Raw genomic sequence first — 57,671 nt, 5'->3', positions numbered from 1 at the left:
TTCTCGGCGAGGAAGCTGAGCCGCCTGCGGAGATCGGCGAGGTCGGGGCCCTCATCGCCGGCCCTGGCCACCTCGGCGACCAGTTCGGCGACCTGGGCGGGGACCAGTTCCGACGCCAGGAGGTCGTCCAGCCCCGGCCGCAACCGCTCCAGCAGGTGCCGGCGCCGGTCGGAGTCGGGGACGGCGGCCTTCAGACGGGCCTCGAAGACCGCGCCCGGCGGCGGGGGCACGCAGCGCACCGGGGTGAGGTCCAGGTCACGGGCGAGGCTGCGGAGCAGGTCCGGGTCGTGCGGCAGCATGACCACCATGCGCGCCCTCGCATCCGCCAGCAGACGGCGGAGGTTGGCGACCACCGCCGGGCCGAGCCGGAGGGTGGGCAGGAGGCCGTGCACCAGGTAGCCGCGGGCCTCGGCGTCGCGGGGGCGCCAGGTGGACAGGTCCTCGTCGCTGTCGAGCGCGCGCAGCTTCATGCTGTGCCCGCTGTGCTGGGACAGCAGGTTGAGGGCCGCGGTGCGGCGCCCGGTGCCGGGCTCGCCCGCCAGGAACAGCAGGCCGGTGTCCAACTGCCGCAGCGCCGAGGGGAACCACTCGGGCTGGGCGAAGCCGGCCCGCGCATCCAGGATCTCCAGTGCGGAGATCGGGCCTTCGTGCGCCTCCACGTGCGGGCCGCCCGGGGCGGACGCCCCGCCGGCGTTCTCGACTCGCTGGTCCCCGTGCACCGCGCCGGTGTTGATGTTGCCGTTCGGGGCGTAGATCAGATGGGGCCCACCGGGGGCCGCCCAGCGGCCGAGCCGGCTGAGGAACTCCCGGTCGGGGTCGGCGAAGTCGTCAGCGTCGTCCGGGTCCGGGTATCCGGGCTCGGTCCCGTCCTGGTCGGGCGCCGGGCCCTTGGACGCCGGGCCGTCGGGGCGGTCGCCGGACTGGCTGTCACCGGACGCGCCATCGGCGGACGGCCGCTCCTCGGCGCTCACCGGCGGCGCTCCTTCTTGTCACCGTGGAAGGTGTCGCCCTGGTTGCCGTGGACCGTATCGGCCTTGTGGCCCGCCACGTAGTCGCCCCCGAAGGAGTCGCCGCGCACGAAGTCACGCCCGGCGTAGTCGCCGCGCACCTTGGTGACCTGCTGGTCGCCCTCCACGTTGGTGACGTGCTGGCTGCCGTGCACCGTACCGTTGTTGATGTTTCCGCGGTCGGCCTGGTAGCTCACCGGCCCGCTCCCCGCGCGGCCGCCGTCCACCTGCCCGGCCGAGGGCTCCGCCGCCGCGGCCTGCGCCCGCTCGTGCTCCCCGACCACGGCGTCGCCCAGGATGCGACGGTCGTAGAGGTTCCCCGAGGGCGCGGGCACGTACAGCCAGGCCCGCTGGTCGAACTGCTTGCCCTCGACGGTGGCCGGCACCTCGATGAAGTGGTCGGGATGGCGGCCGGTGAATCCGCCCGCCACCGCGTCCTGGTAGCAGCGGTCGGACAGGATGGCGGCGACCTGGGTGATGCTCTCGTTGGAGGCGGCCAGCATGGCCTTCACCGGGCGGGAGTCGAGCAGGCGGTGGGTGTCGTTGCGGGGCGTGCCGTTGCCGTCGAACTCGCCGCCGGAGTCGGGCAGCGGCCCGATGTGGAGGCTGACCCGCAGCCGGATCCGCACCGTTCCGACCGAGTGCACGTTGAACTCGGTCAGCACCTCCTGGAGGGTGTGCAGCCACGGGTGGATCAGGAACGGCATCCACGCGGGGTCGAAGCCGAAGACGTAGCCGTCGCCGGTGGAGGCGGGGAACCGGCGGCCGTGCCAGACCTCGGCGAGCCCGGCGCGCTCGAAGGACCACTGGAGGACCTTCGGGACGGCCTGGCTGATCATGCCGTGCTCGATGGCCGGGTAGCCGGTGAAGTCCTTGGCGTCGACGGCCACGATGCCCCGGTACGGCGGCAGCTGGCGGCTCCGGCTGTAGGGCAGGGCGCTGGCCTCGGGCATCGGCTGGTCGGACTGCGACATCTGTGCTCCTTGTGGTTCCCGTGCGGACCGTGTGCCCCAAGCTTCGCGAGCGCGCGCCGTGCGGTGTGCTCGCTCAGTGCGGAAACCTGGTGACGCCCGTCACACGAACTGACGCGGCATCAGTCGTGCGGGCTCCTCCGAACGAACCGGCGCCACGTCAGTCACGCGCCCCACCGGCCACCCGCCGGAGCGCGGACAGGTCACCGATGACGATCGACTTCCGTCCGGCGTGGACCTGGTGGGAGCCGAGTTCGGCCAGGCCCGCGGTGACGGTGTTCCGGGACACCCCGAGGTGCTGGGCCAGTTCGTCGCGGGTCAGGGCGAGTTCCGTACACCGACCCGGCGGCCCCGCCGGGTCCGCGGAGACGTCGGCCAAGGCGGCCAGGGCGGCCGCCAGCCGGGCCACGATGTCGCCGCCGCTGCGGGCGAGGTCCGATTCCCGCAGCCTGCCCATGGCGTAGCGAACCATCACCGGGAACAGGTCCCGGTCCGTGACGAACCGCAGGAACGCGGCCTTGGTGAGGACCGCGACCGTGCAGTCCGAGATCGCCTGGACGCTCGCCGAACGGACCCCGTCGTCCAGCACGGCCACCTCGCCGAGCAGTTCACCGGGGCCGCGGAACGCCAGCAGCCTGACGTCTCCGGTGCGCTCCCGTCGGGTCACCTTCGCAACCCCGCTCAGCAGGGCGAGCACGTGCGTTCCGGGCTCCGCCTGGCGCAGCAGGGTGGCGCCGATCGGATGCCGGCGCTCGAAGGCCTCCGCCAGCATGCTCTTCCAGGTCGCGTCACCCATGAGTCGGCACAGGGTCTGGCCCAGGGGGTCCGCCGTTCGGCCGTGATCGTTCATGCGATGACCTTAGGAGCCGCCACGGCGGGTGCGCAGACGGATGCGGTCTCCCGCCGGAATTTCCCCTGGGCGCCCCGGCGGTGGCGGCCCCCGGGAGGGGGGTCGGCCCGGTCGGGGGTGGCGCAGGGGGCGTGCCGTAGCACGAACTCGTATTTCAGGGCAGGGAATTGGCGAAGAAACCCTTCGCATGAGCGAATCCGGGGCGGGTTGGCGGTGCGGGCGGGGCGGGGCGAGAAGCCTGGTGGCGGGACGGCGGCCGGCCGGGGCTGAGACTGGTGTGCGAGATGTCCGGCATGTCCGGCACGGCGGGACAAGTCGGTTGTACAGCTGGATTCTTGAACTTCCGTCAGGATTGTCCTGAACTTGGCTATGCTGCATCACCATGCCTCCGGCGCCAGCCGTCGCCCGTCCCCGTACTGTTCCGATCGTTTGAGGATGCCGAGAATGCTTCGAGCTGGATCATCACCCGCCAGACGGCCGTCCGCGCCCCTGCTCGGGTGGCTGCTGCCCACCGCCGTGATGGCGGCGGCCGTGGCGGCCGCCGCGGCGGTGGTGTCCGCCGGGGTCCGTGCGGAGGTGCTCTGGTGTGGGGCGACGGGCACCGTGCTGGTGGCCGTGGTGGCCGCCGAGTCGGCCCGCCGGGGTCGTGCGCTGGCCGCGTTGCGGGAGCAGCACGCCCGGCAGGTGGGCGAGTTGCAGCGGCGGCTGGCCGGCCAGGAGGCCGAGGCGGTGCGGCTGGCGAAGGAGGAACTGCCGCGGCTGGTGGCCCGGGCCCGGTACGGCGCGTCGATGGACAGCCTGGCCCGGTCGTACCAGGTGCGCGATCCGCTGGCCGCGCCGAAGTTCCGGGGCGCGCTGGAGTCGGTGGTGCGCGGGATCATCGTCGCCGTCGACGACGAGGTGAACCGGCGCGACTCCGCCGAGCGGGCCTTCGTCAACATCGCCCGCCGGGTGCAGGCGATCATCCACCGGCAGGCCAAGGACCTGCGCGAGATGGAGGACCGGCACGGCAACGACCCGGCGGTCTTCGACGACCTGCTGCGCCTGGACCACGGCAACGCACTGACCGGCCGCCTCGCCGACAGCATCGCCGTCCTGTCCGGCGCCCGCCCCGGCCGCCAGTGGACCAGGCCGGTGGCGCTCTACAGCGTGCTGCGCGGCGGCATGTCGCGCATCCTGGAGTACCAGCGGGTGGACCTGCACCCGGTGGCCCAGGTGTCGGTGATCGGACCGGCCGTCGAGCCGCTGATCCACGCCGTCTCCGAACTGCTCGACAACGCCACCCGCTACTCGCCGCCGCACACCCATGTGCACCTGAGCGCCGCCGAGGTGCAGAGCGGCATAGCGATCGAGATCGAGGACGGCGGCCTCGGCCTGACCGACGAGGCCCGGATCCGCGCCGAGCGCAGTCTGCGCGAGGCCCAGGTCTCCAAGGACCTGGACGACCTCACCGAGTCTCCCCGGCTGGGCTTCGCGGTGGTCGGCCGGCTGTGCCAGGCGTACGGCTTCCAGATCTCGCTGCGCCGCTCCGCCTACGGCGGCGTCCGGGTCGTGCTGGTGGTACCGCAGGAGTTGGTCACCACCGCGCCCCCGACCGGGCGGGCGCACGGGATCGGCGCGTTCTCCGGCCCCCGGCCGCTCCCGGCGAACCCGCCCAAGTCGGCGGCCCCGTCGCGGCCGTGGGGGGCGCGGGCGGCGGCGACCGGCGTGACGGGGCCGTCCGTCGGACCGTCCATCGGGCCGTCCTTCGGGGCGTCCGGTCCGTGGGCGCCGAGCGGGCCGGGCCCGGGGGACGACGAGGTGGTGGTGACCGAGCGCACCGCGAACGGGCTGCCGCAGCGGCGGCGCCGCCCGCCGACCCCCCCGGCGGGCTACCCCGGATCGGCCCGGACCGCCGGACAGTACGGCAACCCGGCCGCGGGGCCCGCCGCGGGCCCCGCCCCGGGGACGGGAGGGCGTCACGCCAAGGAGCCGGTACAGCCCGGCCTCTGGCTGGAGGCGTTCACCGAGGGGATCAACGGCCATGGGCCAGCCGCGAGTTCGGCCGGTCAGACCAATGAAGAGACGGCAGGGAAAGGCGAGCAGTGATTCCGCACCGCAGCAACATGGACTGGATCCTCAAGGACCTCGCGGACAGCGTGCCGTACATCCGCCACATCGTCGTACTCTCCGGCGACGGCCTCCGGATCGCCCAACACGGCACCGATCCGGACACCGCCGACCGGCTCGCCGCCGCCTGCGCCGGGCTGCAGAGCCTGGCCGCGGCGGTGGGGCAGGAGTTCCCGCACGGCGACGGCTCGATGCGGCTGGTGGTGATCGAGGTGGACGGCGGCTTCTTCTACCTGATGGCGGCCGCCTCCCGCGCGTACCTCGCGGTGCTCGCCGACGAGGGGGTCGACGCCGGACTGGTGGGCCAGCAGATGCGCGACCTGGTCGCCCGGATCGGCGAGCACCTGGCCACTCCCCCGCGCAACCCCGAGGTGGTCGCGTGAACCGGCCGGAGCGGCGGGCGGAGCAGCGGCCGGTGCGTGGTCCCGGCCGGGACAGGGACCGCGACCGCCTGACCCGGCATCGCGGAGCGGGCACATGAACGAGCACAGCGAGGCGGGCACATGACGACGGTCGACCAGGACGGGTGGGACGGCCCCGACCCCGCCCGCCTGTACGTGATCACCCGCGGCCGCAGCGGCCCGGCCGGACCGGGCGTCTTCGACCTGGTCACCCTGATCGTCTCCCGCGCGGAGCCGACGCCCACCATGCAGCCCGAGCACGCGGCCATCCTGCGGCTGTGCCGCTCGCCGCTCTCGGTGGCGGAGGTCTCCGCCTACCTCGAACTGCCCACCAGCGTCGTCACCGTGCTGCTGGCGGACCTGCTCGACGACGGGCGGATCGAGGCCCGCGCCGCCGTCCCCAAGGCGGAACTTCCCGACCGTGCCCTGTTGGAGGCGGTGATCCATGGACTTCAAAGGCTCTGACACGGTGGTCGGGCCGGCCGCCTCGGACCTGCTGCCGGACTCCGTCGCGATGGCGGTCAAGGTGGTGATCGTGGGCGGCTTCGGCGTCGGCAAGACGACGCTGGTCGGCTCGGTCAGCGAGATCCGCCCGCTGACCACCGAGGAGACCATGACCCAGGCCGGGGTCGGCGTGGACGACCCCACCGGGGTCGAACGCAAGACCTCCACCACGGTGGCGATGGACTTCGGCCGGATCAGCATCAGCGACCAGCTCGTGCTGTACGTGTTCGGCACCCCCGGGCAGGAGCGGTTCTGGTTCCTCTGGAACGGCCTGTTCGAGGGCGCCCTGGGCGCGGTGGTGCTGGTGGACACCCGCCGGCTGGAGGTCAGCTTCGAGGTGATCGGGCGGCTGGAGGATCGCGGCGTGCCTTTCGTGGTGGCCGTCAACGACTTCCCGGAGGCGCCGGCTCACCCGGTCGACGAGCTGCGGGCCGCCCTCGACCTGCCGCCCGAGGTGCCGATTGTGGCCTGCGACGCGCGCAGCCGCGAGTCCAGCCGGGACACCCTGATGACCCTGATGCGGTACCTGTACGAGCTCGCGGCCCCGACCGCCCGCTGACGACCGCCCGCTGACCGGGCCAGCCATGCCCGCCCGCGCGCCCCGCCGGCCGAACCCCCCGTCCGCCCCGCCGACCCCACCCGACCCCGGAGAGCCCGTGAGCACCCCGTTCCCCGACGACGCCGCCCCCACCCCGCCGCCCGGCTGCCCTGCCCACGGGCACGCCCTCGAACCGTTCGGCCCCGGCGGCGTCCGGCGCCTGTACGGGCCGGAGGCCGAGGCCGACCCGGCGGGCCTGTACGAGAAGCTGCGCGCCGAGCACGGCGAGGTGGCCCCGGTCCTGCTGCACGGGGACCTCCCGGCCTGGCTGATCCTCGGCCACGGCGCGAACATCACCGCGATGCGCTCGCCGTCCCTGTTCTCCCGCGACTCCCGCCTCTGGTCGGCGTTCCGCGACGGCGACGTCCCGATGGACTCCCCGCTGATGCCGGTGATCGCCTGGCAGCCGCTGTGCGTGTTCGCGGACGGCGAGGAGCACCGGCGGCTGCGCGGCGCCGTGCTGGACGGCCTGAACCGCTTCGACCGGCGCGGCGTGCGCCGCCACGTCCGGCGGTTCACCACCGAGCTGGTCCAGGTGGTCGGGCAGACCGGCCGGGCCGAGCTGGTCACCCAGTTCGCCGAGCACCTGCCGATGCTCGTCATGACCCAGCTGCTCGGCATGCCCGACGAGTACGGACCGCAGCTGGTGGACGCCGCCCGGGACCTGATGAAGGGCACCGAGACGGCCATCGCCAGCAACGAGTACGTGGTGGCGAGCCTGCGCCGGACGATGGCCGCCAAGCGCGAGGACCCGGGCGGCGACCTGGTCACCTGGCTGCTGGAGCACCCGGCCGGGCTGACCGACGACGAGGTGATGGAGCACCTGCGGGTGGTGCTGCTCGCCGCGAACGAGACCACCGTCAACCTGATCGCGGACACCCTGAAGATGGTGCTCACCGACCCCCGGTTCCGCGCCCACCTGTCCGGCGGTCAGATGACCCTGGGCGAGGCGCTGGACCAGGTGCTGTGGGACTCCCCGCCGATGTCGCTGGTGGCCGGCCGCTGGGCGACCGTCGACACCGAGCTGGGCGGGCAGCAGATCAGGGCCGGTGACCTGCTGCTGCTCGGACTCGCGGCCGGCAACGTCGACCCGGTCGTCCGGCCCGACCTGGCCACCCCGCTGTACGGCAACCGCTCCCACCTCTCCTTCGGCGCCGGCCCGCACGAGTGCCCCGGCCAGGACATCGGGCGCTCCGTCGCCGAGGCCGGGATCGACATCCTGCTGACCCTCCTGCCGGACCTGCGGCTCGCCGTGCCGGAGGAGGAGCTGACCTGGACCTCCGCCTGGATCTCCCGGCACCTGGTGGAGCTGCCGGTGGAGTTCACCCCGCGCGAGATCGAGCCGCACCCCGACTCCAAGCCGGTCGACGCCCCGGACCCGGCAGCCGTCACCGCACCCGAACCCGCGCCGGCGGTGGCGGAGGCGATGGAGGAGGCACCGGCCGCCGTCCGGATCCCGGCGCAACGGCGCGGCTGGTGGCGGACGTTGACCGGCCTGTTCCGGCGCTGACGAACCGTGGCTAGTGGCGGTCGGTGCGGGGCCGCTGCAGGGTGAAGGTGTCGACCGGGGTGAGGTCCCCGTGCGGGCCGTCGAAGGTGTAGTACGTCACCCGCATCCTGGTCAGACCGCCGCGCCGGTCGCCGGGGTCGACGTCGAAGGCCGCGAAGCCGTGGGTGTGCTGCCGGTCCTGGACGGCGGCCCACGGGGCGTCCTCGGTCAGCCACACGGACTGCCGGTACGGCGCCGGCGGGCGCGGCGCGTCCTCCAGGGCGACGACCACCCGACCCTTGGGCTCCCCGAACAGGTCGTCCTGGGTGGTGGCGGCGTTGCCGCCGGCGCCGATGACCATGTGGACGGTGCCGCGGCTGGTGTCGACCGTGTGGAGGTCGGTGCCGGACGGCACCGGGGTGCGGGTGTCGTTGGGGAGGGTCCCGCGGACGGGGTGGGAGCGCTCGTAGTAGTGCTCGTGGCCGCTGACCACCAGGTCGACCCCGTAGGCGTCGAACAGCGGGCCCCAGGCCTCGCGGATGCCGAGGTCGCTGCCGGCGCCGTGCTGTGAGCTGGAGATCATCGGGTGGTGCATGCAGACCACGATCCAGTCGATCGCCCTGCTGCTCCGCGCCGACCGCAACTCGCGCTCCAGCCAGCGCTGCTGGGCCCCGCCGGAGTAGCCGCGCAGGTAGTGGTCGCCGCTGTCCTGGATGGCCACGTCGTCGTTGGCCAGGCTGATGAAGCGCACCGAGCCGACCGTGAAGGCGTACCACATGCCCCGGGTCTCCGCGTCATCGGCGGCCGCGGAGTCGGGCAGTTCGAAGTAGGTCTGGTAGCCGAGGGCGCCGATCGGGCCGTTGCCGGCCTCGTTCTCGCCGTTGCCGGCGCAGGGCATCCAGGGGCGCAGCCGGGCCGAGCGGCTGTTGTTGATGAACCAGTCGGCCCAGGTCAGCGTGCGGCTCTGGCCGTGCCGGCCGCTGTAGGAGGCGTAGCAGAGGTCGCCGTTGACCAGGTTGAACAGCGGGCCGACGCGTTCGACGGCGGCGACGATGTCGGCGGAGTGCGGGGTGCCGACCTGGCTGCTGGTGAACACCGGGTACTTGCCGAGCGGTGACGGCATGCCGTCGGGGAAGACCACCTGGCGGCGGAGGTTGGGGGTGGCCTGGTCCCCGAAGCTGGTGAAGGTGAAGGGCGCGCGGCCGCGCGGGGCGGTGGTGAAGGAGCCCGGCTCGGGGCTCGCACCGTCGTGGCCGGCGGTGTAGAGGTACGTGGTGGCGGGGCGCAGGCCGGTGAGGCGGGCGTGGTGGACGTACACCTCCTCCTTGCCGAGGGCGTCCCGGTAGGTGCGGGTCTGCGCCTCGACGACCCGGCCGAGGCCGCCGTCCGGTGAGCCGAGCCGGACCTGCGGGCGGCGCACGGACTGCGGGGTGATCCAGGAGACCGTCATGTCGGCGGACGGGTCGGTGCCGAACTGCAGGTGCAGCCCGCTCACGCTGGGCGCCCCGGTCCGGTGCGGGGTGGACTGGAGCAGCGGGCTCGCGGCGGGCCCCGCCTCCTGGCCTGTCTCCGGGCTTGCCTCCGGGTCCGCCGCCGCGGCCGGTTGGGCGGCCGCACCGCCCGCGACCAGCGCGGCGCCGGCCGCGGATGTGCCCTTGAGAATGGACCTGCGTGCGATCGTCATGGAGCTCCGCCTGCCGAGTGGGGGTGTCGACCCGGAGCACTGTACAGACATGTGCATGCAGAAACGATCGATATGACGGACGGTCACCACCGGTACGACGGAGGGCATGCGTCGGCCCCGGCGGGGGTCGGGGGCTCCGCCGGGGCCGGGCGCAGGGGGTCGGGCGCAGGGGGTCGGGCGCAGGGCCCGGGGGTCAGGCGCCGAGAATCAGGCGCCGGGGATCAGGGGCACTGCTTCCAAGCGAGGTGGTAGACGGTGTTGATGCTGCCGTCCGTCGAGTCCATGGTCATGAAGCTGGTGGTGCTGTTCGGGTCCGAGCTGCCGGCGCCGACCCGCAGTTCGGTGTTGATGTTGAAGTTGCGCTCCTCGCCGCAGGGGGCGAAGACCAGGGCGGCGACGTCGACGGTGTCGGTCGCCTGCCAGTTGTCGTCCTTGGGGCCGTTGAAGTGGTGGCTCAGCTGGGCGGTCGAGGGGTCGCCCTGGAAGTAGTAGCTGGCCTGCTGGGTGCCGCTCGCACCCTTCTCCAGGTGGGCGAAGCCGCGGTAGTCGGCGGAGGCGATCGCGTAGGTGAAGCCCTGGGGCACGTGCACCCGCAGGTTGAGCTGACAGTTCTTCCGGAAGTCGGTCGGCTTCGAGCCGACCCCCACCTGGGCGAGGTAGCTGCTGTAGGTCACGGTGAAGGCGGTGTTGTCCGGGGAGACGGCCACGGCGGCCGTCCCCGCCGGGCAGCCGGAGCCGTTGACGGTCGCGACGTCGATGACGATCCGATCCGGCGGCGTCGGGAGCGCGCCGGCGCCGAGGGCCGGCGAGGCGAACAGGGTTGCGGCGATTCCGGTCGTGGCCAGTACACGGAGCAGCATGGGCTTCCCCTTCGATCGTCCACGGAGCCGGGGCCGGCGCGGTCACGTTCCGGGCGCGGCCCCGAAGTTGACATGGCTATGTCACCACACTCGGGGCGTCCGCGTACAGGGGGTGACGCGCCTCCCGGGTGACCTGCGGGCGTGGGTCCGGCGGTCCGTCGACGGGGCCTCGCATAGTCGGATGGCCAGTCACACCTTCCGATCGTGAGACGAGCCGACGATGTTGCTGCCCCACCGCCGGACCGCCACCGCGGCCCTCGCCCTGTTCCTCGCCCTCCCGGGCTGCGGCGCCCCGGACACCGCCCCACCGCCCGCCGCCACGGCGACCCCCACCGCAACCGGGCCGCGACCGTTCACCCTGGTCGCCACCGGGGACGTCCTGCCGCACACCGAGATCATCCAGCAGGCCAAGGAGGACGCCGGCGGGAGCGGATACGACTTCACCGCCATGCTCGCCGGCATCAAACCACTGGTCAGCGGCGCCGACCTGGCCATCTGCCACATGGAGACGGTCTACGGCGCCGACGGCGGACCGTACACCGGCTACCCGACCTTCAAGTCCCCGCCGCACGTCGCCCGGGCCCTCAAGGACACGGGGTACGCCTCCTGCGACACCGCCTCCAACCACACCCTCGACGACGGCCCCGCCGGGATCCGACGCACCCTCGACGCCATGGACGCCGTCGGCCTCGCCCACACCGGCTCCGCCCGGACGGCCGACGAGGCCGGCCGGCCCGCACTGCTCCGGGCCGGCGGCGCCACCGTCGCCCACCTCGCCTACACCTACGGGACCAATGACATCGCGCCGCCCGAGGGCCGGCCCTGGGCGGTCAACCTGATCGACCGGGACCGGATCCTCGCCGACGCGCGCGCCGCCCGGGCGGACGGCGCGGACCTCGTGGTGGTCAGCGTCCACTGGGGCACCGAGTGGCAGGACGCGCCGAACGAGCAGCAGCTCACCCTCGCCCGCGAGCTGGCCGTCGAACCGGCGCCCGGACAACCCGACATCGACCTGATCCTCGGCACCCACGCCCACATCCCGCAGGCCTACGAGAAGATCGGCGACACCTGGACGGTCTACGGCCTCGGCGACCAGCTCGCCGGGCACATGTTCACCTACGACGGCGCCGAGGACCCGCGCGGCAACTGGAGCTCCCTCGCCCGTTTCACCGTCACCCCGCCCGCCCGGCCGGGGCTGCGCTGGACGGTGAGCCGCGCCGAGTTCGTCCCGCAGATCACCGACCTCGGGCCGCCCTACCGGGTGCTCGACCTGCGCGAGGCCGTCCGCCGCAACCCCGGCCGCGCCGACTACGCCCGCGCCCTGGAGCACATCCGCTCGGTGGTGCTCAGCCGGGACGCGGGCGCGGCGGGGCTCACCATGGCGCCGTAAGGCCGTTAAGCCGTTAAGCCGTAGGGCAGTTAAGCCGTGGGGCAGTTAAGCCGCAAGGCCGTTACGGCTTGCGGCCCAGCCCCGCGTAGGCCGCCACCTCGTGGTCGCCGAGCACCGGGCCCTCGCCCAGCTCCGGGTGCCAGCGGTTGATCAGCACCACGCCCAGGTCGTCCAGTTCCAGCCCGGCGAAGAAGCGCTCGACGCCCGCGCGGGGGCGCAGGTGGTTCTCGATTCCGGCCTCCGAGTAGCGGCGGGAGCCGATCGCGACCAGGTCGGGAATCGAGTCGGCGGTGCCGGCGGTCAACGCGAGGAAGCTGCCGGAGGGCAGGGCGTCGACCAGCGTGCGGACCGGCGGGTGCGCGGCCTCGTCGGAGAGGAAGTGCACGATGTTGATCAGCGTCAGCGCGATCGGCCGGTCGAGGTCCAGGGTGGCGGCCACCGCGGGATCGGCGAGGAACCTCCCCGGCTCGCGCAGGTCGCCCTCGACGTAGGCGGTGCGGCCCTCGGGGGTGCTGGTGAGCAGCGCGCGCGAGTGGGCGAGCACGATCGGGTCGTTGTCGACGTACACCACCCGGCAGGACGGGTCGACGGCCTGGACGACCTCGTGCAGGTTGGGCGTGGTGGGGATGCCGGTGCCGACGTCCAGGAACTGGCGGACGCCGTGCACCTCGACCAGCCGGCGGACCATCCGGTGCATCACCGCGCGGGCCTCGACGGTGGCGGCGCGCGAGCCGGGCCACTCCCCGAGGATGCGGTCGCCGACCTCGCGGTCCACCGGGAAGTTGGTCTTGCCGCCGAGCAGGTAGTCGTAGACCCGGGCCGGGTGCGCACGGTCGGTGCGCAGGTCCACCTGCGGCGCCTCCTCGAACCGGACCCCGGTCAGCCAGCCGTCCGGACCGCTGTTCTCCATGTCTTGCCCTTCCGCACGTTCGTTCCCGTCCCACTCAACCACAGGACGTGATCGAACGTCAGCCGCTTTGGGACGGTACCCGACCGCTGCGCGCCTTGACCGCCGGAGCCCCCACGGCGGCGACGAAGGACGGCACCCGCAGGGCGGTGACGAGGCCGAGCGCCGGGCCCAGCGTGCAGAGGGTGACGTAGCCGGGGATCAGGCCGAGGCGGTGGTGGTCGTGCAGCCACTCGGCGAGCAGCGGGAAGGAGCCGCCGAACGCGGCGATGGTGGCCGCGTTGACCACGCCGAGGCCGAGGGCGCGGACCTCCGTCGGGAACAGCAGGCCGGTGAAGACGTTGAGCGTCCCGAGCACCGTCGCCACCAGCATCCCCAGCAGCACGGCGACGACCTGGAACGGCAGCCAGCCCTGCCGCAGCCCGATCAGCAGGACCGGGACCAGCAGCACCGGCAGCGCGAACCCGGCCCGGGCCACCGGCAGCAGGCCGAAGCGGTCGGCGGCGGCGCCGCTGAGCAGCATGGTGGCCAGCACCACCGCGAGCACCACGGTCATGAAGGAGGTCGCCTCCTCCCGGTCGACCACCCCGTAGGCGGCGGCGTACTGCGGCAGGTAGACCAGGGCGAAGTAGTAACCGACCGTCCCGCCCAGGGTGTTGAGGAAGACGGTGAGCACCGCCCAGCGGTGCTCGCGCAGCACCCGCAGGAACGGCGGGCGGGCACCCGTCGACTCCGCCCGGGCGCGGCGGAACTCCGCGCTCTCCGGGGCCGCCCGGCGCACCCAGACGGCGGCCAGCCCGAGCAGCGCCGCGACCACGAAGGCCCAGCGCCAACCACCGTCGGTCACACCGGACTTGCCGAGGGTGTGCAGCAGCAGCGCGAGCACCCCGTAGGAGAGCAGCGAGCCGACGATGATCCCGCCGTAGGAGACCGAGCTGAACGCGAAGCGGTGCCGGGGCGGGGCCGTCTCGGTCACGTACGCGGCGACGCTGGGCGCCTCCCCGCCGAAGGCCAGCCCCTGCACCACCCGTGCGGCGACGGCCAGGACCGCCGCCCAGGCGCCGATCGTCCGCTGGTCCGGCAGCACGGCGATGCCGAGGCTGGCGGCGGCGATCACGGACATGCCGAGGGTCAGGGCGAAGCGCCGCCCCCGGGTGTCGCTGAGCCGCCCGATCAGGTACGAGCCGACCGGGCGGGCGACGAACCCGACCGCGAAGGTCGCGTACGCCCCGAGCAGGCCGCTGACCCCACTCTTGCCGTGCCCGAAGAGGTCCGCCGCGAAGTACGGGGCGAGGACGGCGTAGATGTTCCAGTCGAAGGACTCGACCACCGAGCCCACCGTGGCGGCGGCCAACTCCCGTCGCCGCCGGCCGGCTTGCGGCTCCTCGGGCGGCGGGGTGGTTCCGGTCCGATCTGTCATGGCCTCAGCATGGCACCGATCGGGGTGCCGCGGTATCGGACGCGGCGAGGTCCGCCGCCCCCGGCGGCCCGGTGCTACCGGCCGGGGTGGTGGACGAAGCGGTAGGTCTCGCGGTCCAGTTCGGTGACTTCCACGCCGATCGCGGCGGGCACGTCGAGGCGGGCCTCCAGCGCGGCGAGCACCCGGGCCGTCAGCTCGGCACGCTGCGCGATGCTGCGGCCGGCCAGGATCTTGATCTCCACCAGCACCACCGCGCGCCCGTCCGCCCCGTCGCCGACCACGTGGCGCCCGGCCGGGCGGAACAGCGTCTTGCAGTCCGCCACGGTGGTGTCGATCACCTCGGCGATCAGCCGGTGGACCTCCTCGGCGAAGCCCGCCTGGTCGAGGGCGAGGCCGGCGGAGTGGTCGACCAGGATCTGCGGCACGGAAACCTCCCGGGAGACGGAGCCCCCGTCGGGCCCCTCGGACAGTGCCGTGACGCTACCGCGCGCGGCCGCACAGCCCTCGGGCAGGGCGCTCACCGAGGTGCGGCGCGGCGGCGGCGCGGCGCTCCCGGTCCCCCGTTGCGCCGGGGGTACCGGGAGCCCGGGAGCGTGAACAGCGTGGTCAGCAGCCGAAGTTGATCAGGCGGAAGGTCACGTAGTGGTCGCCGGTGTAGTAGTCCTCGCGGGTGCGCTGGCCGGTGACGACCCGGCGGGTGCCGCGGGTCGGCGAGCCGGGCGTCACCACGGTGTACTCGTGGTAGTAGCCGTAGGACTGGCTCGGCAGCACGCGCTCCTTGTTCTGGAACACCACGCCGTCCTGGCTGTACGGGAAGGGCCCGCCGGAGGCGATCAGGTTGAGCGTGGTGCGCGCCTGCGACGGCAGGGCGGACAGGCACACCGAGCCGCTCACCGCGGCGTGCGCCTCGGTGGCGACCGCGACGGGCGCGAGGGTCATCAGGGCGACGGCGGTGACGGCGGCGGCGCGGGACTTCCACGCGCGTAGAGTTCGGGTCATGACAACCAGCATGGCGACCGGCCCGGCCCGCCGAAAGCCCTGATCCAACTCTTCATCTCGGGTCAACTCGACGTACTCGCGGCAGACTTGACCTGGAAAGCAGCCGGTCCGGGCCCGCCCTACGCCAAGCCAAGCCAAGCCAAGGCGAGCCGAGCCGAGCCGAGCCGAGGCCGGACACGCCTGCGCCACCGGGGCGTTCACCGCCCCGGTGGCGCGTCCGGCGTCTCGGCGTCAGCCCCGGGGCAGGGCCAGGGACTGGACGGCCGGCAGCTTGCGCCAGTCGCTGGAGACGATGCTCGCGTGCGCCCGGGCCAGTTGCTCGGTGCGGGCGCGGGCCTGCTCGGCCGTCGGGTCGGTGGCGCTGATGGCGGGCGCCACGTTGTGCGCGTCCGTCATGACCAGCAGGTAGTGCGAGCGGTCGTACCACGCGGTGTCGACGCCGTTGAGGTACGTGGCGGCGTCGCCGTCGAAGACCACGAACCAGGGCCGGATCCCGGCGTCCGCGCCCGTGTACGCGGCGCGCGGGTCGCCGGTCTTGGCGCCGTGCACGGCGGGGAACAGCTGGGCGTCGCCGATCCGGCCCGCGGCGGCGAGGTCCCGCAGGTGGCGGCCGTACTCGACGTCGGTGTGCAGGGTGTCGAAGGGGTTGCTCTCCTCGACCGTCCCCGGGATCGCGTACAGCAGGACCTTTCCGGCCAGCGCCGCGCGGCTCGGCCAGTTGCCGGCCCGCACCGCCTCGTCGACGCTGGCGTACGAGCCGCCGCCCGGCTTGGCGAGCAGGTCGGCGGGGCGCAGCACGGCCTGGCCCAGGTGGGCGGCGATCAGCGTGTCCAGTTCCGTCGGCCCCATGCCGAGGTTGGCGGAGAAGCCCGCCTTCAGCTCCAGCTTGACGACCAGCGGGCCGGCGCCCGGGTGCGCGCCGAGCCAGACCCGGACGTCGTCGAGGCAGTTCTCCAGGTTCTTGTTGGCGCCACCGCTGTAGAGCTGCGCCGGGGTGCTGGCGGCGGTGCAGTTGTTGGAGTTGCCGAGCGGGTTGGAGTGGCTGACCTTCCACTCCTTGGTGACGATGTCCGTCCAGATGTCCAGCTCGATCATCCCGGTGCCGGTGTCGAGCCCCTGGGCGAGGTACGGGTAGGCGGCCGGGTCGTAGGTGTTGTGCAGGCCGACGGTGGTGGCCGAGCCGAACGGCAGGTCCGCCGGGCCGCTCGCGGCCGCGTCCTGCGCCGCGTCGGCGGTCGTCGGTATCAGGGCCGCGGCGGCGGCGAGCAGGCCGGCCGCCAGGATGGCGGCGGCGGTGCGGCGTACGGTCACAGGTACTGTCCCCCCAAGTGCGGATGTGCCTCCGGCCGCCCCTCCCGGACGGTCGGACGAAGCATCGCCCACCAGGGCGAGCTTCGGGTGAAGAAGACACGACAATAGCGTGACGGCTGTACCGCTCCCGCCCGGGTTAGCGTGGGCCGTCCAGCAGGCGCGGCCCGGTCCGCGCCGCAGCACCGAGCACCGGAGGAACTCCCGTGTCCCTGGTCCGCGTCCACAACTTCTCGATCTCGCTCGACGGCTACGGAACGGGCGAGGGGCAGAGCCTCGACTCGCCGTTCGGCCACGCCGGCGACCGGCTGCACGGCTGGTTCTTCCAGACCCGGACCTTCCGGCGGATGCACGGCCGGGAGGGCGACACCGGCGGCGACACCGGCGTCGACGACGCGATGGCCCGCACCTGGAGCGACGGCATCGGCGCGGAGATCATGGGGCGCAACAAGTTCGGCCCGCAGCGCGGCCCGTGGCAGGACCACGAGTGGCAGGGCTGGTGGGGGCCGGAGCCGGTGTTCCGCACCCCGGTCTTCGTCCTCACCCACCACCCGCGCCCCACGCTGGAGATGGCGGGCGGGACGACCTTCCACTTCCTCGACGCCACGCCCGAGGAGGCACTGCGCCAGGCCAAGGCGGCGGCCGACGGGAAGGACGTCCGGATCGGCGGCGGCCCGAGCACCGTCCGGGCCTTCCTGGCGGCGGACCTGATCGACCACCTGCACGTGGTGGTGGTGCCGATCGTCCTCGGCCGCGGCGAGCGGCTCTGGGACGGGCTCGAAGGCCTGGAACAGCGCTTCCGCACCGAGGCGGTGACCAGCCCGAGCGGCGTCACCCACCTCACCTTCACCCGGCGGTGACCGGGCGGTAGCCGAAGGCGGTGGCCTCCCCGCACCCACGGGGAGGCCACCGTCACACTCGGACCGGCCGGACCCGGACCGTCAGACCTGTCAGGCCCGGCCAGAACCGGTCAGACCCGGTCGGCCGCGATCAGGACGTACTGGAACGAGCCGTCCCTGTAGGAGTTGATGAACGCCTCCTCGATACCGGTGACCAGCGACGAGGTGGCGCGCAGCTCCCAGTAGGGCAGGGTGGCGGGGGTCAGGTCGATGACGGCCTGCGGCACCAGCCGGTTGTCGGCCATGGCCCGCAGGTACTCCCGGCGGGAGTGGATGTTGCACTCGAAGTGCGCGTTGATCTGCGAGACCCACTTGGACGGCTGCCCGTAGGCGGGGTTCCAGCAGCCGGTGACGGTCACGTAGCGGCCGCCGACGGCGAGGATCCGGGAGTGCTCGGCGAACAGGTCGTGCAGGTCGACGTACATGCTGGACTCGTTGTTCCACGAGCCCGCCACCTGGCCGGTCTCGAACGGCATGTCGAGCATGTTGCAGACCTGCGAGCGGACGAAGTCGCCGATGCCCAGCTCGCGGGCCCGGTTGTTGCCGAACTCGGCCTGCTTGGCGGAGAGCGTGACGCCCTGGACCCGGCAGCCGAAGCGCTGGTGGGCCATCACCATCGAGCCGCCGCGACCGCAGCCGGCGTCCACCAGGGTGGCGTCGGACGGAACCGCGCCCAGGTGGTCGAGGAGCAGCTCGGCCTGCGCGGACTCCAGGCGGTGCAGCTCGGTGATCACCTTCTTCTCGCGCTCGCTGTCGGCCGGGTCGCCGATGGCGGCCTGGTCGACGTCGCCGATGCCGTAGTGGTGGTGGTAGAGGCCGTCCACGTCGCCGAGGCGAAGGTTGACCGGCCGTGCCTCGTGGTCCCAGTAGCGTGCGATGTCGCCCTGGTAGGGAGTCGCCGGCCCGGGGATGGCGGCGGTGTCGGCGGGGGTGGTGATGTCGTCGGTCAGGGACATGCGTCAGCTCCTAGCGGGTGATCAACGGAAGAGGGATGGCTGCCGGAAACGGTGGTTACCAGAAGTCGGGCAGGGTGTAGCGGAAGGAGTTGGTCTGGTGCCAGAAGTGGTTGCCGTCGACCCACGCGGACACACCGCGCAGGAACCGTACGAGGGTCGGGACGGGGCAGGCCGCGGCCAGCGCGGCCGCCTCGGCCTCGAAGGCGTGCATCAGGTCGTTGTGGACCTCGACCGCCTTGAGGTAGCCGTCCTGGTGCGAGCAGTCCTCGCATTCGGCGATCACCACGGGCAGGTTCAGGTGCAGTCCGGGGATGGACAGCTCCTTGGTGTACGAGTACAGGTCGTTGACGATGGTGGTCGCGTTGCCGGCCAGGGCGATCACGCGCTGCATGGCGGGTAGCGCGTGCAGTTCGGCCGGCAGCTCGTAGCCGCCGACGCTGTCCGTGATCGTCGGGCAGGGGCGGAAGTTGTTGAACTGGCGCATCGCCAGGTACTCCCACACCTGCGGGACGTGCTCGGTCTCGGCCCACGACGCCTCGGCGAGGTACCCGAGGTGCAGCCGGGCCATGTCGTGCCGGAACCGGTCCGCCTGGGAGGGCGTGGAGGCCCGGGTGAAGTACTCCATCGCGGAGCGGTACGCCCGGCGGGGCGCGTCCTCGTACAGCGAGGCCTCCCACTCCGGGTGGTACTCCGGCGTGGTGTGCAGCGGGTCGAGCGCGGTGTGCGCCAGCAGCAGGCGCCCGCCGAGGCCGACCGGTGAGCCGCCGTGATCCTCGCAGTAGCAGTCGTCGACCGCGTTCTCGGCGACCATCAGGCGGGCGGCGAGCATCAGGTGGTCGACGCTGGGCGCGTCGGGGTGGCAGGCCACCATGTAGCGGCCGGTCGAGAAGCCGTCGAACTGCTTCTCCCAGTCCGGCGGGTACAGCTCGACCTCGTCCAGCGCCCAGGCCTTGATCCTGAGGCTCAGTTCCTCCACCCGCACCGGGTCGGGCTCGGCCACCGGGTGGTGGTAGAGGCCCGGGATGGCGTCGCCGGGCTTCGGCTTGGCACCACCCGGCTTGGCACCGCCCGGCGCGGGGACGCCGGGCACGGAGGTGCTGAGGGCGGGGGCGCTCTGCGCCAGGTTCAGGCCCGCGGTGCCCAGGCCGCTCGGCCCGCGCAGGATCCGTTCCATCGCCGAGGAGCTCATGACCCCACCGCCGCGGCGGCAGTGCGCTCGAAGGGTGTCCCCGCTCTGGTGCACAGGGGCATGGAGCCTCCTCTGACTCTGATGAAGGATCGCAAGACATGACTGGTCGTCACCTGGCCGACGGCGCGGGCGGTCTTCGAACGCGCCCCCGTCTCGCTCGGTTCACCACCGTAGGCGCGGGGGCCGGTTCGGAAACGCTCCGGACGATCTTCTACACCCGATCAGGTGAACGTGGGCCCGTATGACGTTTGAAACGCCCCCTCCTCATGCATCGGTCCGCCGCGCCCGCCGGCGTAAGGGGGAGAAGAATGGCCACGACCCCGTGACGGAACGGGGCCAGGAAGGACGTACCAGCACATGGAGACCCAGGGCCGCAGCCGCACCGCACTGGTCGAGGACCTCATGGAGCGCTTCCCCGACGTGCCCCGGGAGGCCGTGATCAAGGAGGACCTGCTGCGCGGCGGCATGGCCTTCGACGAGTCCGCCCTCAGCGGCAGCACCGGCGCCGACGGGAGCGGCGAGGTCAAGCCGAAGTCGTACTTCATCTTCTCCTTCGACCACCGCACCCTGCCCGAACTCGGCGCGGCCGCGCTCAACCGCCCGCCGGAGGAGGTCGTGCTCACCGGCGGCCCGTACGGGCTGCGCCGCACCGTGGTGTCGGTGCGCGTCAACCCGGACTCGCCGTACCGGGTCGGCGCCGGGGAGGACGGCACGCTCGGCCTGTACCTCGACGGCGCGCGGATCGCCGACGTGGGCCTGCCCCCGATGCCCGACTACTACCGGCACACCCTGGCCAACGGGAAGTCGGTGATGGAGGTCGCCCCGACCATCCAGTGGGGCTACCTGATCTACCTGACGGTCTTCCGGGTCTGCCAGTACTTCGGCGCCAAGGAGGAGTGCCAGTACTGCGACATCAACCACAACTGGCGCCAGCACAAGGCCGCCAGCCGCCCCTACACCGGGGTCAAGCCGGTCGAGGAGGTGCTGGAGGCGCTGGAGATCATCGACCGCCACGACACCGCCCGCGCCTCCCAGGCGTACACCCTCACCGGCGGCGCCATCACCTCGCAGGTCGGCGGCCGGGACGAGGCCGACTTCTACGGCCGGTACGCCAAGGCCATCGAGGAGCGCTTCCCCGGGCGCTGGATCGGCAAGGTCGTCGCCCAGGCCCTGCCGCGCGAGGACGTCCAGCGCTTCCACGACTACGGCGTGCGGATCTACCACCCCAACTTCGAGGTCTGGGACAAGCGCCTGTTCGAGCTGTACTGCCCCGGCAAGGAGCGCTACGTCGGCCGCGACGAGTGGCACCGGCGCATCCTCGACTCCACCGAGGTGTTCGGCCCGGAGAACGTGATCCCCAACTTCGTCGCCGGGGTCGAGATGGCGCAGCCCTTCGGCTTCACCACCGTCGACGAGGCCATCGCCTCCACCCGGGAGGGCCTGCGCTTCTTCATGTCCCACGGCGTGGTGCCCCGCTTCACCACCTGGTGCCCCGAACCCACCACTCCGCTCGGCAAGGCCAACCCCCAGGGTGCCCCGCTGGAGTACCACATCCGCCTGCTCCAGGCCTACCGCGCCACCCTGGAGGAGTTCGGCCTCTCCTCCCCTCCCGGCTACGGCCCGGCCGGCCCCGGCAAGGCCGTCTTCTCGGTCAGCTCCTTCATGGACTCGCTGCCCGGCTGAGCCCGGCGCACGCCGCCCCCGGCCGACATGACGGGACGTCAGGATGATGCCGGGGGCCGTCGGACCACCCCGAGGAGGAGGCGGCCCCCCGCCGATCGGCGCGTAGGTGGGGGTACGAACAGCGTGTTAGCTTCCCGCCATGGGATTACGTGGGGCTCGTGGGGTGGCGGCGCGGTCGGCGATCGAGGGGATGCGGGAGCTCGCCGGGGAGGGGTTGACGACGCCGGAGGTGTTCCGGCGGGCAGACGAACTGCTGCGCCCGGTCCTGGAGTTCGACGCGGTGTGCTGGCACACCGCGGATCCGGCGACCGGGCTGGTGAACTCGGTGCAGAGCGAGGACCTCAGCCTGACGGCGTACGAGCAAGCCGTCAGGCTGGAGGTCTGGGAGGACGACCTGGCGACCTTTCCGAAGATCCGGCGCAGCGGGGTGCAGGCGGAGACGCTGAGCCGGGCGACCAAGGGGCGCCCGCAGGAGAGCGTGCGGTTCCGGGAGCAGGTGGCGCCGGCCGGGTTCGGGGACGAGCTGCGGGCGGTGTTCGACGCGGCGGGCGGGATGTGGGGGTGCGCGGCGTTCATGCGGGCCCCGGACCGCGGCCCCTACCTGGGGCGCCAGCGCGAGCTCGCCGACACCGCCGCCCGGCACCTGGGCAACGCACTGCGGGCGTGCCACGTTCCGGCCGGCGCGCCGGACCAGGAGGACGCGGGGCCTGCGGTCCTGATGCTCGACCGGCGCAACCGGCTGCGGGCGATGTCCGGCCCGGCCGAGGACCTGCTCGACCGGCTGGCCGACCCCACCCCCACCTCGCTCAGCATTCCGACCTCCGTGGCGATGGCCGCCGAGCACGCCCGCCGGGCGGCGCACGGGCTGGCCGCGCCGCAGACACCGGTGCGGGTCCGCACCCGGGACGAGCGCTGGTACCTGCTGCACGGATCGGCGCTGCGCGGTGACGCGGCGGCGGACGAGGTGACGGTGGTGGCCACGCCCGCCTCGCCGGCCGAGGTGATGCCGCTCTACCTGGCCGCGTACGGGCTGACCGCCCGCGAGCAGGAGGTGGCGCTGCTGCTGGTGCGCGGCAGCGACACCCGGGACGTGGCCCGGCTGCTCGCGATGACGCCGTACACGGTGCAGGACCACCTGAAGTCGGTGTTCACCAAGACCGGGGTGGGCAGCCGGCAGGAGCTGATCGCGCGGATCATGCTCGGCGGGGGGCGCTGCTGACCCGGTCCCCGCGCCCCAGGCGCGCGCCCCGCCGTACGCCCCCAGGAATCTGGGATGGCCGGAGCCCCGCCGCGAACGTGAAGATTTCCCCACGGGGGATTCACGACATGCACATGACGGCTCGTAGCGCACCCATTTCCAGCGGAGGAGCACCCTCATGAGCTCGCGCACCCGGCGCACCGCCTTCACCTCAGGAGTCGCCGCGCTGGTCGCGGTGACCGGGCTCGGCCTCGGCGCCGCGCCCGCACACGCCGACACCACACCGCCGACCGCCACCTGCGACCCCGCCCGCGACTACCTGTGGGAGGACATCGCCTCCGCCCGGGTCGAACCGACCGTCACCGACTTCCTCGCGGTCGCGATCGCCCCCGGCACCACCGGCAGTTACACCAAGACCCTCAGCGAGGTCGACTCGGTGAGCACCACGATCAACACCAGCACCGAGGTGAGCGCCGAATTCAAGGCGATCTTCGCCAAGGTGAGCGTCAAGGTCGGCTTCTCCGTGGCCAACACCAAGTCGACCACCCGCACCACCACCGTCACCGACACCGTGAACTTCAACAGCCCCGGCTACTACGGCCTCTACCGCGGCACCCGGAAGGTCACCGGCGAGTGGGTCCGCTACATCTGCGCCCGCAGCGGGAACACCGGCTACTGGATCAACACCAGCCCGAACGGCCCCGGCACCTTCACCACCTTCGACGTCCCGGAGCAGGGCACCGTCTCCTGCGCCTACCCGGAGCCGGCCGGCACCCTGCGCGCGGCCGCCCGGGCGCGCCTCGTCTGCTGATGCCCAGGATCGCGGAAACGGCCCAACCCACCTGCTGCGAAAGCGAGTCCACCATGCCCGAACCGCACCCTCGACGCTCCCGGGCCCGACGTCCGCTGAACGTCCTCGGCACGGCGGCCGCCGTCGGCGCCCTGCTGCTCACCGCCTCCCCCGCCGCCCTGGCCGCCCCCACGTCGGCCACCGCACTCGCCGCGGACCCGGAGAGCGAGTACCCCTGCGACCCCGGCCTCTACCGCATCAACACCGCCGGGGCCGACCGGCCGCTGACCGTCGCGCTCTCGTCCGGGAACCACGGCTCGGTCATCCAGTACTTCTGGGGCGACGAGTCGAACCAGAAGTGGCAGGTCTGTCGCAAGCACGCCTCCGACGGCCGCGAGCTGGTGTACTTCCGCGACAGCTGGCGCGGTTGGTGCATGGTCGTCGACCGCTGGGGAAAGGACGACGGCAACTGGATCATCACGGTCGGCTGCGGCGACGTCGTCCCCGAGAACCAGGCGTTCTGGATGGCGAAGGTTCCGGGCAGCAACCGCTTCGCCCTCCAGAACGTGAACTCCGGCAAGTGGGTCGCCGCCCAGAACCACAGCGACGGCCTGGGCTACCAGATCGTCCAGGACAGCCGACCGGACCTGTTCTACCTACAGGCCGTCTGACCGCACGGCGCACCACGAGGAATGCCCGTCGTGCCCGGCCGGACAGCCCCGGCCGGGCACGACGGGTCCGGGGCGCCGATCCGTCGGCCCCGGGGTACGCGGCCAAAAATACCGGGTGGGGTATCCTGAACGGACTGGCCACCCCATCCGGGGGTGCGACGTGAGGAGTAGCGCGATGTGTCGACGAACCACCTGCCGGACGTGCGGCAAGGCCGGCTACGCGGGGTGCGGCATGCACGTCGAGCAGGTGCTCGCCGGGGTGCCCAAGTCCGGCCGCTGCGCCTGCGACCGGACGAAGGGCAAGGGCGGCGGCTTCCTGGCGAGGCTGCTCGGGCGCCGCTGACGGGCACAGCCGGCCGGGCACCCGCGGCGGCCCCGGTCTTCCGCGCCCCCGCACCGCAGGTCAGACTGTCGCGAGCAGTCCTACGCAGCACCGAACGGGGGCCACATGGCACAGGGCAGGAAGAAGCAAAAGCGGCCACTGAGCGCGGCGGCCGCCGCCCAGCGGCCGAAGAGCGCCAAGCGGAAGCCCCGGAAGGACACGCCGCTCGCGCCCCGCACCATCCGCCGGGCGGCGGTCCTGGTCGCGGTGCTCGCCCCGCTGCTGCTCGTCGGCCTGATGGCGCTCGCCGTGGACCCGGACTACTCCGCCCTGTTCACGGTCCTCGCCGTGCTGGTGCTCATCGCCTCGCTGGGCGGGCTGATGGTGGTCCGGGCCGCCGGCTGGGTGCTCTGGCCCGGCGTCCTGCTGGGGGTCCTGCTGCTGGCCCTGCCACCCACCACCATCCGGGCGGAGGTGCTCGCGCACCGCGGGGAGCGGACCGAGGTCGTCGTCACCGAGGCCCACAGCTCGAAGGACCGCAGCGGCCGGATCAGCTGGTCCTGCGCGATCCGCCGCACGGACGGGAAGCCGCTGCCGCACCCCAAGTTCCAGGGCTCGGGCTGCTCCGGGTCGTCCTCCGCCGGCACCACCACCACCGTCCTCGTCGACCCCGACGGCTGGGCCCCGCCGGCCGGCACCGACCTGGACTTCTCCTTCCTCCGCGGCGGCGTCTACGCCCTGGGCGGCCTCAGCCTCCTCTGGGTCCTGCTCGTCACCGCCGCCGCCCGCCGCAGCCTCCGGGACTCCCGCGCCGCAGCGCCCGCCTGACGGTTCAGGTTCAGGTTCAGGAAGGCGGGCGGTCGGTCCGTCAGGCCGTGCTGCTCTGCGGCACGGTGTAGAGGAACTCCTCGATCCGGTCGATCAGGCCGCCCTCGAACCGGAAGTACACGACGGTCGGGACCTCCTGGACGACCCCGTCGGCCGACAGCAGGTGGATGACGTGCTGCTGGAGCACCTCGTCCGGCTTCTCGAACTGGCGGAGGACCTCGAACCGCAGGGACTCGACACCGGCGGCGAAGGCCTTGAAGTGCACGAGCCGCTCGTCGATCGCCTGCTCGTCCTTGCCGTCGTTCTGCCACACGGTGGCCTTCTCGGTGCACAGCGCCCGGAAGCCGGCGAAGTCGTTCGCCTCCAGCCGCCGCAGACCCGAGATGACCGTCTCGCCGATGCTCTGTGCCATGCCGAACTCCTGTGTCCGTCGGGTCGAATGCGGGGATGGTGCTGCGGTGCTGCGGTGGTGCGCTCAGCGGTGAAGCAGGCCGAGGTGGCGCAGGTCGGTGACGTACTTGCGGACGAGGGCCGCCGACAGGTGCGGGATGTCCTGGTCGGGGCCGACCTTGGCGGCCCGCACGGCGGCCCGGAACCCGGCGGCGGGGATCGCCGACCCGGGGACGGCCTCCCCGGGCCGCGCGAAGGCGCGCAGCAGGGGCAGCAGTGAGTGCTGGCGCTGCTTCTCCGGCAGGGCGCGCAGCGCGGTGGTGATCCGGGCGAGCCAGTCGTCGTAGTCGTCGACCCGTCGGATCGGGTGGCCGGCCTCGATGAGCCAGTCGACGAAGGTGTCCAGGCAGACGCCGTCGTCGTGCGGGTTCAGCGCGTTGAAGGTCCGGTAGCCCTCGGTGGCCCGCGCGCCCAGCGCGGTGACGGCCTCGGCGGTGAAGTCGACCGGCAGGCCGTCGTAGTGGGCGCGCCCGCCGCCCCGGTAGAAGGAGCCCGGGGCGATGCCGGTGGCGAGCAGGCTGAGTAGCAGGCGGGTGAACACGTCGGGCACGTTCAGCTGCCCCCGGTACCTGCCGTGCGCGAGGATCATGTCCGACCGCAGGGTGACGACCGGCAGTCCGCACAGGTCGTGGGCCTCGCGGAGCAGCACCTCTCCGGCCCATTTGCTGGTCGCGTACCCGTGCGCGTACCCGTCGGATCCGGGCGCGGATCCGCCGCCGGAGCCCCGGGCGAGGTGCCGCACCGGGCTGGTGGCGCGGATGTCGCCGTCCTCGTCGAGGGCCGCGGCCGCGGCGCCGGCCACCACGGCGACGGTGGACACGTAGGTGACGGGCTTGAGCCGGGTGGTGAGCGCCAGCCGGATCAGTTCGGCCGTGCCGACGACGTTGGGCCCGAACAGCTGGTCGTAGGGCAGCACGTGGTTGACCAGGGCGGCCGGGTGGACGATCAGGTCCACGGTGTCGGCCAGCCGCTGCCAGGTGTCCTCGGCCAGGCCGAGCCGCTGCTCGCCGATGTCGCCCGCCAGAACCTCCAGCGTTCCGTCGGCCAACTCCCGGTACCGCCGGAGCAGTTCGGCGTCGCCGCTGTCGAAGGCGGCCTCCAGCCGCTTCGCCGCGACGGCCGCGTCGGCGCCGCGGACCACGCAGACCAGCCTGCCGCCCGCGGGCGCCAGCCGTTCCAGCCACTCCAGGCACAGGAAGCGGCCGAGGTAGCCGGTGGCCCCGGTGAGCAGGACGGTGCGGACGGCGCCGTCGGGGCGGGGCAGCGTCGGGGCGGCGGCGAGCGTCGCCGCGTCGAGGAACCTGTCCAGGGTGAGGTCGCCGGCGCGGGCCTCGGCGGCGTGCTCGCCGTGGACGGAGGCGGCGGTGGGCCGCGCGGCGCCGGAGCGGCGCCGCTCCTCGATGTAACCCGCCACCCGCGCAAGGTCGTTGGCCGGGCTGATCACCACCCCGACCGGGACCTCGACCTGGAAGATCTCCGTCATGAGGGCGGCGAAGGACAGCGCGGACAGCGAGTCCCCGCCCAGGTCGGTGAAGTGCGCGTCGGCGCTCAGCTCGGCGCCCGCGCAGCCCAGCAGCGCCTGGGCGGCCCGGCCGACCGTCTCCAGCACCGGCCGGTCGGGCCCGGCCCGGCGCAGGTCGCGCAGCCGGCGCTCCTGCCCGTCGGCGAGTTCGGCGTAGAGCCGTTCCAGGGCCTCGCCGTAGCGCTCCCGGAGCCGGGGGCGCAGCGGTTTGTGGCTGTCGGCGAGCAGGCCGTTCGCGGCGCTGAAGGGTTCGGTCTCGATCAGGATGTCGCGCGGGATCTCGTAGGAGTTGAGCTCGGCCTCCTTGGCGATCCGCTGGAGCGACTCGATGAGCAGCGGTTTGAGCGACTCGGCGTCCCCGCCGGCCCTGGCCAGCGCGTCCGGGGCGGGGACGACCACGGCGAGCGGGTAGGCGCGCTCGCTGTTGCCGTACACGAAGACCTGCCGGATCAGCGGGCTGGCGACGAAGGCGGTCTCCAGGCGGGAGACGGCCACGAACTCGCCCTGGGAGAGCTTCAGGACGTCCTTGGTGCGGCCGACGTAGACCAGCCGGTCCGGCCCGGTCTCGGCCATGATGTCGCCGGTCCGGTAGTAGCCGTCCGCGTCGAAGATCTCGGCGGTGAGTTCGGGCCGCTTGTAGTAGCCGGGGATGGCGGTGGCGGTCTTGAGCAGCAGTTCCCCGCGCGGGTGCGGCGAGTCGGTCCGGAAGTAGCCGAGTTCCGGGACGTCGACCAGCTTGTAGTCGATGACCGGCGGGCGCTGCACCACCGAGTCGAGCAGCACCCCGCCGGCCTCGGTGGAGCCGTAGCCGGTGTACAGGTGGAAGCCCAGGCAGGACTCGACGAAGGCCGCCACCTCGGCGGAGAGCGGGGCGGTGCCGCAGAAGGCCTTGGTGACGCGCCCGCCCAGGACGTTCTCCCGCAGGTCGGTCTTGACCGCCGTGTCGACGTCGCCGGGTTCGCCGGAGCGCCGGTCCAGTTCGCTGCGGTACCGCTGGAAGAGCAGGTCGCAGATGCGCGGGACCATGGTCAGCTCGGTGGGGCGGACCAGCGCGATGTCGTCGAGCAGGGTGGACAGGTCGCTCCTGGCGGTGAAGTGGCCGACGCCGCCCCGGGAGAGCGAGCCCATCAGCGCCCAGTGGCCGGCGAGGTGGCTCTGCGGCATGTAGTGGACGCTGACCGGGGGCGCGTCCTCCGCGCCGTAGCTGAAGCCGTTCCACGCGGTGCGGACCAGCCGCTGGGGGTACACCGCCCCCTTCGGGGTCCCGGTGCTGCCGGAGGTGTAGATGAGCAGCGCCAACGGGTCGTCCCCCGGGGCGGCGACGAACAGGGGCGCGGGCGGCAGGCCGGCTCCGGCGTCGATCACGGCGGCCAGCGGGTCGACGGCCACCGGGCGGCCGGCCCCGGCCAGGCGCCGTCGGGCGGATGCGAGGGCGTCGCGCTGCTCGGCGACGTCGGGGCGGTAGTCGAACACGATCAGGCGCCGGATCGAGGGCGCCCCGAGGACGGCTTCGACGGCGGTGTCCAGCCGCTCGATGCTCGCCGCGAGGGCGCGCGGTTCGGTCTCCGCGACGATCGGCGCCAGCTGGGACAGCGGCGCGCTGGACTGCAGCGGCACGACCACCACGCCCGCGTGCAGGCACGCGAGGTCGAGCGTGGCGTAGTCGGTGCTGGTGAAGCCCAGGATGCAGAGCCGGTCGCCGGCGCTCAGCGGGTGGTCCGGGTGGCGGTGCCACTCGGTGGCGACGGCGCGTACCCGGGCCCACAGTTCGCGGTAGCTGACGGTCTCGAAGCCGGGCAGCAGGCGCCCGGTCACGGGCTCCCGGGTGCGTTCGCCGAGGGCGGGGCGGTCGCCGTAGCCCTCCATGATGGCCGCCATGGCCTCGGCGAGTCCCTTGTCCGGATCACGCACGGCCGCGGTGATCGCCTCCAGTGGTTCGGCCATGCTGAGCCCTCCCGTAGCGTCCGGCTGATGTCCAGCGCCGGCTGATGTCTGGCGTCCGGCTGATGTCCGGCGCCGGCTGATGTCGACGTGCGAACCGGGGCCGGCCGGAGCGGTCGCCGGCCCGTCGGGCCCGGGCGGTCGTTCCGGCCGGCGGGCGTCTCACCAGGCGACCGGCAGCGTGTCCGCTCCGCGGATGAGCCGTTCCGTCCGCCAGGTCACCTGGTCGGCCGGCACGGCGAGGTGCAGGCCGGGCAGTCGGCGCACCAGGGATTCCAGGACGACGCGCAGTTCCATCCTGGCCAGCGCCGCGCCGAGGCAGTGGTGGATGCCGTGTCCGAAGGTGACGTGCGGGATGGTCCCCCGGTGGAAGTCGATCTCCTCGGGGCGGTCGAACACCTCCGGATCCCGGTTGGCGAGCGAGAACTCGGTGACCACCGCGTCGCCGGCGCGGACGGTCTGGCCGCCCAGTTCGACGTCCTCGGTGGCGATCCGGGTGAAGCCGGCGGTGGCGCTGATCGGGATGATCCGGGAGAGCTCCTCGACCGCGTCGGGGATCAGGCCGGGATCGGCGACGAGCTCGCGCCAGAGCTCGGGCCTGGTCAGCAGCGTGTAGACGAAGTTGCCGATCTGGTTGGCGGTGGCCTCCTGGCCGGCGGACAGCAGGCTGACCCCGAGGCTGACCAGCTCCTCCTCGGTGAGCCGGTTCTCCTCGTCCTCCACGGCGACCAGTTCGCCGAGCAGGTCGCTGGTGGGCTCGACGCGGCGCTCGGCGACCAGGCCGGCGAGGTAGTCGTTGAGGTGCCCGCGGTCCCGTGCGGAGCGGGCCGGGTCGGAGAGCATCAGCAGGCCGTCCACCCAGGCGTTGAACTGGTCGCGGTCCTCGACGGGCACGCCGAGCAGTTCGCAGATCATCGTGATCGGCAGCGGCCAGGTCAGCATCTGGGTCAGGTCGGCGGGCGAGCCCGTGGCGATCATGGTGTCGAGCAGGCCGTCGACGATCTGCTGGGCGCGCGGGCGCATCGCCTCGACCCGGCGCACGGTGAAGGGGTTGGCGACCCTGCGCCGCAGCCGGCTGTGCTCCGGCGGGTCCATGCTCAGCATCGAGGTGCGGGGCAGGCCGGCCGAGACGATGCGGGGCACGTCCTCGCCCGCGGCGGCGGCCCGGCTGAACCGGGGGTCGGCCAGCACCGTCCTGACGTCGGCGTGGCGGGTGACCAGCCAGGCGTCGCCGCCGTAGGGCAGGCTCACCCGCAGCACCGGCTGCTCGCCGCAGGCCTCGGCCAGCTTCGGGTCCACGTCGAGCTGTTCGGCCGGACCGAACGGATAGGCCCGCGGCCCTTCTTCTGTCGCGGTCATCGTGTCAGTCCTTCCAGTCCTGGCGGGCGGTCACAAGGACGCGCTCTTGCCGCCGTCGATGACGAGGTTGCTGCCGGTGATCCACGAGGCGCGCCGGGAGACCAGGAAGCCGACGGCCTCGGCGATGTCCTCGGTCTGGCCGATCCGCCCGAGCGGGACCTCGTCGGCCCAGTCCCCCTCCGATTCCATGCCGAGATAGTCGACGATCTTCTCGCGTGCCTCATCCGCCCCAGGAGTCCTCACGTTTCCCGGGGAGATCGCGACGACCCGGATTCCGTCCGGCGCCAACTCGACCGCGAGACCCTTGCTGTACACCTCCAGCGCGGATTTCGCGGCGGCGTAGTGCAGGATCATCGGGTAGGAGGAAATGGTCGCGATGGAGGAGAGGTGCACGATGACCCCGCCGCCGGCCGCGCGCATGGCCGGCACGAGTGCGGCATTGAGCCGGACGGCGGCCAGGAAATTGATGTCGACCGTGTACTGCCAGTCGTTCTCGATTTCCAGCGCGGTCTGGAAGGCCCGGCAGCCGCCCGCGTTGTTGACCACGATGTCGACCCCGCCGAGGGAGTCCAGCGCGGCGTCGGCGAACGCCCGCACCCCGGCCGGCGAGCTGAGGTCGGCCTGGATGAACTTGGCCGCGGACGGGGTGTGTTCGGTGGGGTTGCGGGCGGAGGTGACGACGGTGGCGCCGGCGTCGAGCAGGTGCTGCACGATCGCGGCGCCGATGCCCCGGCTGCCGCCGGTGACCACGGCCCGTTTGCCGTCCAAGTCGTGGGAAATCTGCGCGGTAAGGCGACTCTCGCTCACCCTGGGTTCCGCCACCTTTCGTTCCTGGGAAATTCCTTTCCGCGGCACTGGTCGGCAAGGGAATCAATTCTCCAGTTGCGACCCAGAAGGCGACGCGGAACCACCTGCACCACTATCCGTGATCTCCCGGACACGGTCAACATGATTGTGTCGATGCGGTGGATCGCCTGAGGCAATGCAGCACGGACAAGAGCACCCGCTGGACGCCGCGATCAACAGGGTCGATAATCGTGCGTTACCCATGTGCAGCCGCCCAGACCGTTTTCCGCACGACCCGGCGGCGATTCGCCGGAGCGGCGGAGAGGGCGCACACGGAATGTTCACACCATGAGTGCCGAGAACTCGGGAGAAAAGCATGTCCAGCTTGGACGAGCCGTTCGTCGTGGGTGATCTGACGGTCCCCAACCGCATCGTGATGGCCCCGATGACCAGGATGCAGTCCCCCGGCGGCGTGCCGGGCGAGGAGGTGGCCGAGTACTACGCCCGCCGGGCCGCCCACCAGGTCGGACTGATCATCACCGAGGGCACCTACGTCGACCGCGCCGCCGCCCGCGCGTACGACCACGTGCCCCACTTCCACGGCGAACAGGCGCTGGCCGGCTGGGCCCGCGTGGTGCGGCGGGTGCACAAGGCCGGCGGCCGGATCATCCCGCAGCTGTGGCACACCGGGGTCGTGCGCACCGGGACGGAGCCGCCCGCCGAAGGCCCGTCCGGGATCGGCCTGGACGGCGCCCCGGCCGGACGGGCCATGACCCAGCGGGACGTCGACGACACGGTGGCCGCCTTCGCCGAGGCCGCGGCGACCGCCGAGCGGCTCGGGTTCGACGGCATCGAACTGCACGGCGCGCACGGCTACCTGATCGACGACTTCCTGTGGAGCGGCACCAACCGGCGCACCGACCGCTACGGCGGCGACCCGGCCTCCCGCGCCCGCTTCGGCGCCGAGATCGTGCAGGCCGTCCGCGCGGTCGTCAGCCCGGGCTTCCCGGTCTTCTTCCGGTTCTCCCAGTGGAAGGTCGGCAACTACGGGGCCCGCATCGCGCAGAGCCCGGCCGAGCTGGAGCAGCTGCTGACCCCGCTGGCCGACGCCGGGGTCGACGCGTTCCACGGCTCCACCCGGCGCTACTGGCAGCCCGAGTTCGACGGCAGCGACCTCAACCTGGCCGGCTGGGCGCGCAAGCTCACCGGCAAGGCCGCCGTGACGGTCGGCTCGGTCGGCCTGGACCAGCAGTACGGCGAGGGCGAGTTCGCCCAGGGCTACACCAGCCAGGCCGGCGTGACCGGCATCGACGAACTGCTGGCCCGTCTCAAGCGCGACGAGTTCGACCTTGTCGCCGTCGGCCGCACCCTGCTGGCCAACCCGGACTGGGCCGCCAAGGCGCTGCGCGGCAACCTCGCCCGGACCGTCCCGTACGACCCGGCGGTGCTCACCAGCCTGGCCTGACAGCGCCGTTCGGCGAACGGGCGCCCGGAAGCCGGGCCGCGATCTCGGTCGCGGCCCGGCTTCCGGGTTTCGTGTTTCGGGGCGGTCTGTGGAAGGGCCTACCGCAGGCCCAGCTCCTTGCGGATGACCGCGTACCACTCCTGCGTCATGCTCCGCGCGGTGGCCTCGTCGAAGACGTTCGCGTCGTACTTGAGGAAGACCTTGAACCCCTCGCCGTCCCGGTAGGACTCGGCGGACAGGACGTACTCCCCGGCGTAGGGCAGGTCGTCGAACAGCCGCAGGTCCAACTCGCCGGACGCGGCCGGGGCCGCGTTGGTCAGCAGGTCGGCGCCGTCGAAGTTCTGGAACAGGAAGTTGGTCAGGACCAGCGGTTCGTCGTCCGCGCCCACGGCTCGGGCGATCTCCAGCAGCGGGTAGCCGCCGTGCTCGATACCGCCGACCACCTTGCGCTGCAGGGACTTCAGCAGCTCGGGGAAGCCGCCGACGGCCGTGCAGCGGATCGGCAGGCAGTTCGCGAACTGGCCGACGACGTCCTGGAACCGCTCCTCGTAGCGGGCGGCCGCCGTCATGCCGAGGACCAGGTCGTCCTGCCCGGTCAGCCGGTGCAGGAACCGCACGTACGTCGCGAACAGCACGGTGGCGACGCTGACCCGGTGCTCGCGCGCCGAGTCCGCCAGGGCGGCGGCCAGCGGCGGCGGCAGCTTGACCGTCGCCACGTCCACCCGGGGCATCCGCTTGGGGTCGTACGGCCGGTCGTAGGGCAGCGCGAGCGCCGGTCGATGACCCGCCAACTCCCGCAGCCAGTAGTCCCGGTGCTGCCGCGCGCGCGGGCCGGCGAGCAGCGCCTCCTCCCAGGCGACGAAGTCGCCGTAGCTCGTGCGGCTCATACTCCCCCGGCCCTGGTAGGCCTCCTTGAGCGTGCGGATCAGGACCGCCGTGGACGTGCCGTCCAGCAGGATGTGGTGCGCGGTGATCAGCAACAGGCGCCGCTGCCCGGCGAGGGAGACCAGGTGCGCGCGGACCAGCGGGCCCGTCGCCAGGTCGAACGGGAGGTTCACCAAGTCCCGCAGCCCGGCCAGTTGGGCGGCGCGCTTGGTGGCCGTGAGGTCGACCCGCTCGAAGGACGGCGCCCGGCCCGGGTCGATGTCCATGAACGGCGCACCGTCCCGCTCGCCGAAGACGGCGCTCAGCACCGGGTGGATGCCGCTCTGGGCGCGGATCGCCCGCTCCAGGGCGGCTTCGTCCAGCTCGCCGTGGATCTCGAAGAGGAGCGGGAGGTTGTAGGCGGTCGACTCCGGCGAGCGCTGCTGGTCGCGGTACATGGTCAGCTGGCCGCACGAGAGGTTCCACCGCTCGCCCGCCGGGCCGGCCGGGGCATCCGCCGTGGCCGTCGTAGCCGCCCCTGCACCGGCGAAGTGGGCGCACAGGCCGTCGACGGTCTCGACGTCGAAGAGCAGGGTGGCCGGGACGTCGTCACCGAACTCCTCGCGCAGGGCGTTGGTGAGCTGGAGGACCAGGATCGAGTCCAGGCCGTAGTGGGTGAGCGGGGCCGCGGTGTCGATCCGCTCGGCCGGGATGCCGAGCACGGCCGCGGCCTTGCCGAGGATGAGCGCGGACAGGTCGGAGCGCGACGGCGGCGCGGTGGAGGGGGCGGGCGCGGGCGCGGGGCTCACGGCCGCCGGGGCGGGCGCGGGCTCCGGCCGGGGCGTCGGCACCACGGCAGGTACCGCAGCAGGCACGGCAACTGGCACCGCAGCAGGCACCGACCGGGTGGCACCCTTCGGCCTGGTCCCGACCGCCTGCCGGGCCACCCCGTCGCTCTCCGCCGCGATGACCTGCTGCCCCAGCGGCAGCGCCTGCGGCAGCGGGAACACCACCGTCCCGAAGCCCTCCCCCGCCAGCACGTCCCGCCAGTTCTCCGGCGACAGCGCCGGCGAGCCCGGGATCCGCAGCGAGCGGTCGTCGAACAGCCACCAGCCTTCCAGCAGGCCGAAGGTGACGTGGCTGAACAGGTCGAAGGCCGACAGCTCGTTCAGCAGCAGCCACCCGCCGGCCCGCATCGCGGCCTTGGCGTTGCGCAGGGTGTTGCGGGTGTCCTTGGTCGCGTGCAGCACGTTGGCAGCGATCACCAGGTCGAACCCGCCCTCGCCGACGTCCTGCCCGGCCAGCGGCCGTTCGATGTTGAGCAGTCGGCAGTCCAGGTAGGGCACGCCCGGCCCGTAGGTGGCACGGGCGTGGTTGAGGAAGGCCTTGGAGAGGTCCGTGTAGACGTATGTCTCGATGCTCTCCTGGTACGGCTTGAGCGCGGCGAACATCCCGGCGCTGGTGCCGCCGGTGCCGGCGCCGATCTCCAGGATCCGCAGCCGCGCGCCCGGTTCGCGGCGCAGCCGCTCCGACACGACGGCGACGGCGGCGCCGGCCATGGCGCGGTTGAACACGTCCGCGACGTGGTTGTCGCGGTAGCAGCCCTCGACCAGCTCCACCGAACCGCGCGGGAACATGACGTCGGTGGGCCTGGTCCGGCCGGTCACGATGTCCGGCAGCGCCCGGAGCATGGCGGAGGCGAGCCGCAGTTCGGCCTTGCGGTCGGCGTCGGCCGACCAGGAATCGCACTGCCGGTCCCACTGCGCGAGCACGGCCTCCGCGAGCACGTCCGCCGTGGACACGGCCTCCCCGAGCACGCCTTCCGCCGGCCCGGCCGACACGGTGGCCCGCCGGGCGTGCTCCAACCAGTCGGCGTACACCGGCAGGATCGCGGTGTGGTCGACGGTCGCCAGCTGGGCCGCCAGGACCTTCGCCAGCCACGGGTCACGCTCGGTCCGGCGCCACCGTACGACCTCGTCCATCAGGCCGTCCACGCTCTCCGGCGCGAGCAGCAGCTCGCCGCGCACCCGGGAGGGCGTCCGGCCGTGCACGGTGACCTGGGTGGCGCGGTCGAAGTTCGCCAGGGTGTTGTGCTGGTTGGTCTTCACGAAGGCCAGCTGCCGCTGGTCCCCGCCGAGCAGGGCGTCCAGGGCGGCGAGCCCCTCGTGCGGCTCGATCGACACCAGGCCGACCCGGCTCAGCCGTTCCCGGTAGAACTCGGAGGTGACGCTCCCGAGGTTGCCCCACCACCCCCAGTTCATGACCCTGACGGGGGTGTCCCAGTGCTGTCCGAGCGCGTGGGCGTAGGCGTCGCTGAAGGTGCAGCCGGCCGCGTAGTTGCCCTGGCCGGCCGCCGTCGTGAAGGACTGCATCGACGACAGCAGTACGGCGAAGTCCAGGTGCTCGCCGTCGAAGACCTCGGCCATCGCCGTCGTGACGTCGACCTTGGCCGCCAGCCCCGCGCGGAGGGTGGCCTCGTCCATCCGGGCGAAGGTGCTGTCCCGCAGGACGAGCGCGGCCTGCACGACCCCGTCGATCCGCGGGTGGCGCTCCCTGACGGTGCTGACGGCCCGGCGCAGCGCGGCCGGGTCCCCGGCGTCGGCGCTGAGGTAGCGGACGGTGCCGCGCCCCTGGACGGAGCGGAGCCGTTCCTCGATGGCCGCGTCGGGTGCGCTGCGGCCGATCCAGGTGACATGCGCGCCGTACTGCCGCACCACGTGCTGGGTCCAGGCGGTGCCCAGGCCGCCGGCGCCGCCGATCACCACGTAGACGCCGCCCTCACGGTAGACCGGTCGCGCGGGCGTCTCGCACGGCGCCCAGTGCCGGGCCAGCCACTGGCCGGCCCGCCGGACCCAGGCGTCCTCGGGCGACCGGGCGGGCAGGGCGGTGAGGTCGGCGGGCCAGTCGGGGGCGTCGAGGTCGACGCGCCGGACGCTCCACTGCTCGTACTCGCGCCCCAGGGAGCCGAACAGGCCGTGCAGCCCGGCGTGCGCCGGCTGGACGGGGTCGTCGGCGTGGGTGGCGAGCGCGCGGGTGGTGACCAGCGTGATCCCCAGCGGCCGGGCGTCGTACCCGGCTCCGATCAGCGCCTTGATCAGGCGGAACGCGGCGACGACGCCGTCGTTCTGGGCGGCCGTGTACCCGGCGGCGTCGACGGGGTCGAGCTTGGGCTCGGGCGCCGTCCAGACCAGGTGGTCGACCGGTCCGAGGTCGCGCAGTGCGGCGGTCACCTCCTCGGCGGAGGCGGACGGCGGCAGCGGCCAGGTCAGGGCGCCGTCGAGCGGTGCCGGTCCGCCGACGACCAGGACCCGGTCGGTGCCGGCGGGCACGGGCGCTTCGGTCGCGGTGGTCGGGTCCCAGACGGGCGCGTACAGCGCGGGTTCGCTCCGGACGGTGCGGCGCGAGGTGTAGCCGGTCAGCCGCACGCAGACCGCGCCGTCGGCGTCGACCAGGTCGATGTCGAGCTTGTCGAGCGGCCCGGCCGCGCCGCCGCGCACCACGGCCCACATCGCCGCCTGGCACGGGGCGAACAGGTCGAGCCGGTCCAGGGCGAACGGCACGGCGGTGTCCCGCATGCCGGTGAGGTGGGGTGCGACGGCCGCCTGGATCGCCGAGTCCAGCAGCGCGGGCGCCAGCGGTCCGGGCTCCGCCGAGTCGGGCAGGGCGAGTTCGGCGAGGACGAGACCGGAGCCGACGTACGCCTGCCGGATCGCCCGCAGGCTCGGGCCGTGGTCGATGCCCATCGCCACCAGGGCCTCGTGGATCCGCTCGCCGGACACGGTCTCCCGGCAGTCCGCGCGCAGCGCGGCGAGGTCGACCGGTGCCGGGCGCGGGGCGTCGGACGGCGCGATGGCGCCCTCGCAGCACACGGTGGCGCCGGTGCCGATCTCGAACCGGTGCCCGCCCTGCTCGCTCGTGCGGACCTCGACCCGGACGTCGACCGGGGTGTCCGCGACCTCCAGCGGCTGCACCCACGTGACGTTGCGCATCCGCACCCGGGTGGTGCCCAGCGCCTTGCGGGCGAGTTCGAGGTAGGCGACCGCGGGCAGGAGGTGACGGCCCTGCACCACGTGGTCGCGCAGCAGGGCGTCCGTGCGGGTCAGCGTGACGTTGTCGCCGTTGCCACTGTCGCCATCGCTGCCGCCGTCGCCGGTCGGGGCCCAGTGGCGGTCGCGGGCGAACGGGTAGGTCGGCAGCGGGATGCGTCGGCCCTCGGCCGGCGCCCGGTCGTCGTCGGGCAGCCGCGCCGGGGCGGTGCCGTCCAGTACCTGGATCAGCTCGTCGCGGTCACGGACCACGCAGGCGAAGCGGTGGGCGAAGCGCTGCCGGCCGACGGCCAGGGTGTAGGCGAGGTCGCCGAGGTCGATCGACGCGTGGGCGCGGACGTGGAGCGCCAATCGGCGCCGCTGTTCGAGGAGTTGCTCCTCCGTCCGTGCCGAGAGGAGCACCACGTGGTCCGTCCGCGGCGCGGCGGCGGTGCGTGCGGCGGTGTTCGCGACGGCCGGGGCCTCCTCGATGACCAGGTGCGCATTGGTGCCGCTGGCGCCGAAGGAGCTCACCACCCCGCAGCGCGGCACCCCGGCGGGGCTCTCCCAGTCGTGGGTGCGGGTGCTCAGGTAGAACGGGCTTCCCGCCAGCGGAATCGCCTCGTTGGCGGTCTCGAAGTGCAGCGAGGCGGGGATCTTCCGGTGCTTGATCGCCAGCAGCACCTTCAGCACGCCCGCGATGCCCGCCGCGAACTGGGTGTGGCCGATGTTGGTCTTCAGCGAGCCGACCGCGCAGTACTCCGTCCGGTCGGTACGGGCGCGGAACGCCCTGTTCAGCGCCTGGAACTCGATCGGGTCGCCGAGCTTGGTGCCGGTGCCGTGCGCCTCGACGAGTCCGATCCGCTCCACGTCGACGCCGAACCGCTCGTACACCTCGCCGAGCAGGCTCTCCTGGGACACCGAACTCGGCGCGGTGATCCCGTTGGTGGCGCCGTCCTGGTTGACGCCGCTGGCCTTGATCACGCCGTGGATGTGGTCGCCGTCGGCCAGCGCGTCCGCGAGCCGCTTGAGCACCACGACTCCGACGCCCTCGCCGGGCACGAAGCCGTCGGCGCGGTGGTCGAAGGTGTGGCAGCGGCCGGTCGGCGACAGCATCCCGGCGCGGCCCGCGAGCCGGTACAGCCGCGGCGTGGACTGGAGGAACACCCCGCCCGCCAGCGCCATCGAGGTCTCGCCGGACCACAGGTCCTTGCACGCCAGGTCGATCGCCACCAGCGAGCTGGAGCACGACGTGTCGACGGCGATCGCCTGGCCCTTGAGGTCGAGGAAGTACGACACCCGGCTCGGGATGACCGAGGTCATGTTGCCCCACAGGGTCTGCGCCGGCGCCTCCGGATCCAGCAGCCCCTGGTAGTCGCCGGCCCACGCCCCGACGTAGACGCCGCAGCGCGCCCGGCCCATCCGGCCCGCGTAGCCGGCGTCCTCCAGGGCCTTCCAGGACTCTTCGAGCAGCAGCCGCTGCTGCGGGTCCATCACCGCGGCCTCGGTGCCGGAGATGTTGAAGAACATCGCGTCGAACTCGTCGATGCGGTCGAGGAAGCCGCCCCGGGTGCAGGCGCTCAGGCCGTCGAGGTCGAACCGGGTCGCCTCGGTGACCAGGTCGTCGCCGTCGGCCAGGTGCGTCCAGAGTTCGTCCAGCGAGTCGGCGCCGGCGAACCGGCCGCTCATGCCGATCACCGCGATCGGCCCGCGCTCCGCGCTCCCGGTGGCGCCGTCCCGCTGCCCGGTCGCCACGGGCCGTACGGGCTGCACGGCCGGTGGCGGGGCGCTCTCCTGTGCGTCCGACGGCTCCGTCGCGCCCTCCGTGTGGACGATGACGCCCCGGTACTCGGCGAGCAGGTGCTCGGCCAGCCGGTCGGCCGTGCTGAAGTCGAAGACCACGCTGGTCGGCAGGTCCAGCGTCAGCGCGCCGTTGAGCTGGTCCACCACGCGGATCGCCAGGATCGAGTCCAGGCCGTAGTCGGCGAACGCCAGCCCGCCCTCGACCTCCTCGACCTCCATCGCCAGCGCGCGGGCGATCTTCTCCCGCACCACGGCGGGCACGATCTCGTCCAATCCCCTGTGTACGACCGCGGGTTGGACGATCGGCGCCGCGACCGGCGCGAGCAGCGGAGCGGGCGCAGGTGCGGCCACGGGTGCCGGTTCCTGCCGGGTCAGGTCGCCGATCCAGAACCGCTCCTTGGCGAACGGGTACGTCGGCAGCGACACCACCCGGCGCGGCGCGCCCTGGTGCAGGCGCTCCCAGTCCACCTCGGCGCCGGCCGCCCACAGCGCCGCGAGCTTGGACAGCTTGCCGGCCGCGATCCACTGCCGGACCAGCAGTTCCTGGAGTTCGTCGTCACCGGTGATCTCGGCGAGCAGTCCGCCGGATTCCCCGGCGGTGCCCCGGTGCCCCCGGCCGGCCCGCAGGGCGGCCCTCAGCTCCGCCGTCGACGAGACCGCGACCGCGTACCGCTCGGCCATCGCCTCCCGCCCGACCTGGAGCGTGAAGGCCAGGTCGGCGAGGGCGGTGTCCGGGTTGCGGTCGAGGAACCCGGCCAGCCGGTCGACGGACGCGGTGAGCTGGTCGGGAGTCCTCGCGGAGAGGACGACGACGTGTGGGGATTGTTCGACGTGTCGGGATTGTTCGGCGCCGTTGATCGCGCCGTCGGTGGGCTGCACGGAATACTCCTCGACGATCACGTGCGCGTTCGAGCCCCCGGCACCGAAGGAGGACACCGCCGCGATCCGCGGGCCGTCGCAGTGCCACGGGCTCAGTTCGCGCTGGACCCGGAACGGGGTCCGTTCGAAGCTGATGTTCGGGTTGAGCTGTTCGGCGTGCAGGCTCGGTACGAGCTGCCGGTGCTTGAGCTGGAGCAGGACCTTTGTCAGACCGGCCACCCCGGCCGCGGCCTCCAGGTGGCCGATGCCGGACTTCACCGAGCCGATCGCGCAGAACTGCCGCTCCACGGTGTCCTGTTCGAAGGCCTTGGTCAGGCCCGTGATCTCGATCGGGTCGCCCAGTTCGGTGCCGGTGCCGTGCGCCTCGACGTAGCCGACCTGCCGGGCGGAGACCCCGGCCTGGTCCAGCGCCCGCCGGACGACATCGGCCTGGGCGACCGGGCTCGGCACGGTGTAACCGGTGGAACGGCCGCCGTGGTTGACGCTGGAGCCCCGGATCACCGCGAGCACGCGGTCCCCGTCGGCCACCGCGCGGGACAGCGACTTGAGCAGCACGCACCCGACGCCCTCACCGGGCACGAACCCGTGGCCGCCGGTGCCGAAGCTGCGGCAGTGCTGGTCGGGCGAGAGCATGCCGGAGCGGCACAGCTCGACGTAGTCCAGCGGGTGCGCGTAGAGGTTCACGCCGCCGGCGATCGCCACCTCGCAGGCGCCGCGCCGGAGTTGCTCGCACGCCTCGTGGACCGCGGTCAGCGACGCCGAGCACATGGTGTCGATCGTCAGGCTCGGCCCGCGCAGGTCGAGCAGGTAGGAGGCGCGGGCGCTCAGCGAGGCGAACGACAGGCCGGGCACCACGAGTTCACCCGAGGGCAGCCGGCCCACCTCGTGCCGGGCGTGGCCGACCTTGGTGACGCCCGCGAACACCCCGACCCCGTGGGCGTGGCGCTCGGCGAGGCGCGCCCTCGTGTACCCGGCGTCCTCCAGCACCTCCCACGCCGCCTGCACGAACAGCCGCTCCTGCGGGTCCATGGCGTAGGCGTCGCGCGGGGCGATGCCGAAGAACCGGGGATCGAACGCGGCGAAGTCGTCCAGGAAGCCGCCCCACTTGCTGTAGCTGCGGCCGGTGGCCACGGCCGTGTTGCGGTCCGGCTCGAAGAAGCCGTCCAGCGGCCAGCGGTCCACCTCGCGGACGCAGTCGCGGCCCGCCGTGAGGTTCTCCCAGAACTCGTCCAGGTCGGCGGCGCCCGGGTAGCGGCCGCTCAGCCCGATCACCGCGATCGGCTCGTCGGCGCCGGGCGCCGGCTGGTCGGGGACGGCGGTCGGCTGGTCGGGGACGGCAGTCGCCTGAGCGCTGGTGGCCCGCTGCTCGGCAGCCGCCACCGACTGGTCGGCCGTGGCCGCCCGCTGGTGCGCCGGTTCCCTCCGGAGGCCGGCGAGTTGACCGGCCACGGCCCGCAGGGTCGGGTGCTCGTAGAAGATCGTCGACGAGACCTCGGGGTACGTCCGCACCAGCTCCCGGTTGAGCTGGATGACCATCACCGAGTCCAGGCCGATGTCGACCAGCAGGCGGTCGGGGTCGACCGCGCCCGGGGCGAGCCCGCTGACCTCGGCGAACAGGGCGAGGAGGTGGCCGAGGACGTTCGGGTCGGCGCTACGAACGGGAGCCGTCGGCACGGGAGTTGTCGACGCAGAAGTTGTCGGCGCGGCGGCCGGGGCCGGCGTTCCGGTCGGCACCCGCGCCGGGTCGCCGTGGTGCACCCACACCTGGTCCGCCCCCGCGTTCCAGGCGTCGACCAGCGCTGTGAGCCCGGCTTCCGTGGGCATCGGCGCCAGCCCCCGGTCCTCCCACAGGTAGGCCCGGGTCCGCTCGCCGACCTGCATGCCGCCGTCCTCCCACAGCGGCCAGGCGATGGACAGGGTGCGCCCGCGGCGCAGCCCCTCGGCGACCCGCGCGTTGCGCACGGCGGCGAACTCGTCGAGGAAGGCGTTGGCGGTCGCGTAGTCGGACTGCCCCGGGTTGCCGGTGATCGCGGCGCCCGAGGAGAAGGTCAGCACGAACTCCAGCGGGCAGTGCCCGGTGGCCCGGTCGAGGTGCACGAGAGCGTCCACCTTGGTCGCAAGGACCTCGTCCCACTGCTCGGCGGTCTTGTCCGCGAGCAGCGAGTCCCGCACCACGCCGGCGGCGTGCACGATGCCGGTGACGGCGCCCGCCTCGGCGACCAGGTGCCGCACCTCCTCCCAGCGGGAGACGTCGGCGCGCACGTACCGCGCGTCCGCACCGGCCTGCCGCAACTCGGCGAGCAGGCGCTCGATCCGGCCGTCCTGCGGCGAGCGTCCGGCCAGCACGACGGTCGGCCGCCGGACGTCGGCGGCGATGCGCCGGGCCGTCGAGGCGCCGATCCCGCCGGCCCCGCCGGTGATCAGGTACACGCCGCCGTCCCGCCAGGGCTTGCCGAATTCCCTTCCTGTAGGCGGGAGTTCGGCCGGGGCCCAGCTGCGCGTGTGCCGGACGCCGTCGCGGTAGAGCACCAGGTCGTCGGCGGCGCGGGCGTTCTCCGCGACGACGGCGGCCAGGTCAGTGCCTTGGACGCCTTGGACACCTTCGATGCCTTGGACGCCGATGACCTGGCCGACGATCCGCGGATTCTCCTTGGTGACGGTCCGCAGCAGGCCCGCGAGAGCGAGGTCCGCCGTGACGACCTGGACGAGCGTGGTGCCGTCCCGGGCGTCGAGGCCGCGGACGGTCTCCAGCAGTTGCCACGACAGGTCGCGGAACCGGCTCTCCGGCCGCGGCTTGGCCGTGTCGAGGCGGATCGCCTCGGGCACCTCCCCGTCGACCCCGCACAGCACGACGACGCGCCGGTCGTACCGGGCGCTCGCGGCGGCGGGCGTCGGCGTCCAGCGGGCGGTCAGCAGGGTCGTGCCGCTCTCCTGCCGGGTGCCGGGGGCCCAGAAGCGGTCCCGGGCGAACGGGTATCCGGGCAGGTGCGCACGCCGGGGCGTGCCGTCGCCGAGCAGCGAGCGCCAGTCGACGGCGCCTCCGCCGACCCACCGCCCGATCGGCTCCGACTCGGCTCCGCGCTCGCCGGTGGCGACGAACGCCCGCAGTGCGTCGACGAGTTCGGCACGGGACGAGACGACCCAGCCGACCCGTTCCGCCATCTCCTCGCGGCCGACCTGGAGGCTCCACGCGAGGGACCGCAGCGACACCTGCTCCGACTCCGAGGACTCCAGGTGGGCGAGCAGGCCCCGGGCCCGGTCGGTCAGCTGCCGGGCGGTGCGGGCCGACAGCGGCACCGCGACCGGCCCGCCGTCGCCCTCCCCGCCCCGGTCGCCGCGCACGTACTCCTCGACGACCACATGGGCGTTGACGCCGCCGAACCCGAAGCTGCTCACCCCGGCACGCCTCGGCGCGGAGCCGCCGGCACCGCTGCGGGGGCGCGGCCAGGCCTCGTTGTCCCGCACGATGTGGAACGGGCCGCCGGCCAGCTCGATGTACGGGTTGACCTCCTGGAGGTGCTGGGTCGCGGGCAGCACGCCGTGCTTGAGCGCGAGCAGCACCTTCAGCAGCCCGGCGATGCCCGCGGCCGACTCCAGGTGGCCGATGTTGGTCTTGACCGAGCCGAGGCCGCACGCCCCGTCGTCGCTGCGGCCCAGCCGGCGGAACGCGGTGCGCAGCGCCCGGACCTCCACCGGATCGCCGAGGGCCGTGCCGGTGCCGTGGGTCTCGATGTAGCCGATGGTGTCCGGGTCGAGGTCGCCGACGGCGGCCGCCACCAGTTCGGCCTGGGCATCGGCGTTCGGCGCGGTCAGCGAGTTGGCCCGGCCGCCGTGGTTGTACGCGCTGCCCCGGAGCACCCCGAGGATCGCGTCACCGTCGCGCTCCGCCGCCGCCAGCGACTTGAGCACCACCACCCCGACGCCCTCGCCGCGGACGTAGCCGTTCGCGCCCGCGTCGAAGGTCTTGCAGAGGCCGTCCGGGCTGAGCATGCCCGCGCGGTGCGCGCTGACGAAGGTGTCCGTGCTGAGCAGCACGTTGACCCCGCCCGCGACGGCCAGGTCGCAGGTGCCGGAGCGGATCGCCTCGATCGCGCGGTGCACCGCCACCAGCGAGCTGGAGCAGGCCGTGTCGATCGGTTCGCTCGGGCCGCGCACGTCGAGCAGGTACGAGATGCGGTTGGCCAGGATCGAGTGCGTGGTGCCGGTCGAGGTGAAGGCGTCCGGTCGCACGCCGAGCGTGGCGAGCAGCGTCGCGTAGTCGTTGCCGGTGACGCCGATGAACACGCCCGTGTTGGCCGGCAGGTCGGCGGGCCGGTACGCGCTGTCCTCCAGCGCCTGCCAGACCGTCTCCAGGACGAGGCGGTGCTGCGGGTCCATCAGTTCGGCCTCGCGCGGCAGGATGCGGAAGAAGCCGGCGTCGAAGGCGTCGACGTCGTCCAGGACTCCGATCCGTTGGGGGAAGTCCTGGGCCTCGATGGCCTTGCGCTGCTGCTCGTCGTAGCGGTGCAGCGGGAACGCGGTGACGGAGTCCTTGCCCGCCAGCAGGTTCGCCCAGTACTCGTCCAGGTCGCGGGCGCCCGGGAAGCGCCCGGCCGCGCCGATGACGGCGACCGGCTGGCGCGGGTCGGGCCCGGTGCGAACCGGCTCCGGCTCCGGCTGCGGCTGGGGTTGGGGCTGGGGTTGGGGCTCGACCTTGATCTTGACCTCCGCCTCAGCCTCGGCCTTCACCGTGGCGCCGTGCTCGTCGACCAGGTGGGCGCCCAGCGCCTCCAGGCTGCTGACGTCGAAGAACACCGCCGGGCTGACCACGACCCCGAACCGCTCGTGGATCTCCTTCGCGAAGGTCACCAGCGAGATGGAGTCGAAGCCGAACGCGTCCATTCCGGTGCCGGGGTCGAGCTCCTCCGGCTCGAACTTGAGGATCTCGGCGGCGATGGCGCGCAGGACGTCCACGACACCCGACACCGCCGACACCACCGGTACATCCGGCTCAGCCGGTACGGCCGGCTCCCGCTCTCGCACCGAACTGGCCTGCGGCGCCGGACGATCGCCCGGCGCCACCCCTCCGGTGCCGCGCCGCACCCCGGCCAGCTCCCCGACGACCTCGCCCGCGCCCCCGAGCAGCAGGATCCGGTCGTCGCCGAGGACCACGTGCGTGACCGGCGAACCGGCCCGCACCCGGATCTCCGCGACCTGGTTGAGCGCGACCAGGGTCCAGTCCGGCGCCCCGGCGCGCTTGGCCTCCCACTGCACCCCCTGGGCGATCGCCGCGAGCACGAACGGCTCGACGGTGACGTTGCGCCGGACGTGGTCCTGCTGGAACGCGGGACTGCCGATGGTCAGCACCGTCCGGCCGTCCGGCGCGCGGAACACGCCCTCGACCGCACACGAGGCCGGCTTGTAGTCCAGCCCGCCCTCGGCCAGTTCTGCCAGGAACTGCTCCCGGGTGAGGACCTCCCGCAGTCGGGCCAACTCGACCCGGCCGGACGGCGCCGTGCCCGTCCCCCGCACGGTGAACTCGACCGCCGCCGTCCCGTCCCCGGTCCGGACGGTGCCGTGGCCGTCGGCGAACTCCGTGACGAGCCGCGTGGTCGTGGACCAGTCGATCGGCCGCAGGACGCGCAGGTCGTGGACCGACGCCTCGGCGGCGAACCCGCTGACCTTCGCAGCGGCCAGCGCGAGGTCCACCACGAAGGTGGGCACGATGGTCGGCGCCTTGGCCAGCCGGTAGCCGTAGTCGAGCAGGTCGGTGAGGTGGACGTCCAGGGCGTAGCGCAGGCCCCGGACGTCGGATTCGTTGCGCCCCAGGAAGGGGTGCAGCCGCTCGCGCAGCGCCAGCGGGGCCAGCACGGACGGCGCGCCGTCGGTCTGCTCGATCCAGCAGCGCACCTTCTCGAACGGGTAGGCGGGCAGCGACACCCGGCGTGCCGTCGGCAGTTGGTCCCAGTCGACGGTCTTGCCGCCGGCCCAGGTGGTGGCGAGTTCGTGCGCGGGCAGCTCCCGTCGCCCGGCCAGGTAGCCGTCGACGGCCGCCAGCGCGGACCGCTGGTCCCCCGCCACGAACGCCCAGCGGTGCGGCAGTTCGTTCTTGCCGACCCGCAGGGTGTACGCGATGTCGGGGAGGTCGGCCTCCCGCGCCCCGGCGAGGTGGTCGCGGAAGACGGCCAGGTAGCGCCCGAGCGCGGCCTCGTTCATCGCGGAGAACACGAACAGCTGCTCACCGAAGGGCTCTTGGCGCACCGGCCGTTCGGGGTACTCCTCCAGGATGATGTGCGAGTTCATGCCGCCGGCGCCGATCGAGGTGATGCCGGCCCGCCGGGGGTGGGTGACCTGGCGGCCGTCCACCTCGGTGACCATCGGCTGCCAGTCGGCGAGCTTCTGCTGCACCTGGAAGGGGGTGTCGGCGAAGTCGATGTCCGGGTTGAGCTCCGTGCTGTGCAGGGACGGCGCCAGCTTGCCGTGCCGCAGTTGGAGCAGCACCTTGGCCAGGCCGATCATGCCGGCCGCCGCGAGCAGGTGCCCCATGTTGGCCTTGACGGAGCCGAGGGCGCAGAACTGGCGGTCCTCGGTGTACTTGCGGAACGCCGACGTCAGGGCGCGGACCTCGATCGGGTCGCCCAGCGCGGTGCCCGAGCCGTGTCCCTCGACGTAGCCGATCGTCCTCGGGTCGACACCGGCGTCCTCGATCGCCTTCTGGATCGCGTGCGCCTGCATGCCCGGGTTCGGCACGGTGAAGCCGTTGCGCGTCCCGGCGTTGGACAGGGCGGTGCCCTTGATCACGGCGTACACGTGGTCGCCGTCGCGCTCGGCGTCGACCAGCGGCTTGAGCACGACCGCGCCGACGCCCTCGCCGAGGATGGTGCCGTCCACGCCGTGGCCGAAGCTGCGGATCACGTCGGAGGTGCCGGTGGTGAAGTGCTCCTCCGAGGAGGTGATCAGGTTGTACGGGTGCAGCATCAGGTTGACGCCGCCCGCGACGACCATCCGGCACTCGCCGGCCCGCAGCATCTGCACGGCCTGGTGCACGCACGTCGACGAGGCCGAGCACATGGTGTCCAGGAAGATCGACGGACCGGTCAGGCCGTAGAAGTAGGACAGCATGTTGGGCAGCGTCCCGGTGTAGCTGCCGCTCTGCGGCGCGCCCCTGGTCAGGCTGTTCTGGAAGCCGTACAGGTTGTAGTGGTTGCTCATGGTCCCCACGAGCACGCCGACGTCGCCCTGGTAGCGGCGCTGGATGGTCTGCCGCGAGTAGCCGGCGTCCTCCAGTGCCTCCACGCCCGACTGAAGGAACAGCCGCACCTCCGGGGACATCTGCTCGGCCTCGCGCTTGGAGATGCGGAAGTAGCGGGGGTCGAACTTGTCGAGGTCGCGCAGGAACGTCCCGGTCCGGATCACGCTCTTGCCGTGGACGGACCGGTCGCTGTCGTAGATGGCCTCGTGGCCCCAGCGGTCGGCGGGGACCTCCTCGAAGGTGTGCCGGCCGTTCTCCAGCAGTTCCCACAGCTCGTCCATCGTGTCGGCGCCGGGGTAGCGGCCGGACACTCCGATGATCGCGATGTCGTGCCGGTCGTCGCGCGCGGGTTCGCGGACCTCGGTGACGGCGGACGCGGCCGGGGCCTCGGGCTGGACCGCCGGGGCTTCGGGCTGTACGACCGGCTCTTCCAAGGCTTCCGGGGCTTCCGGGGCTTCGGCCTTCCCCGACTCCCCCAGCACCGCCTCCAGTTGCGCCCGCCGGGTCTCCACGAAGTGCGCGGCCACCTCGGCGATGTTCAGGTACTCGAAGAAGATCGTCTTGGACAGCGGCCCGAACACCTTCTCCAGCTGGGCGGTCACCCCGAGGATGCTCAGCGAGTCGATGCCGTACTCGATGAGGTTGGTGGTCGACTCGATGTGCTCCGGGGTGTGCCGCAGGACCTCGGCGACGACCCCCCTGAGCAGTTCCTCGGTGCGCCGCAGCAGGTCGCCCTCGCCCGCGCCGCCTGACGGCGCAGCGGTGGCGGACGAGGCGGTGGCGGACGAGGCGGTGGCCGGGGCCGCAGGGGCCGGTGCCGCCCGGCGTTGCGCGGCCAGGGTGGCCAGGGTGGCCTTGGCGCCGTAGGCGACGACGAGGTGCGCGGGGGCGTCGGCGAGCAGGGCCCGGCCGAAGGCGCGCAGCCCGTCCTCGGTGGGCAGGTCCTCCCAGCCGCGCTCGCGGCGCAGGGAGTCGCGGGTGACCTCGTCCAGCGTCATGCCGCCGTCGGCCCACAGCGGCCAGCTGATCGCGACGGTCCGGCCGCTGCGCTCGCCCGCGTCGACCAGCGTCCGGCGGTGCCGGGCGAAGGCGTCGAGGAAGGCGTTGGCCGCCGAGTAGTCGGACTGCCCCGGGCTGCCGTAGACGCCGGCGACCGAGGAGAAGAGCGCGAAGAAGTCCAGGTCGAGGTGGCGGGTGGCGGCGTCGAGGTTGAGCGTGCCGCGGACCTTCGGCGCCGTCACCAGGCGGACGTCGGCGAGGTCCTTGCGCAGCAGGTACTGGTCGCGCAGCACACCGGCCGCGTGCACGACGCCGTCGAGCGACCCGTGCTCGCGCACGATCGTGTCGACGGCTGCGCGCACGCCTGCGGCGTCGGCGACGTCGACCGGCAGGTAGTGCGCGTCGACCCCTTCGGCGCGCAGGGCGTCCACCGAGCCCGCCGGGGAGCGTCCGCTCAGGACGACCGTCGCCCCCGCGCGGCCCAGGTAGCGGGCGAGGTGCCGGCCGATGCCGCCCAGGCCGCCGGTGATCCAGTAGACGCCGCCGGCCCGCAGCTCGGGCACCTGCGGTCCGGCGTCGAGCCGTGTCTCGACGGGTTCCAGCACCTGCCGGGTGCCGTCGGCGGTGTAGCGGACCTCGGTGTCGGCGGAGTCGTCGGCGCACTCCTCCCGCACGATCCGCGCGAGCTGCTCGGCGGAGGCCGTGTCCAGGCCGGCGACCCGGACGACCCGGCCGGAGACGAGCGGGTTCTCCAGGGCGGCGGTGCGGAACAGGCCCGCCAGCGGTGCGTGGAAGTGGGCCGGCACCCGGGCGTCGACCAGGGCCACGAAGCGGTGCCCGGCCTTGGGAGAGGACGCGAGCACCTGCTGGACCTCGGCGAACACCTGCTCGATCGCGGCGTCGACGCCGTCGGCCGGGCTCGCCCGGGTGATCTCCGGCAGGGTCAGGAGGTGCGCGGTGCGGGTGGCTCCGCCGTCCGCGTCCAGCGGCCGGTCGGTCCACCGGGTGGTCGCCGTGACGACGCGCGGGCCGGCGTCGGTGGTGCGCTGGGCGAGCCCCCGCAGGCTGGCGCTGATCACGCCGTCGCCGTCGCACAGGTCGATGTCGAAGGTGGTGAGCGCCCCGGAGCCGGCGCTGCGTCGCACCCAGGCCCAGGTCTCGGCCGGGCAGGGCCGGTACACCTGGAGCTCGTCGAGGGTGAAGGGCAGGGTCGGGCCGGCGGCGGCGCCCGTCAGGACCACGGAGGTCTGGAAGGCGGCGTCCAGGACGCTCGGCGGCAGCACGCAGCCGTCGGCGCCGGTGGTCCGGATGCGGGCGATCGCCTCGTCGCGGCCCAGCCGGAGCCCGCGCAGCGCGCGCATGGCCGGGCCGTACTCCAGGCCCTGGGCGCGGAAGGCGGCGTAGACCTCGTCGGTACTGCGGGTGGTGCGGCAGGCGGCACGCAGGGCGTCCAGGTCCAGCGGCGACGGGTCCGGCAGGGTGACCAGTTCGGCGGTGCCCGTGCTGTGGACCGTCTCACCCTGCCGGAACTCGAACGCGATCGCGTCCCCGCGCGGCGTCAGCGTGAGGTCGACGTCGACGGGTTCGCCGACGACGATCGGCCGCAGCCACGCGAGGTCGCGCAGCCGGACTGCCCCCTCCCGGACCGCCGCGCGCTCCACCGCGGCCCGCGCCATCTCCAGGTACGCGACTGCGGGCAGCACCCGCCGGCCGCGGACCAGGTGCGAGGCCAGGAAGGGCTCGGCCCCGGTGAACGTGGAGGTGTAGCGCTGCTGCGCCAGGTCGGAGGTGTTGCGGTGGACGAGCGGGTGCAGCAGCGCGGCGCCCGGCGCCTCGGCGGGCGGCGTGACGTACCAGTGCCGGTCCCGGGCGAACGGGTAGGTCGGCAGCCGCACGCGACGCGCCCCGGGATGCCCGGGCCAGTCGGCGCCGCCCCCGTTCGCCCAGTCCTGCGCCGCCGCGACCAGTTCGGCCCCTGCTCCGGCGGGGTTGCGCACCTCGCCGTCCGCGACGGACTCCAGCGCGGCCACGAGCTGCTCCCGGTCCGAGACCAGGAACACGGCCCTGACCCGCATCGCTTCGCGGCCGACCTGGAGCGTGTGCGCGATGTCGGCCAGCGGCTGGCGCGGCCGCAGCGCGGTCTCCGGTGCCAGCAGGTGGTCCCGCAGGCCGGCGGCCAACACCCGCAGTCGCTCCAGGTTCTTGGCCGACAGCGGGACGACGTACGGGCCCGCAGGCTCGGAGGTACGGTCGACCGGCCCGCCGACGTGCTCCTCCAGCAGCACGTGGGCGTTGGTCCCGCCGAACCCGAACGAGCTGACGCCGGCCCGGCGCGGCGCCCCGTCGCCACCCGGCCACGGCCGGGTGTCGCCGACGATGTAGAACGGGCTGCCGTCCAGGTCGATCAGCTGGTTCCTGGTCCGGAAGTTGACCGTCGCCGGGAGGGTCCCGGCGGCCATCGCGCCGATCACCTTGACCACGCCGGCCACGCCCGCGGCCGATTCCAGGTGGCCGATGTTGGTCTTGATGGAGCCGATGCCGGTGCTGTCCGGCCGCGGCGTCGTCCCGTTGGCGTCGTGCAGGCTCTGGAAGGCGCGCTTGAGGCCGACGATCTCGATCGGGTCGCCGACCGGCGTGCCGGGCCCGTGGGCCTCGATGTAGCTCACCGTCTCGGGCGTCACACCGGCGCGGGTGTAGACGTCCTCGATCAGCGCGGCCTGGGCGACCGGGTTGGTGACGGTCAGCGAGTTGGTCTTGCCGCCGTGGTTGGTGCCGACGCCCTTGATCACCGCGTGCACGGGGTCGCCGTCCGCCAGCGCCCTGGCCAGCGGCTTGAGCAGCAGGACGGCGCCGCCCTCGCCCCGGACGAAGCCGTCCGCGTCCTGGTCGAAGGCGTGCGAGCGGCCGGTGGGCGAGAGCATGCTCGCCTTGCTGAACGCCACGAACAGCTTCGGCGACCAGCACAGGTTCACGCCGCCGGCCAGCGCCAGGTCGCAGTCGCCGTTGTGCAGGGCGGCGACGGCCTCGTAGAGCGAGACCAGGGAGCTGGAGCAGGCGGTGTCGTTGGCGATGCTGGGGCCGTGGAAGTCGAAGTAGTAGGACAGCCGGTTGGCGACGATCGAGTAGGCCGTGCCGGTGGGGAAGTAGGCGTCGGTCGGCACGTCGTCGCGTTCGATCAGCTCGGCGTAGTCGCCGTGGCACAGGCCCATGAAGACGCCGGTGCGGCTGCCCGCGAGTTCGCCCGCCCGGTAGCCCGCGTCCTCGATGGCCTTCCAGGCCAGTTCCAGCGCGAACCGCTGCTGCGGGTCCATCGTCTCCGCCTCGCGCGGGGAGATGTTGAAGAAGGCGGCGTCGAAGCGGTCGGCGTCCTCGACGAACCCGGCCCAGACGCTGTACGTCTTCTCCTCGCCGCTGCGCGGATCGCCGAAGTAGCGTTCCTTGGACCAGCGTTCGGCGGGCACCTCGGTGATCAGCGAGCGTCCGGCCGCGAGGTGGTCGAACAGCTCGACCAGGGTGTCGGAGCCGGGGAACCTCAGGGCCAGGCCGATGATCGCGATGTCGTCGGTGCTCATCGGCTCTCCCCCACTCGCTGCACGGCACGGCGGTTGTCCACGGTCGTCCGCAGGTTCAGCGCGGCGCTCGACGCTCCGGTCGGCGCCGTACCGCCGCCCCGCACGAACTGCTGGTGGAGCACGGCGGTCGTCAGCAGGTAGAGGAAGGTCTGGTCCTCCTTGGTGCTGACCTCCTCCACCGGCGAGGTCATGATCTTGTCGACCAGGCGCCGGGCGAACTTCGCGTCCAGGCAGCCGATCCCGGCCAACTCGCGGTCGGACAGCAGCAGTTCCAGGTAGTCCGGGCGGCTGTCCTTGAAGGCGGCGCTGCCCGGCGCGCGGTAGGGCTGCTTGGGGCGGCTGGTGGTCCACTCCGGGAGCTCGGCGCGGAACGCCTTCTTCAGGATGGCCTTCTCGACCTGGCCGTCGTCGTAGCGCAGGTTCACCGACGCGGCCGCGCGCACCACCGCGGGGTCGAGGAACGGGCAGCGGTTCTCCACGCTGTGCGCCAGCGCGGCCCGCTCCCCCTGGGTGGACAGCAGGAATCCGGGCAGCAGCGTCTTGTACTCCAGCCACTGCGCCTTGTGCATCGCGGGCATGTCCGGGTAGCCGGGTGTCCCGGCGACGAGGTCGAGCAGGTCGGCGAACGGGTCCATCCGGTCGGCGAGCAGCCGGGCCGCGAACCTCCCGTTCTGGTACCGCATCTCGTGGGAGAACAGGCCCGGCAGCCGTTCCACCGAGAACTGCTGGTACAGGCCGAGCAGATGGGCCTGGTGGGCGGAGCCGAAGTGCTCCAGCTCCGGGTGCAGGCCGGCCAGCCGGGTGCGGCGCTCGCCGTCGGTCAGCTCGTTCCACCGCGCGCGCAGCAGGGTCTCGCGGAACAGCGAGTAGCCGAGGAAGGCCTCGTCGGCGCCCTCGCCGCTGAGGATGGTCTTGATCCCGGCGTCGCGGACGTGCCGGGACAGCAGGAACATCGGCACGAACGAGGTGCGGAAGGTCGGAACCTCCGCGTGGTACACGGCGGTCGGGAAGTGCTCGGTGATGTCCTCGCTGGTGATCGGGACGGCGGTGTGCAGGGTGCCCAGGTGCTCGGCGACCAGGCGCTGGCTGTCGGACTCGTCGAAGGACTTGTCCTGGAACGCCACCGAGAAGGTGCGGACCTCGTACGGGGAGAGCTGGGTGGCCAGCCTCGTCACGATCGAGGAGTCCAGGCCGCCGCTGAGGTAGACGCCGACCTCGACGTCGGAGCGCAGCCGCAGCTCCACGCTGGTGCGCAGGGTCTGCCGGAGCATGTCGATCGCCTCGGCCTCGGTGCCGTCGAAGCCGGGCACGTCGAAGTCGAGGTCCTCGTAGGGGCGCAGCGAGCGGCGGCCCGCACTGATGGTCAGCACGGAGCCCATCGGCAGCTGGCGCACGCCCCGGAACGGCGTGCGGTCGGGCAGCGGCGTCCACGCGGCGTAGGTGGTGGCCAGCTCCCTCGGGTCGAAATCGAAGCGGAAGCCGGGGAAGGCGCGGAACGCCTTCATCTCGGACGCGAACAGGAAGTCCCCGCCCGCGTCGGCGTAGAACAGCGGGCGCTTGCCGTAGCGGTCGCGGGCCAGCACCAGGTCACCGGTCGCCGCGTCCCTGATGGCGACCGCGAAGGCGCCGTTGAACCGGGTGAAGCAGTCCGACCCCCACTGGATCCAGGCCTGGAGCACGACCTCGGTGTCGGAGTGGTCGGTGCGGAACGGGCGGCCGAGGCGCTCCAGTTCCGCGCGGAGTTCGATGTGGTTGTAGATCTCGCCGTTGAAGCAGATCCAGTAGCGCCCGGAGGGGTCGGACATGGGTTGCGAGCCACCGGCGAGGTCGACGATGGCCAGCCGCACCGTCCCCATGGCCATGCCGTCGTCGAGGTAGTAGCCCGCCTCGTCCGGCCCGCGGTGGTGGATGTTCGACAGCATCGAGGTGATGACCTCGGCGGTGGCACCGGGGTGCAGCGAGGTCGAGAGGAAACCAGCCAGCCCGCACATGATCCGTCCTTCTACTTCGCGGAGGTCTTCTTGGTGACGAATTCGTCGATCGCGGTGAGCGAGACGAAGACGTTCACGAGGATGTCCTCCGGGGAGATCTCGACGGAGAACTCGGACTCCAGGAACTTCATCATCCTGACGTAGCCGAACGAGTCGATGACCCCCGCCTTGAACAGGTCGGTGTCCGGGGTGATCACGTCGTCGAACTCGAAGAGGAAACGGTCTTCCAGGTACAACCGGATCGTGTCCGTCGTGGTTGCCATGTGTCACACTCCAGCCCTGATTTTGAACACCATGTGGGTGAGGGCCAGGCCCCCGATTTCGGTGAATTCCGGCTCGGCGTCGCCGTCGAGCAGCCCGCGGACGCTGTCGGTCCAGCGCACCGGGGCGACCAGCTGCTCCGTGAGCATGTGCGTCACCTGTCCCGGCTCGTACGGCCGGCCCGTGACGTTGGAGATGACGGGGGTGTCGGGATCGGCGAACTCGAACTCCGTCAGGAACTCGGCGAACCGCACCCTGGCCGGCTCCATGTACCGGGAGTGGAAGGGCGCGCTCACCTTGAGCCGTACGAAGCGGATCTCCCGCTTCTCCAGGCAGGCGTGCGCCGCCTCCAGGACCGGCGGGGTGCCCGCGATGACCACCTGCGAGCCGGTGTTGAGGCCGGCGATGTCGACGCCGTCGACGCCGTCCTCCGCGAGGATCTCCAGCAGTCGCTCGGGCGGTGTGTTCATCACGGCGGTCATGCCGCCCTCCGAGGCCGCCGCCATCAGCTCGCCGCGCTTGGCGACCAGCCGCAGCCCCGTCTCGAAGGCGAAGGACCCGGCCGCGAGCAGCGCGTTGTACTCGCCCAGGCTGTGGCCCAGGTAGACGTCCGCCGCCCGGTCCCCGCGGTGGACCCGCTCGAAGGTCCGCAGCGCGTTGACGACGAACAGCGCCGGCTGGGTGTACTCCGTGCGGCCCAGCAGGCCGTCCGGGTCCTCCGTGCACAAGGAGACCAGGTCGTACCCCAGCACGTCCGAGGCGTACTGGACCAGCCCTGGGTACCGTTCGAAGACCTCTGCCCCCATTCCCTTTTCCTGACTTCCCTGACCAGCGAAGATGACTGCCAGCACGACACTCCTTCAACCCACGACGACCTGCTGACCTGCACTGACCTGCCGACCCGTACTGACCTGCCGACCTGCACCGACCTGCGCCGGACGCGCCCCGACCGCGGATCTGAGCACGTCCAGGAACGCCCTGCCGCGGCTGCTCATGGCCAGGTCGGGCATCACGGCCGCGCCCAGGGTCGCGGGCGGCAGGTCTCCGACCAGCTCGACCTCGCGGACCCTGCCGCCGTCCAACGTCGTTGCGGTCAGGCCGCGTTGATACATCAAGGCGAACCCGGCACCGGCGGCCACCAGGCCGCGCAGCGTCTCGGTGCTCGTCGTCGTCACCACCCGTGGCATGCGGACGCCCGCGCGGGAGAACATCCGCTCGGCGTGGCGGAGCACGCTCGGGGCGTTCAGGGCGACCAGCGGTCGCCCGGCCAACTCGTCCAGGGAGAGCGGCCCGACCAGCCCCAACGGGTCGTCATCCGCCAGCAGGGCGTGCACCGGCAGGTCGACCAGCGGGTGGAACCTCGACTCCCCCGCCAGGAAGTCGTACGTCACGGCCAGTTCGCACCGGCCGTCCCGGAGGAACTCCAACAACCGGTCGGCGGACGCCTCGTGGAAGTTCAGCTTCAGCGCCCCGTGCCGCTCCCCGGCCAGACGGTGGACCAGTGGCAGCAGGAACGGGGCGATCGGGAAGAAGAACCCGACGTCGAGCTGGCCTGCGGTGTCGCCCGCCAGGGCGTCGCCCTGTGCCTTGAGGCTGCTGGCCTGCCCCAGCAACGCGCGCGCCTCCCGCAGCAGGTGGCGACCGCTCGGCGTCAGGGAGACCCCACGGGCATGGTGACGGAGCAACAGCTGAACACCGAGCTGACGTTCCAGCCGCATGATGGCCGACGAGACCGTCGACTGCGAGGCGCACAGCTTCTCCGCCGCCTCCGAGATGTTGCCGATCTCGGCGGAGACGACGAAGTAGCGCAATTGAGTGAGACTGAATCCCAAGCGATCGGTCATAGCGCGCGGAAACCTTTTCCCGGAATCTGGCCATGCGGATTTTCGGGGTCGGCGGTACGACCGCCGGAGAAATTCTGAATTCGGTGACGAACCACGGGCGATCAGCCCGCGGCGGATCCGCGAAAGGCACACCGGGGCACGGTGACCGGCCTCGGCACGCAGGGCGACGGCGGCCCGTGGCGACCGCGGCGGGCCGCCCCTGCGGAGCCGGTCACGCCGGCGCGTTCCGCTTCGGGCCGTTCGAAGTGTTCGGGCAGTACGGCGAGTTCATACCCGCCGCAGCGTCAACTCGATTTTCTCGCTGCACGGGCGGGCGATGCGGGCCCGGCAAGCTGCCGGTCCGATCTCCTTGACGCCGACGCGCGCAAACGGCTAGACACCAAGCCATTCCGGTCCAGTATTATCTGCCGGAGGTTCCCCGATCCCGGAAGCGTTCCGGGGAACGGGGCGGCGGGGACATGTGTGATGACCATGGTGACACTTTCCTCAGCTCCGTCAGAGACGGGAAGCTATCGGTCGGATTGTCGCAGTCCAGGTTCATGTGACATGGGCAGATCAACTACACAGAGAGCATAAAAGCGGACAAGCCTCCGATGAGCGTGCCCAGGTTGCCCAGCTGGAAGCGGGCCACGTGTCATACGGTAACTGAAAGGTTACCGGTTAACAAGTTGGAGCATGTGCACGAATGGATGAAACGCGGGCGGTATGGCAACTGTGGGTACAGAGCCGTCCTGACCTCGACCTTTCGTCGATGGAGATCATCGGCGGCCTCCGACACGCCCACGCGATGCTGGAGTTCCTCCTTGAACCGGTGTTCGAAGCGGCGGCCGTCAGCTCATCGGAGTTCGACGTGCTCTACCACCTCCGCCACTCGACCGAGCCGACGATCGCGCGCCGCCTCGCCGCCTCGATGGGGCGGTCGCCGGCCGCGCTGAGCAAGGCGCTGGCCAAGCTGGAACGTCGCGCCCTCGTGGTCCGGACGGTCAACCCCGCGGACCGGCGCGCGGCACTGGTCTTCATCACCGACGCGGGCGCGGCCGCCGTCGACGACGTCATGCCCAGGCGCCTGGCCATCGAACAGCAGGTCCTCGGGGCACTCAGCGAGGAACAGAACGCACAGGTCCGGATCGCCCTGCGGTGTCTCGCCGAAGCCGTCGAGGCCCAGGCCCTGCAGGGTCGGCCCGCCGACCCGGAGACCCCCACCGCCATCCCGGCCTGGACTCCGCCGCGTTCGCCGTCACGCGAGTCCCCGTCCCGCCCCCCGCGGGCGCCCCGGAGACAGCTCGCCAACGCCAAGCATCCCCGGAGCGGCTACCCGACGGAGCTTTGAACGGCACGGCGTCGGCGGCCCAACTCGGCCGACAACACTTGAACTTCGGGCCTCACCACCCCGCCGGTCAGCCGACCCGGGGCGCCAGCGGCGGCGCTCCGGTGATCCAGCGGCCGCGGCGCATGACGGCGACCAGGTCGTAGCCCTCGGAGTCCAGCACGACCAGGTCGGCCCGCTTGCCGGCCTCCAGCGAGCCGATCGAGTCGGCGAGGCCCAGCAGACGGGCCGGGGTGGCGGACAGCGACTCGACGGTCTGGTTCAGCGTCAGGCCGTTGACGGTGAGCGAGCGCTTGAAGGCGACGTCCAGGGTGAGCGT

Annotated in this window: 36 protein-coding genes and 1 pseudogene (1 of these 37 running past the window's edge); 15 read left to right on the top strand and 22 right to left on the bottom strand. The window is 72.7% G+C overall.

Going from position 1 to position 57,671, the window contains the following annotated elements:
- The 3 genes from AB0R04_RS27320 to AB0R04_RS27310 all read right to left on the bottom strand — a co-directional run.
- A protein-coding gene (locus AB0R04_RS27320) for a hypothetical protein (RefSeq protein WP_363375771.1) crosses the window boundary here: on the bottom strand, positions 1-971 show its 5' portion. Its footprint begins 1,276 nt before the window's first position; only the first 971 of its 2,247 coding nucleotides appear in the window; the start codon lies at positions 969-971; its stop codon lies beyond the left edge, outside the window.
- Positions 968-1,981 carry a hypothetical protein gene (locus tag AB0R04_RS27315; protein WP_363375769.1) on the bottom strand — a complete coding sequence of 338 codons (1,014 nt, stop codon included), beginning with the start codon at positions 1,979-1,981 and terminating at the stop codon, positions 968-970. Before AB0R04_RS27315 ends, AB0R04_RS27320 begins: the two co-directional genes overlap by 4 nt.
- 157 nt (positions 1,982-2,138) lie before the next feature.
- Positions 2,139-2,828: a cyclic nucleotide-binding domain-containing protein gene (locus tag AB0R04_RS27310; RefSeq protein ID WP_363375767.1), complete on the bottom strand. Its 690-nt coding sequence runs from the start codon at positions 2,826-2,828 to the stop codon at positions 2,139-2,141.
- Positions 2,829-3,272: 444 nt separating this feature from the next.
- Here AB0R04_RS27310 and AB0R04_RS27305 point away from each other — a divergent pair, with 444 nt between their 5' ends.
- The 5 genes from AB0R04_RS27305 to AB0R04_RS27285 all read left to right on the top strand — a co-directional run bounded on the left by AB0R04_RS27305 (position 3,273) and on the right by AB0R04_RS27285 (position 7,950).
- On the top strand, positions 3,273-4,916 hold the full coding sequence (locus tag AB0R04_RS27305; protein ID WP_363375764.1) for an ATP-binding protein: 1,644 nt from the start codon (positions 3,273-3,275) through the stop codon (positions 4,914-4,916).
- 17 nt (positions 4,917-4,933) lie between these two features.
- Positions 4,934-5,320 (top strand): roadblock/LC7 domain-containing protein, encoded by a 387-nt coding sequence (locus AB0R04_RS27300; RefSeq protein WP_208869028.1) that lies wholly within the window; start codon positions 4,934-4,936, stop codon positions 5,318-5,320.
- 120 nt (positions 5,321-5,440) lie between these two features.
- Complete coding sequence (locus AB0R04_RS27295) at positions 5,441-5,803, top strand: DUF742 domain-containing protein (protein WP_363375760.1); 363 nt, start codon at positions 5,441-5,443, stop codon at positions 5,801-5,803.
- A complete protein-coding gene (locus AB0R04_RS27290) occupies positions 5,784-6,401 on the top strand; it encodes an ATP/GTP-binding protein (RefSeq protein WP_063345929.1) in 618 nt (205 codons plus the stop codon). Before AB0R04_RS27295 ends, AB0R04_RS27290 begins: the two co-directional genes overlap by 20 nt.
- 97 nt (positions 6,402-6,498) lie before the next feature.
- Complete coding sequence (locus AB0R04_RS27285) at positions 6,499-7,950, top strand: cytochrome P450 (protein ID WP_363375758.1); 1,452 nt, start codon at positions 6,499-6,501, stop codon at positions 7,948-7,950.
- A 10-nt stretch (positions 7,951-7,960) separates the two neighbouring features.
- On the opposite strand, the gene AB0R04_RS27280 is transcribed toward AB0R04_RS27285, so the two are convergent.
- Positions 7,961-9,613 carry a metallophosphoesterase family protein gene (locus tag AB0R04_RS27280; protein ID WP_363375756.1) on the bottom strand — a complete coding sequence of 551 codons (1,653 nt, stop codon included), beginning with the start codon at positions 9,611-9,613 and terminating at the stop codon, positions 7,961-7,963.
- 221 nt (positions 9,614-9,834) lie between these two features.
- The gene (locus tag AB0R04_RS27275; protein ID WP_363375754.1) at positions 9,835-10,473 is read right to left on the bottom strand and encodes a DUF4360 domain-containing protein; all 639 of its coding nucleotides are present in this window, start codon (positions 10,471-10,473) and stop codon (positions 9,835-9,837) included.
- Positions 10,474-10,693: 220 nt separating this feature from the next.
- Here AB0R04_RS27275 and AB0R04_RS27270 point away from each other — a divergent pair, with 220 nt between their 5' ends.
- On the top strand, positions 10,694-11,863 hold the full coding sequence (locus tag AB0R04_RS27270; RefSeq protein WP_363375751.1) for a CapA family protein: 1,170 nt from the start codon (positions 10,694-10,696) through the stop codon (positions 11,861-11,863).
- 61 nt (positions 11,864-11,924) lie between these two features.
- On the opposite strand, the gene AB0R04_RS27265 is transcribed toward AB0R04_RS27270, so the two are convergent.
- The 5 genes from AB0R04_RS27265 to AB0R04_RS27245 all read right to left on the bottom strand — a co-directional run bounded on the left by AB0R04_RS27265 (position 11,925) and on the right by AB0R04_RS27245 (position 16,500).
- Complete coding sequence (locus tag AB0R04_RS27265; RefSeq protein ID WP_363375750.1) at positions 11,925-12,773, bottom strand: SAM-dependent methyltransferase; 849 nt, start codon at positions 12,771-12,773, stop codon at positions 11,925-11,927.
- 58 nt (positions 12,774-12,831) lie between these two features.
- Entirely contained in the window at positions 12,832-14,190 is a 1,359-nt protein-coding gene (locus AB0R04_RS27260; protein ID WP_363375747.1) for an MFS transporter, read from the bottom strand.
- A gap of 74 nt (positions 14,191-14,264) precedes the next feature.
- Positions 14,265-14,615 (bottom strand): isomerase, encoded by a 351-nt coding sequence (locus AB0R04_RS27255; RefSeq protein WP_363375744.1) that lies wholly within the window; start codon positions 14,613-14,615, stop codon positions 14,265-14,267.
- 181 nt (positions 14,616-14,796) lie between these two features.
- Positions 14,797-15,129 carry a ribonuclease domain-containing protein gene (locus tag AB0R04_RS27250; protein WP_244293569.1) on the bottom strand — a complete coding sequence of 111 codons (333 nt, stop codon included), beginning with the start codon at positions 15,127-15,129 and terminating at the stop codon, positions 14,797-14,799.
- A gap of 291 nt (positions 15,130-15,420) precedes the next feature.
- Positions 15,421-16,500, bottom strand: a complete 1,080-nt coding sequence (locus AB0R04_RS27245) for a phosphatidylinositol-specific phospholipase C domain-containing protein (RefSeq protein ID WP_363375743.1) — start codon at positions 16,498-16,500, stop codon at positions 15,421-15,423.
- A gap of 203 nt (positions 16,501-16,703) precedes the next feature.
- On the opposite strand from AB0R04_RS27245, the gene AB0R04_RS27240 reads away from it, so the two are divergent.
- Entirely contained in the window at positions 16,704-17,357 is a 654-nt protein-coding gene (locus tag AB0R04_RS27240; protein WP_363375741.1) for a dihydrofolate reductase family protein, read from the top strand.
- Between the two features lie 110 nt (positions 17,358-17,467).
- On the opposite strand, the gene AB0R04_RS27235 is transcribed toward AB0R04_RS27240, so the two are convergent.
- Together AB0R04_RS27235 and AB0R04_RS27230 are read right to left on the bottom strand one after the other, a co-directional pair.
- Positions 17,468-18,352 carry a geranyl diphosphate 2-C-methyltransferase gene (locus AB0R04_RS27235; protein ID WP_363375739.1) on the bottom strand — a complete coding sequence of 295 codons (885 nt, stop codon included), beginning with the start codon at positions 18,350-18,352 and terminating at the stop codon, positions 17,468-17,470.
- Between the two features lie 55 nt (positions 18,353-18,407).
- A pseudogene (locus tag AB0R04_RS27230) lies at positions 18,408-19,532 on the bottom strand (family 2 encapsulin nanocompartment cargo protein terpene cyclase); the annotation flags it as partial.
- A gap of 366 nt (positions 19,533-19,898) precedes the next feature.
- Here AB0R04_RS27230 and AB0R04_RS27225 point away from each other — a divergent pair.
- The 6 genes from AB0R04_RS27225 (at position 19,899) to AB0R04_RS27200 (ending at position 25,033) form a co-directional block, all read left to right on the top strand.
- The gene (locus tag AB0R04_RS27225) at positions 19,899-21,224 is read left to right on the top strand and encodes a radical SAM protein (protein ID WP_363375737.1); all 1,326 of its coding nucleotides are present in this window, start codon (positions 19,899-19,901) and stop codon (positions 21,222-21,224) included.
- 139 nt (positions 21,225-21,363) lie between these two features.
- Entirely contained in the window at positions 21,364-22,443 is a 1,080-nt protein-coding gene (locus AB0R04_RS27220) for a helix-turn-helix transcriptional regulator (RefSeq protein WP_363375735.1), read from the top strand.
- A gap of 157 nt (positions 22,444-22,600) precedes the next feature.
- Entirely contained in the window at positions 22,601-23,233 is a 633-nt protein-coding gene (locus tag AB0R04_RS27215; RefSeq protein ID WP_363375732.1) for a hypothetical protein, read from the top strand.
- 53 nt (positions 23,234-23,286) lie between these two features.
- On the top strand, positions 23,287-23,883 hold the full coding sequence (locus AB0R04_RS27210) for a hypothetical protein (protein WP_363375729.1): 597 nt from the start codon (positions 23,287-23,289) through the stop codon (positions 23,881-23,883).
- Positions 23,884-24,058: 175 nt separating this feature from the next.
- On the top strand, positions 24,059-24,226 hold the full coding sequence (locus tag AB0R04_RS27205) for a hypothetical protein (RefSeq protein ID WP_363375727.1): 168 nt from the start codon (positions 24,059-24,061) through the stop codon (positions 24,224-24,226).
- A gap of 105 nt (positions 24,227-24,331) precedes the next feature.
- Positions 24,332-25,033: a hypothetical protein gene (locus AB0R04_RS27200; protein WP_363375724.1), complete on the top strand. Its 702-nt coding sequence runs from the start codon at positions 24,332-24,334 to the stop codon at positions 25,031-25,033.
- A 40-nt stretch (positions 25,034-25,073) separates the two neighbouring features.
- On the opposite strand, the gene AB0R04_RS27195 is transcribed toward AB0R04_RS27200, so the two are convergent.
- The 4 genes from AB0R04_RS27195 to AB0R04_RS27180 form a co-directional block, all read right to left on the bottom strand.
- Complete coding sequence (locus AB0R04_RS27195; protein WP_363375722.1) at positions 25,074-25,445, bottom strand: nuclear transport factor 2 family protein; 372 nt, start codon at positions 25,443-25,445, stop codon at positions 25,074-25,076.
- A 63-nt stretch (positions 25,446-25,508) separates the two neighbouring features.
- Positions 25,509-28,949, bottom strand: coding sequence for a carboxylic acid reductase (car, locus tag AB0R04_RS27190; RefSeq protein WP_363375720.1), 3,441 nt, complete (start codon positions 28,947-28,949; stop codon positions 25,509-25,511).
- Positions 28,950-29,108: 159 nt separating this feature from the next.
- Positions 29,109-30,305: a cytochrome P450 gene (locus AB0R04_RS27185; RefSeq protein WP_363375717.1), complete on the bottom strand. Its 1,197-nt coding sequence runs from the start codon at positions 30,303-30,305 to the stop codon at positions 29,109-29,111.
- A 30-nt stretch (positions 30,306-30,335) separates the two neighbouring features.
- On the bottom strand, positions 30,336-31,112 hold the full coding sequence (locus tag AB0R04_RS27180) for an SDR family oxidoreductase (protein ID WP_363375716.1): 777 nt from the start codon (positions 31,110-31,112) through the stop codon (positions 30,336-30,338).
- Positions 31,113-31,467: 355 nt separating this feature from the next.
- Between AB0R04_RS27180 and AB0R04_RS27175 the strand changes: the two genes are divergently transcribed.
- Positions 31,468-32,556, top strand: coding sequence for an NADH:flavin oxidoreductase (locus AB0R04_RS27175; protein ID WP_363375714.1), 1,089 nt, complete (start codon positions 31,468-31,470; stop codon positions 32,554-32,556).
- 98 nt (positions 32,557-32,654) lie between these two features.
- Here the strand turns inward: AB0R04_RS27175 and AB0R04_RS27170 are convergent, their stop codons facing one another.
- From AB0R04_RS27170 to AB0R04_RS27150, 5 genes are read right to left on the bottom strand one after another with little or no spacing between them, the layout of a single operon-like run.
- Positions 32,655-51,929, bottom strand: a complete 19,275-nt coding sequence (locus AB0R04_RS27170; protein ID WP_363375712.1) for an SDR family NAD(P)-dependent oxidoreductase — start codon at positions 51,927-51,929, stop codon at positions 32,655-32,657.
- Positions 51,926-53,920, bottom strand: coding sequence for an asparagine synthase (glutamine-hydrolyzing) (asnB, locus tag AB0R04_RS27165; RefSeq protein ID WP_363375710.1), 1,995 nt, complete (start codon positions 53,918-53,920; stop codon positions 51,926-51,928). Before asnB ends, AB0R04_RS27170 begins: the two co-directional genes overlap by 4 nt.
- A gap of 11 nt (positions 53,921-53,931) precedes the next feature.
- A complete protein-coding gene (locus tag AB0R04_RS27160) occupies positions 53,932-54,183 on the bottom strand; it encodes a phosphopantetheine-binding protein (RefSeq protein ID WP_063345952.1) in 252 nt (83 codons plus the stop codon).
- Positions 54,184-54,186: 3 nt separating this feature from the next.
- The gene (gene fabD, locus AB0R04_RS27155) at positions 54,187-55,032 is read right to left on the bottom strand and encodes an ACP S-malonyltransferase (protein ID WP_363375707.1); all 846 of its coding nucleotides are present in this window, start codon (positions 55,030-55,032) and stop codon (positions 54,187-54,189) included.
- Positions 55,033-55,041: 9 nt separating this feature from the next.
- Entirely contained in the window at positions 55,042-56,013 is a 972-nt protein-coding gene (locus tag AB0R04_RS27150; protein WP_363375706.1) for a LysR family transcriptional regulator, read from the bottom strand.
- A gap of 763 nt (positions 56,014-56,776) precedes the next feature.
- Here AB0R04_RS27150 and AB0R04_RS27145 point away from each other — a divergent pair.
- Positions 56,777-57,355, top strand: coding sequence for a MarR family winged helix-turn-helix transcriptional regulator (locus tag AB0R04_RS27145; protein ID WP_363375703.1), 579 nt, complete (start codon positions 56,777-56,779; stop codon positions 57,353-57,355).
- A gap of 67 nt (positions 57,356-57,422) precedes the next feature.
- Here the strand turns inward: AB0R04_RS27145 and AB0R04_RS27140 are convergent.
- On the bottom strand, positions 57,423-57,671 hold a 249-nt coding region (locus AB0R04_RS27140), incomplete at its 5' end, for an amidohydrolase family protein (protein WP_363375700.1).

Source organism: Kitasatospora sp. NPDC056731, from assembly GCF_040687675.1.
Lineage (GTDB): Bacteria > Actinomycetota > Actinomycetes > Streptomycetales > Streptomycetaceae > Kitasatospora.
This window is presented reverse-complemented; position numbering and strand designations above follow the sequence as displayed.

What these genes read in the sequence shown, in the direction of transcription:
- AB0R04_RS27265 (WP_363375750.1), bottom strand. Translation starts at nt 12,773, where the DNA reads ATGGAGAACAGCGGTCCGGACGGCTGGCTGACCGGGGTCCGGTTCGAG.
- AB0R04_RS27225 (WP_363375737.1), top strand. Translation starts at nt 19,899, where the DNA reads ATGGAGACCCAGGGCCGCAGCCGCACCGCACTGGTCGAGGACCTCATG.
- AB0R04_RS27270 (WP_363375751.1), top strand. Translation starts at nt 10,694, where the DNA reads ATGTTGCTGCCCCACCGCCGGACCGCCACCGCGGCCCTCGCCCTGTTC.
- car (WP_363375720.1), bottom strand. Translation starts at nt 28,949, where the DNA reads ATGGCCGAACCACTGGAGGCGATCACCGCGGCCGTGCGTGATCCGGAC.
- AB0R04_RS27280 (WP_363375756.1), bottom strand. Translation starts at nt 9,613, where the DNA reads ATGACGATCGCACGCAGGTCCATTCTCAAGGGCACATCCGCGGCCGGC.
- AB0R04_RS27220 (WP_363375735.1), top strand. Translation starts at nt 21,364, where the DNA reads ATGGGATTACGTGGGGCTCGTGGGGTGGCGGCGCGGTCGGCGATCGAG.
- AB0R04_RS27310 (WP_363375767.1), bottom strand. Translation starts at nt 2,828, where the DNA reads ATGAACGATCACGGCCGAACGGCGGACCCCCTGGGCCAGACCCTGTGC.
- AB0R04_RS27145 (WP_363375703.1), top strand. Translation starts at nt 56,777, where the DNA reads ATGGAGATCATCGGCGGCCTCCGACACGCCCACGCGATGCTGGAGTTC.
- AB0R04_RS27175 (WP_363375714.1), top strand. Translation starts at nt 31,468, where the DNA reads ATGTCCAGCTTGGACGAGCCGTTCGTCGTGGGTGATCTGACGGTCCCC.
- AB0R04_RS27210 (WP_363375729.1), top strand. Translation starts at nt 23,287, where the DNA reads ATGCCCGAACCGCACCCTCGACGCTCCCGGGCCCGACGTCCGCTGAAC.
- AB0R04_RS27185 (WP_363375717.1), bottom strand. Translation starts at nt 30,305, where the DNA reads ATGACCGCGACAGAAGAAGGGCCGCGGGCCTATCCGTTCGGTCCGGCC.
- AB0R04_RS27275 (WP_363375754.1), bottom strand. Translation starts at nt 10,473, where the DNA reads ATGCTGCTCCGTGTACTGGCCACGACCGGAATCGCCGCAACCCTGTTC.
- AB0R04_RS27170 (WP_363375712.1), bottom strand. Translation starts at nt 51,929, where the DNA reads ATGAGCACCGACGACATCGCGATCATCGGCCTGGCCCTGAGGTTCCCC.
- AB0R04_RS27235 (WP_363375739.1), bottom strand. Translation starts at nt 18,352, where the DNA reads ATGTCCCTGACCGACGACATCACCACCCCCGCCGACACCGCCGCCATC.
- AB0R04_RS27200 (WP_363375724.1), top strand. Translation starts at nt 24,332, where the DNA reads ATGGCACAGGGCAGGAAGAAGCAAAAGCGGCCACTGAGCGCGGCGGCC.
- AB0R04_RS27300 (WP_208869028.1), top strand. Translation starts at nt 4,934, where the DNA reads ATGGACTGGATCCTCAAGGACCTCGCGGACAGCGTGCCGTACATCCGC.
- AB0R04_RS27295 (WP_363375760.1), top strand. Translation starts at nt 5,441, where the DNA reads ATGACGACGGTCGACCAGGACGGGTGGGACGGCCCCGACCCCGCCCGC.
- AB0R04_RS27305 (WP_363375764.1), top strand. Translation starts at nt 3,273, where the DNA reads ATGCTTCGAGCTGGATCATCACCCGCCAGACGGCCGTCCGCGCCCCTG.
- AB0R04_RS27260 (WP_363375747.1), bottom strand. Translation starts at nt 14,190, where the DNA reads ATGACAGATCGGACCGGAACCACCCCGCCGCCCGAGGAGCCGCAAGCC.
- AB0R04_RS27205 (WP_363375727.1), top strand. Translation starts at nt 24,059, where the DNA reads ATGTGTCGACGAACCACCTGCCGGACGTGCGGCAAGGCCGGCTACGCG.
- AB0R04_RS27195 (WP_363375722.1), bottom strand. Translation starts at nt 25,445, where the DNA reads ATGGCACAGAGCATCGGCGAGACGGTCATCTCGGGTCTGCGGCGGCTG.
- AB0R04_RS27160 (WP_063345952.1), bottom strand. Translation starts at nt 54,183, where the DNA reads ATGGCAACCACGACGGACACGATCCGGTTGTACCTGGAAGACCGTTTC.
- AB0R04_RS27290 (WP_063345929.1), top strand. Translation starts at nt 5,784, where the DNA reads ATGGACTTCAAAGGCTCTGACACGGTGGTCGGGCCGGCCGCCTCGGAC.
- AB0R04_RS27215 (WP_363375732.1), top strand. Translation starts at nt 22,601, where the DNA reads ATGAGCTCGCGCACCCGGCGCACCGCCTTCACCTCAGGAGTCGCCGCG.
- AB0R04_RS27315 (WP_363375769.1), bottom strand. Translation starts at nt 1,981, where the DNA reads ATGTCGCAGTCCGACCAGCCGATGCCCGAGGCCAGCGCCCTGCCCTAC.
- AB0R04_RS27250 (WP_244293569.1), bottom strand. Translation starts at nt 15,129, where the DNA reads ATGACCCTCGCGCCCGTCGCGGTCGCCACCGAGGCGCACGCCGCGGTG.
- asnB (WP_363375710.1), bottom strand. Translation starts at nt 53,920, where the DNA reads ATGTGCGGGCTGGCTGGTTTCCTCTCGACCTCGCTGCACCCCGGTGCC.